The sequence below is a fragment of the Halopseudomonas xinjiangensis genome (assembly GCF_900104945.1).
In the GTDB taxonomy this organism is placed as follows: domain Bacteria; phylum Pseudomonadota; class Gammaproteobacteria; order Pseudomonadales; family Pseudomonadaceae; genus Halopseudomonas; species Halopseudomonas xinjiangensis.
Genome location: NZ_LT629736.1, coordinates 1 through 56,203 on the forward strand (window position 1 = coordinate 1; position 56,203 = coordinate 56,203).

A 56,203-nucleotide genomic window follows, 5' to 3' on the forward strand; every position below is an offset into this window, starting at 1 on the left:
GTGACCTTGCCTTCGTCGTACAGATGGTTGAGCAGGGTGTAGTGCCAGAAGGTCGCCCAGCCTTCATTCATCACCTGCGTCTGGCGCTGGGGGTAAAAGTACTGCGCAATCTTGCGCACGATACGCACCACTTCACGTTGCCATGATTCGAGCAGCGGCGCGTTCTTCTCGATGAAATACAGCAGATTCTCCTGCGGTTCGGCCGGGTAGCGGGTCTGTTCGTGGTGCTTGTCCTCATGGGGATGCATCACCGGAATGGTTCGCCACAGGTCGTTCACCTGGCGCTGCATGTGTTCCTCGCGTTCCTGCTGGCGCCGGCGCTCCTCGGCAGCGGAAATCGGGTAGGGCCGCTTGTAACGATCCACGCCGTAGTTCATCAGCGCGTGGCAGGAGTCGAGCAGATCTTCGACCGCGTCGATCCCGTGGCGCTCTTCGCAACGCATGATGTACTGCTTGGCAAATACCAGGTAGTCGATGATGGCGCTGGCGTCGGTCCAGGTGCGGAACAGGTAGTTGCCCTTGAAGAAGGAGTTGTGTCCGTAACAGGCATGGGCGATAACCAGCGCCTGCATGGTCATGGTGTTTTCTTCCATCAGATAAGCGATGCACGGATCGGAGTTGATCACGATCTCATAGGCGAGGCCCATCTGGCCGCGCTTGTAGTTTTTCTCCGTATGCAGGAAATGCTTGCCGTAGGACCAGTGGTGATATCCCAGCGGCATGCCCACCGAGGCGTAGGCGTCCATCATCTGTTCGGCGGTGATGACTTCGATCTGGTTCGGATAGGTATCCAGGCCGTAGATGTCGTGCGCGATTCGGCCGATTTCACGGTCGTATTCGCGGATCAGATCGAAGGTCCACTCCGAGCCAGTCGATATGGGTTGGCGTTTCATGTGGCCATCCTCTTCTGGAACAACTTGCGAAACACCGGATAGATGTCTCCGGCGTCGACGATCTGCTGCTGGGCGAAACTCTCCGAATAATGCTCGGCGACCTGTTCATACTCGTACCAGAGTGCTTGGTGCTCGCGTGGCGTGATCTCCACATAGCAGTAGTACTGCATGGCCGGCATCAGCTGGCGTATCAGCAGCTCGCGGCAGATCGGCGAATCATCATTCCAGTTGTCACCGTCCGATGCCTGCGCGCAGTAGATATTCCATTCGTTGGGCGAGTACCGTGTTTCGACGATCTCCTGCGTCAGACGCAGTGCGCTGGAGACGATGGTTCCGCCGGTTTCGCGCGAGTAGAAGAACTCCTGTTCGTCGACTTCCTTGGCACTGGTGTGGTGGCGAATGAACACCACTTCGATGCGTTCGTAGTTACGCCGCAGAAACATGTATAGCAGGATGTAGAAGCGCTTGGCCAGATCCTTGGTTGCCTGGGTCATCGAGCCGGACACGTCCATCAGACAGAACATCACCGCTTTCGAACTCGGGTTGGGCTGCTTGGTGATCAGGTTGTAACGCAGGTCGAAGGTGTCGAGAAACGGGATGCGGTCTATGCGACGCTTGAGTTGCTCGATCTCGTTTTCCAATGCGCGGATGTCGGTCAGGTTATCTGGCTGGTTCTGGCGCAGCAGCTCCAATTCTTTGGTTGCAGCGCGCAATCGCGAGCGGCTGCCGCCGGACAGTGCGATCCGCCGTGCATGGGCTGCGCGCATTGAGCGAACGATGTTGATGCGCGACGGGTTGCCCTGGGCGCTGATCCCCGCACGCACGGGTTTGAAGGTATCGGCGCCAGTGATATGGCGCTTGATCAGGTTGGGCAGGGCAAGATCTTCGAACATGAAGTCGAGGAATTCTTCCTGGGTAATCTGGAAGACGAACTCGTCCATGCCTTCACCACTATCACCCGCCTGTTGTCCGCCCTGACCGCCGCCGCCACCTTGCGGCCGTTCGATCTGATCGCCGGTGGTGAACTCGCGGTTACCGGGGTGCACACGGGTCTGCCGCCCGCCCTGGCCGTGATGAAATATGGGTTCGTCGATGTCGCGACCGGGAATGCTGATCTGTTCGCCGTGTTCGATGTCGGTGATCGAGCGCCTCCCTACTGCTTCCTCGACCGCCTTCTTGATATGAGCTTTATACCGCCTCAGGAAACGCTGGCGATTCACCGTGCTTTTGTTCTTGCCGTTCAGGCGGCGATCAATCACGTAACTCATTGGCCCCTCCGGGGCCAGCTTCAAGCTTCAAGCTTGAAGCTGACCGTGCTGCTTTCGAATTATGCAGGCACCTGTCGGCACGTACGGGCGGCTTGCCGCTTGAAGCTGGCGGCAAGCCGCTGCGCAATGACGGCGTACCGTTATTGCGCCTTGCGTACGCGCAGGTACCACTCCGAGAGCAGTCGAACCTGTTTTTCGGTATAGCCGCGTTCGACCATCCGGGTGACAAAATCGCCGTGTTTCTTCTGGTCTTCCTTCGAGGCCTTGGCGTTGAAACTGATGACCGGTAGCAAGTCCTCGGTATTGGAGAACATCTTCTTCTCGATCACCACGCGAAGCTTTTCGTACGACAGCCAGCTCGGGTTCTTGCCGTTATTCTGCGCCCGGGCTCGCAGGACGAAGTTGACAATCTCGTTGCGGAAGTCCTTCGGATTGCTGATGCCAGCTGGCTTTTCGATCTTTTCCAGTTCCTCGTTCAGTGCCGCACGATTGAGGATTTCCCCGGTATCGGGATCGCGGTACTCCTGATCCTGAATCCAGAAATCGGCATACATCACATAACGATCGAAGATGTTCTGCCCGTACTCACTATACGACTCGAGGTAAGCGGTCTGGATCTCCTTGCCGATGAAGTCGACGTAGCGCGGCGCAAGGTATTCCTTCAGATAGCGCAGGTAGCGTTCGCTGACTTCGTTGGGAAACTGTTCCTGCTCGATCTGCTGTTCCAGGACATACAGGAGATGCACCGGGTTGGCAGCGACTTCGCTGTGATCGTAGTTGAATACCTTGGAGAGGATCTTGAAGGCGAAGCGGGTCGAAAGACCGTTCATGCCTTCGTCTACGCCAGCCGAATCGCGGTACTCCTGGATCGATTTGGCCTTGGGGTCGGTATCCTTGAGATTCTCGCCATCATAGATGCGCATCTTCGAGTAGACGTTGGAGTTCTCTGGTTCCTTCAGGCGGGACAGGACGGTGAACTGGGCGAGCATCTTCAACGTGTCCGGCGCGCAGTGAGCATGGGCGAGGGAGCTGTTGGTAAGCAGCTTCTGGTAGATCTGTATTTCGTCACTGACCCTCAAGCAGTAGGGCACCTTGACGATGTAAATACGATCGATGAAGGCTTCGTTGTTCTTGTTGTTGCGGAACGTATGCCACTCCGACTCGTTGGAGTGCGCGAGCAATACGCCGTTGAACGGAATCGCGCCCAAGCCCTCGGTGCTGTTGTAGTTGCCTTCCTGAGTCGCGGTAAGCAGCGGGTGCAGCACCTTTATAGGCGCCTTGAACATCTCGACGAATTCCATCAGGCCCTGGTTGGCGCGGCATAGCGCACCGGAGTAACTGTAGGCATCCGGATCGTTCTGCGGGAAGTCTTCCAGCTTGCGGATATCCACCTTGCCGACCAGGGCGGAAATGTCCTGGTTGTTCTCGTCGCCTGGCTCGGTCTTGGCGATGGCGATCTGTTGCAGTATCGACGGATAAAGTTTGACCACCCGGAACTTGCTGATGTCACCGTTGAATTCGTGCAGTCTTTTTACCGCCCATGGCGACATGATGCTGTTCACGTAACGACGGGGAATCCCGTAGTCTTCTTCCAGGATGGCGCCGTCTTCGGTGGCGTTGAACAGCCCGAGGGGCGATTCGAATACCGGTGAATCCTTGATCGCATAGAACGGGACCTGCTGCATCAGTGCCTTGAGCTTCTCGGCCAGCGAGGACTTGCCGCCGCCAACCGGACCCAGCAGATAGAGGATCTGTTTCTTTTCTTCCAGACCCTGAGCGGCATGGCGGAAGTAGGAAACGATGTGCTCGATCGCGTCTTCCATGCCGTGGAAATCAGCGAAGGCCGGATACCGCTTGATGACCTTGTTGGAGAAGATGCGCGAAAGACGAGGGTCCAGCGAGGTGTCGATCACCTCTGGTTCGCCAATCGCCATGAGCAGGCGCTCGGCGGCAGAGGCGTATGTCGTTGGGTCGGATTTACAGAGCTCAAGATACTCCTGCAGGGAGTATTCCTCCTGCCGGGTAGTCTCGAAGCGGTTCTGGAAATGGCTGAATATGCTCATGGCACGACCTCGCTGTTACCTAGATGAGGTCCGTGGCTCCCGGGCAAGGGCCCGCCTGACGCTGTACAGGGCGACGGCATATGGTGATGCGTGAATCCCCCAATACCACCTCGAACGGGCACATCGAGAGTCTGTCGGAGTGACCGGGTCAGCCGGAGCTGGCCCCGTGTCCGGCAAGCTCCCGTGTTATCGGAAGCCGGCAGACCGGCCTTCTCTTATTTGATTAGCCTCGATTCCAGAATAGTCCTTTTGCAAGCCGCTGACAGCGGTCTGGCAAAAAAAGTTTGCACGGATTGTGACGGGGGGTGTCAGACGTCGTTGCGTTCGATTTTGGCAGGGTATTGCTGGCGCCACAGCTCGAAGCCGCCGTCGAGGCTGTACACCTCGGCAAAGCCCAGGCTGGCCAGGTAAGCGGCGGCAGGCTGACTGGAATTGCCGTGATAGCAGCACACCAGAAGCGGCGCTTGGCGGTCGGCACCGGCCACGAATTGCGGCAGATTGTCGTTATCCAGACGCTGGGCGGTAACGATCCGTCCGGCTTCGAAGCTCTGCGGATCGCGAATGTCCACCACGGTGGCGCCTTGCTCGAGCAGCGCGGCGGCGCTGGTCGGGTCGATCCGTTTGAACTCACTCATGCTCGTCTCCGCAGCTGCAGACATGCCGTTCGCCGGTGTCCAGGTTCATCAAGGTCAAACTGTTGCCCCACACACAGCCGCTGTCGAGGGCATGTACGCCGGGCACGCCGGATACTCCTCCCAGCGCGGCCCAGTGGCCGAAGACCAGTTTGGTCTCGGGGTTCTTGCGCGGGTGGTTGAACCATGGCGCGAACTCCTTCGGGGCCGAATCGACGGACTCCTTGGACTTCAGATCCAGTGTCCCGTCTGCCTTGCAGAAGCGCATGCGGGTAAGGTAATTGGTGATTGCCCGTAGCCGATCCATGCCGGTAAGTGACGGCTTCCAGCGCGCCGGTTCGTTGCCGTACATGTTGTCCAAAAACGAACCTCGCAGGGCCTCGTCGCGCAAGACCGCTTCGACCTCAGCTGCTCGTTTGAGTGTTTGCTTGACCGACCAGATCGGTGGAACGCCGGCATGGGTCATCAGGCAGTCAAGGCGCGAATCGTAGTGCGCCAGCGGCAGCTGACACAGGCCGGAGAGCAAGGTGTCCCGATCGCTGGCCTTGAGGATCGGCAACAGGGTGTCGGATTTGCGCAGCAGGGTCGCGTCCCGGGAAGCCGCCAGCAGGTGCAGGTCGTGATTGCCGAGAAGCGCGATACAGGCATTGTCGAGGCTGTTGATGAAGCGCAGGGTCTCCAGCGAGTCCGGCCCCCGGTTGATCAGATCGCCTACCGACCACAACACATCCCGCGAAGGATTGAAGTCCACCTCCTCAAGCAGGCATTTCAATGGCTTCAGGCAACCATGCAGGTCGCCAACGGCGTAGGTCGTCATGCTATAGCCCTGTAGGTGGTTCAGTTCAGAGCGTTAGGCTTGGCGAGGCGAAACAGCGGTACCGGCACCCGGTATTCGTGGCCATCCGCGGCGCGCATGCCGTAACTGCCCTGCATGGTGCCGACTGGTGTTTCCAGCAGACAGCCGCTGCTATAGGTGTGCGTTGCGCCGGGCTCGATCACCGGTTGTTCACCGACTACGCCAGGCCCTTCCACTTGCTGGATCTTGTTGTTGCCGTCATGGATCGTCCATTGGCGATCCAGTAACTGGGCGGCCACCGCTCCATCGTTGCGAATGCTGATGGTGTAGGCAAAGGCAAAGCGGTTGGCTTCAGGATCGGATTGCTCGCGCAGAAAACGCGTTTGCACGCTGATAGCAACAGTATAGGTGCTTGATGCGGTCATGCTGGGCCTCCGTCTGTTTTGGCCTGGCGGGCCAGGCGATTGGCGAGGCGGACAAAGCCGGCCAGATCCACCTGTTCGGGCCGTAGCGTCGGGTCAAGACCTTCGGCGGCGATGCTGTCGGCGTCCAGCAGGGGCTTTAGCGTGTTGCGCAAGGTCTTGCGGCGCTGATTGAATGCCTCACGGACCACGCGTTCGAGCATGCCAGGGTCGTCCGCCGGATAGGGGAGCTCACCATGAGGCACCAAGCGCACGATCGCCGAGTCGACCTTTGGCGCCGGACTGAACGCGCCAGGCCCGACGTCGAACAGGTGTTCAACATGACAATGATATTGCACCATGATTCCCAGCCGCCCGTAGTGCGACGTGCCTGGACCGGCCGCGAGGCGCTGTACGACCTCTTTCTGCAGCATGAAATGCATGTCTTCGACGCAGGCTGACTGCTTGAGCAGATGAAACATCAGCGGTGTCGAAATGTTGTAGGGCAGGTTGCCGACGATGCGCAGTTTCTGCTCACCTGCGAGGCTGGAAAAGTCGAATTTGAGCGCATCGCCCTTGTGCAGGGAGAAGTTCGGCAGATGACCGAACTTGGCCAGCAGGATCGGATGCAGATCATGATCCAGCTCGACCACATCGAGTCGGGCGCCACTGGCCAGCAGCCCTTCGGTAATCGCGCCCTGACCGGGGCCGATCTCTACCAGATGCTGTCCATCGCGCGGCGCAATCGCGCGATGGATGCGATTGATCACGCCGGCATCGTGCAGGAAGTTCTGGCCGAAACGCTTGCGCGCGCGGTGCGGGGCGGACTGATTCATCATTGGGCTCCCGCTTCTACCATGTCGATCGCCGTGTCCACGGCGACCTGCAGACTGCCGGGGTCGGCGCGGCCGGTGCCCGCCAGGTCCAGGGCAGTACCGTGATCAACCGAGGTACGGATGATCGGCAGGCCCAGGGTGATATTCACTGCCGAACCGAAGCCCTTGTGCTTGAGAACCGGCAGACCCTGGTCGTGATACATGGCCAGCACCGCATCGGCGTGTTCGAGATGGCGGGGGGTGAAGAGGGTATCGGCCGGGAGCGGTCCTTCGAGGTGCAGCCCCTCGCCACGCAGGCGTTCAAGCACCGGAATGATCACATCGATTTCTTCCCGCCCGAGGTGACCGCCTTCTCCTGCATGCGGATTCAGCCCGCATACAACAATCTTCGGTGCGCTCAGGCCGAAACGCGACTGCAGATCGCTGTGCGTGATGCGTAACACTCGCTCAAGCAGTTCCGGAGTAATCGCATCCGCCACCGCACGTAACGGCAGATGAGTGGTTGCCAGAGCCACACGCAGTCCGGGGCACGCCAGCATCATGACTACCTGGGCAGTGCCGGTGAGCTCGGCAAAGAACTCGGTGTGGCCGGAGAAGGCGACTCCGGCATCGTTGATGATGCCTTTGTGCACCGGTGCCGTGACTACCGCGCCGAAGCGCCCCGCCAGGCAACCGTTTCCGGCTTCCCTGAGCGTCTCCAGCACATAGGCGGCGTTGGCTGGATCCAGTTGACCCGGTGTACTCCGCTGCGCCAGGCGAACTGGAAGGACTTCGAGCGTGCCGGCCGCCTGGGCCGATGCCGGCCGAGAGGGGTCGTAGTCTTGCAACTGAACGTCGAGGCCAAGCAGTTCGGCGCGCTCGGCCAGCAAGTCCGGGTCGGCGACAACTACCCTTCGGTGCCGACAAGGCTGCGCCGCCAGCATCAGACAAAGTTCCGGACCGATGCCAGCGGGTTCGCCGGCAGTAAGTGCGATTGCGGAAGCTGCCACTAGATCTTTTTCTCGACGTAGGCTTCGTCGCGAATTTCCAGCAGCCAGGTCTGAAGTTCCTGTTCGTACTTGCGATTCTGCAGCAGGCTGGTCGCCTGCTGCTTGCGCATATCGTCGGTCATGTCGACGTTGCGCTGGCCTTCGACCTGAAGAATGTGCCAGCCGAACTGCGTCTGGAACGGCCGCGAAACCTGGCCTTCCGGGATGGTAGTCATCACGTCACGGAACTCCGACACCATGGTTTCCGGCGTGACCCAGTTCATCGATCCGCCGTTGAGTGCCGATCCGGGGTCTTCGGAGAAAGAACGGGCCAGCTTGGCAAAGGACTCGCCGTTCTGGATACGCTGATACAGGCGCTGTGCCAATTGCACGGCTTCCTCTTCGCTACGGATCTCGTTCGGCTTGATCAGGATGTGGCGAACGTTGAATTCGGTAACCATTTGGTTATCACCACCGCGCCGTTCCAGTAGCTTCATGATGTGAAAGCCCGCCGGGGAACGCATGGGCTGGGTAACTCCGCCAATCTCGAGATTGGCGATGGCGTCGGCGAAGGGGCCCGGCAGCTGGGCAGCCTTGCGCCAGCCGAGCTCACCGCTTTCCAGTGAACTGTCGGAGGCCGAGCGGCGTGCGGCAACGCGCTCGAAGTCGGCGCCACCCTGCAGTTCCTCATGAATGGCCTGCGCCTGCTCGGCTCGCCGTTGCGTTTCGGCGGAATCGGCGTTTTCCGAGAGCGGAAGCACGATCATGGCCAGCCGATAATCGGCAGAGGTCTGGTAGCGTCCCACTTCCGAGCTGAGGAAATTGCGTACTTCCTGGTCGGTAACCTGGATGCGCTCGGCTACCCGCCGCTGGCGCACGCGATTGATCAGCATTTCACGGCGAATCTGCTCGCGCGCCTCGTTGTAGCTTATTCCGTCGCGCTCAAGTGCTGCGCGGAACTGCGCAAGGCTGACATTATTGCGCTGGGCCAGTTGCTCCATGGTCTGGTTCAGGCTGGCTTCGTCTATCTGCATTCCGGCACGCTCGGCCATCTGCAGCTGGATGCTTTCAAGGATCAGGCGATCCAGCACCTGGTCACGCAGGACCGGGTCTGGCGGCAGGCTCTCGCCCCGCGCGCTCAGTTGCTGGCGAACCTCAGTCATTCGGGATTCGACCTGGCTCATCATCACGACGTCGTTTTCGACGATCGCGGCGACGCGGTCGAGCGGCTGCACCTGTGCCTGGGCGACGGTGCAGAAGAGCAGGCCGGCACACAGGCCGGCCAGTGCTTTGTGAAGCTTAAAACGCATTGTTTTCACGCTCTCTATAACCCGGGATGCCTTCATCGAGGAGGCCTTCTACACGGTTGCCGGTGACGTTGCCCAATCCTTTGAGCACGATCTGCAGGAAGATCCCACGGTTTGGTTCGTCGGTGGCAATCGACTCGTATTCGTTGTAATCGACCCAATAACGATTGATGAAACGAAGTTTCCAGCAGCAGCTGTCGTACTCGATACCACCCAGGGCCTCGAGGGTGCGGTTGTCGGCCAGATCGTGCTGCCAGCGACCAATAACGCTCCACTGCGGATTGATCGGCCAGATGAACGAGACGTCTGACTGGTCGATGCGCCGGTTCGGGTCTTGAAAATAAGTGCCCGTAAGCGAGTCGAACGTGTTGAGCTCGTTCCGATAGCGGTAGCCGACATTGATGATCTTGCGTGGCTCCGGCTGGTAGTTTACGCGAATGTCGCCGGCGTTGCTGTCGCTGTCGTCCGGATCCCACAGCAGGTTGCTGCTCAGCCGCCAGTCGTCGTGCATCTGGTAGACCAGCTCGGCGGCGTACGCTGAAGAGGACTTCTCGTCCCGTGGATCGTCGAGCCCGTCCATATCGAGCAGTTGCACGTCTCGATCGCGGAAATAAAAGATTTGCCCGAGGCTGGCGCGTGCGCGCTCCCGGCCATCATCGTCTATCAGGCGACTGGTGGTGCCGAGGGTGAGCTGGTTGGCGTCACCGGTACGATCGCGACCGCTGAAGCGGTCCTCGCGGTACAGCGAGGCATAGCTGAAAGTGGTTTCGTACGTATCGAACAAGGGCTGATCGCTCTGGTCTCGATAGGGCGAATATAAATAGAAGGCGCGGGGCTCGAGGGTCTGGCGCATGCCGCGCCCTAGCCAACTGGTGCGGCGGTCGAAATACAGGCCCGAATCCAGACTCGCCACCGGAACCGTATTCGACGGCGTGCGATCGGCCTGTTCGTAATCGAAGCCGTCGGCGCGCTCGTCGAACTGCAGATCATAAGCCACTGAGTAAACGCTCAGTGCGGGCGTTACGAATCCCCAGGTGTTGCGTAGCGGCAGGCTCACCTTGGGTATCGCACTGGCCCGGTGGCCGGTGGCTCGCTGCAGGCCGACCAGGCTTTCGTCCGGCTTGCGGATCAGCACGCCCAGATCATCATACTGACCGCCGCTTTCTGTATAGATGAGGCCGTCACTCAGGTCGCGGTCGAAATGTGTGTACTGCAGGCTGTAATCGAACCGTACGCCTGCGCCAAGCGAATTGCCGCCATCGAGCTGCAGCTGAGGCATGCGCTCGTAGGGGGTGACGGCGGTCACGGTCGCAAGCTCGTAGCCGTGGACCAGCGCGCGGAAGGTGTAGTTTTCACCGAAGTAGTTCAGCGCTCCGCGCTGATCCATGTAAATTTCCGGACGCGCATCGAGCGCTGTGTCGAGATCCTGGAAGTAGTACGGATCGCTCAGCGAGCCGGTATCGAGATTGGCGTACCAGCGCTGGCTGAGGCGCTGCTCGTGGCGCGCGCGATACATCCAGCGGTCCTCGCCAAATTCCTTGTCATCGAGATAAGCGGCGTTGAGCTGGCTGTAGCTGACCGCGCTCATGTGGCGGGCCTCGCCGTCGAGCAGCGCGCCTCGCTTGGTCATGAATGTGGGGTACAGAGTGGCGTCGTAGTTGGGCGCCAGGTTGAAGTAATAAGGGACCGTGACATAGGCACCACTGTCCGTGCTGCTACCGTAGCTTGGTGTGAGCAGGCCGGTCTGGCGACGCTCATCGAGCGGAAAGTACAGATAGGGCGTGTACAGCACCGGTACGTCCTTGACGTGCAGCCGGACGTGCTTGGCCTCGCCCCAGCCCTTCTCGCGGTCGAGTTCGACGTCCTTGGCATGCAGCGTCCAGGTGTTTTCGCCAGGCTCGCAGGTGGTGTAGGTGCCGTTGGTCATGACGATGACACCATCGTCGCGTCGCTTGATGGTCGCTGCCGAGCCGCGTGCATGCGCCTCATGCATGACGTAGCGAGCCCCTTCGATGCGCGTTTCGCCGGTGTCGACGCGCATGCTGGCGTTGTCGCCCAGGATCAGCACGCCCTGGTCGCGCAGACGCACATCATCCTGCAAGCGAATGATGTCGTTGCCTCGATCATAATTGGCTGCATCGGCGCGAGCCTGCAAGCGCCCCTGGCGCAACAGTACGTCGCCCTCCAGGGTGCCGGTCTGGTTGCCCTGCTCGAAGCGACTGCTGTCGGCTTCGGCGTAGATGGGCAGCTCTTCGAACGGGGTATCGTCGTCACGGCCTGCGCGGGGCGGTTCGATGTACGTCCCGCCACAGTAGGGCGCGATCGCTGCTCGCTGGGCTGCGCTGAGCTGATCACGCGGAACCCAGTCCAGTTCGTTGAACTCCGATGCGGAAGTGGGCGTAGCGTCGCGCGGCTCGCTGACGCTCGCGGCGGGCTGGTTGTCCGCCTGCTCCGCTTGCGCTGCGGCCGGAGCAGGCCGTTGCGGACGCGGTGGCAGGGCAGCAGGGGCTTCGAGCGTTGAGCAATTCCAGCCGCCGCCGGCCTCGCTGGCGCGACATTCGACCTGCCCGACCGCCAGACTGGTCATTGGTTGAGCGAGCAGCAGACCGCTGGCCAGCAACATGGGAAACGAGGGGCGGAACGGAGGTTTGCGGTAGGCCATTATGTAGTTATCCGGGCTTCCAGTCGGCGCGATCGCAGCAACTTGTGCGAGCGCAATGCAACATGCATGCTGCGTCTGCGTTCAAAGATCACGGATAATAAAGCATTGTGCGGCGCCAGAGCCAGCATCGACCAGATCGGGATGATAATCATGGATTCAAGACAGACAGCGCTTCAGGCCTGGTTGGGACCGGCGCTACGCAAGACGTTCGCCGATCACGATTGGGGATCGCCGGGCAGCGGTGAGCTCATCGCCGCCAGTGCCGACGCGAGTTTCCGCCGCTATTTTCGCTGGGTCGACGGACCGCGCACGCTCATCATCATGGATGCGCCACCTGAACACGAAGACACCCGCCCCTTCGTCAAGGTAGCGGCGCTGCTGGCCGAAGCCGGTGTACGCGTTCCGCATATCTATGCGTCGGACGTCGAGCAGGGATTTCTCCTGCTCGAAGACGTCGGCGATCGCACCTTTCTCGAGGCCATGCAGGAAGGCATGCTCACCGAGGAGCGGCAGCGTCTGTTCCGCTCGGCCATCGATCAGCTGATCGCCTGGCAACTATCCAGCCGCCCGGGCGTCCTTCCCGACTACGACGAAGCGGTGCTGCGACGCGAGCTTGGCCTGTTTCCGGAGTGGTTCGTTGCCAGGCACCTGAGTCGCCAGTTCACCGATTCCGAGCAAGATGACTGGGAGGCGCTGTGCTCTGTGCTGTTGCAGAGCATCCTCGCCGAGCCCCGGGTCTTCGTGCATCGCGACTACATGCCGCGTAATCTGATGGCGGCTACGGGCACGCCGGCTGTGCTTGATTTTCAGGACGCGCTCTACGGCCCGCTGAGCTATGACGTGACCTGTCTCTTCGCCGATGCGTTTTTCAGCTGGCCGGCGGCCGAGCGCGTGGCCTGGGTTCAGGTCTACTGGGACAAGGCACAGGCTGCGGGGCTGCCGGTGCCTGCCAACTTCGATACTTTCATCAATCAGTCTCGGTTGATGGGCGTTCAGCGTCATCTCAAGGTTCTGGGTATCTTCGCGCGTATTCGCTATCGCGACGGCAAGCCGCGCTATCTCGAAGACGCACCGCGCTTTGTAGCCTACCTGCGCGAGGCGTGCGCGGCGGACCAGCGCCTCGCTCCGCTGCAGCGGTTGCTCGACAGTCTGGAGCTGCAGGCTTGAAGGCAATGATTCTGGCCGCGGGCAAGGGCGAGCGCATGCGCCCGCTGACGCTGACCACGCCCAAGCCGCTCTTGCCCGTCGCTGGCAGACCGCTGATCGAATGGCATATAGAGGCATTGGCGCGTGCTGGCATCGGCGAGCTGGTGATCAATCACGCCTGGCTTGGCGAGCAACTGGAGGCAGCGTTGGGTGATGGCAGTCGCTGGGGCGTCCGCATCAGCTGGTCGCCAGAGGGTGAGCCACTGGAAACAGGCGGTGGTATCCATCGGGCGCTGCCGATGCTAGGTGATGAGCCGTTCATGCTGGTCAACGGCGATGTCTGGACACGCTTCGATTTCAGTCATCTTCGGCTTGCGCCGGGGCATCTGGCTCATCTGGTGCTGGTCGACAATCCCGCCCACAAGCAGCGCGGCGACTTCGTCCTTGAAGCCGGCCGGATCTCCAACCCCGGAGACGCCGCCGGGCTCACCTTCAGCGGCATCTCGGTTATCCACCCGGCGCTTTTTGTCGGCTGCGAGCCAGGCGCCTTTGCTCTGGCCCCGCTATTGCGAAGCGCTGCCGATGCAGGCCGGGTCGGGGGAGAACACTATCGTGGTGTTTGGATCGACGTGGGAACGCCCGAGCGCCTCGACGATGCCACCCGACAGGCGCAGGAAAGTTGACTTGCTCTGGCCTGTAACCCTTCTCGGCGCCCTCGTCGGCGGGCTTGTCGCCGAGCTGCCAGGCGTCTTGCTTGGTGGTGTACTGGGGCATGCGCTGGATCGGCACTGGGGCTTGCGCCGTTGGGGCGACCTGGCAAGGCGTTTCAGTGGCGGTAGAGAAGGCGTTTTCGAGGAAGTACTGTTCCTCAGCCTGGGTAGACTGGCGAAGGCCGAGGGACGCGTCGAGCCGGTTCATCTGCAGTTGGCCCGCGACATCATGCAACAGTATCGGCTCGACGAGCCGGCTCGCCTGAAAGCAATGCGTGACTTCAATCGCGGCAAGGACCCGGCGGTGAGCGTCGCCCGACGTCTGAAGCGACTGAAGCGCAACGATCCAGCGCGGGCTGCCGAAGTGATCGACTGCTGCTGGCGCATGGCGCTGGCGAGCGGCGGGCTGGGGCCGCGTTCGCGAAGCCTGCTGGACGAATGGTCTGCTCTTGCCGGGATGGGCCGGGCCGAACATCAGCGCATGCATCAGCGCCACCAGCGTGCGCATGCCGCCAAGCCGCCGATGGCAAGTCGTGATCGCGTGCGCGAAGCAGCGACGTTGCTGGGGGTCGATCTGGACGCCAGCCCAGAGGTCATCAAACGTGCCTATCGCCGGCAACTGAGCAAGCACCATCCGGACAAGATGCGCGGTGCGTCAACAGTTGTCCTGGCTCAGGCGGGCGAGCGGATACAGGCAATCCAGGACGCCTACGAGCGAGTCCGGCGTCACCGCGGGTTTCGCTGAGCCGCAGGCAGCTTTCGCAGCCAGCCTTCGATGCGCTTGATCAGCATCTGCTGGGTCTGTGGCGTGTTGCCGGGATTGCTGACCAGTATCTGTCGATAATGCGGATGATCGGTTCGCTGGGCTATCAGCTGTCGCTCGCGGGCCGCGTCGCTGCGCCCAAGCGCACCTTTGGTAGCGATATCCAGAAGAGGTTTGTCCCAGGTTTCCAGCAAAGGCTGCAGCGGTCGCTCGGGACCGGCCGGGCGCGGCTGATAAACGATCAGCGCGCTAACCGCTGGCAGCGCATCGGCTTGCTGCAGGACCCAGTAGCTGGCCCGGCCTCGCGCGATGACCGCCACCGGAGCTGCCCCTGTTTCCGCAAGCAGTGCAAGTCCTAGCTCGAGTCGCTCGGCTATGCGTTGTTCGAACAGACTTTGGCGCGCGGCGCTGTCATCGTCCGCTGCACCGATGTGAGATGGCGGCGCTTCCGGCAGTCCGATGGCCAGCGTATTCCAGCCCGCTTCGCTCAGGTTGGCGCGCGCCGGCTCGATCAATTCGGGCCAGTTGGCATGTTCCCCCAGGTCGGCGACCACCAGAACGCTTCCGAGCGGGTCGGGACGGGCCGCAGGGAGGAACAACCCGAGGAAGGCTGACTCGCCTTCGCCAAGTTGACGCTGCTGGGTAGGAGGGATCTGTCTTTGCAGGGCTTGTTCCTGGCCGGATGAGCGTGATGACAGGTCCGGTCTTGCCTGGCTGGCTTCGGCGGCTTGCGGCGCCTCGGGCGTCTGTGCCTGAAGCGATGAGCAAACCATCAAAAGCACTAGCAGTAGGCGGCCCATCGTCGCGACTCCTTGGCAGTAATCACCGGAGTATAACAGCAGCCCCGAAATGCTTCGGGTAGACTAGACAGGTTCAGTTCCTGTCCGGAGTTAGTCATGCCCGATTACGCCATTGCCCCGTCCATCCTCTCCGCCGACTTCGCCCGTCTGGGCGAGGATGTCGATCGGGTTCTGGCGGCCGGCGCCGACATTGTCCATTTCGATGTGATGGATAACCACTATGTCCCCAACCTGACTATCGGTCCGATGGTCTGTTCGGCGCTGCGCAAATATGGCGTGACCGCGCCGATCGATGTGCATCTGATGGTCAAGCCGGTCGATCGGATCATCGGCGATTTCCTCGAAGCCGGTGCCAGCTACATTACCTTTCATCCTGAAGCCAGCGAGCACATTGATCGTTCGCTGCAGCTCATTCGCGACGGCGGGGCCAAGGCGGGCCTCGTGTTCAACCCGGCGACGCCGCTGGACAGCCTGAAATATGTTATGGACAAGGTCGACATGATTCTGCTGATGAGCGTCAACCCTGGCTTCGGCGGGCAGAAATTCATTCCCGGCACCCTGGATAAGCTGCGCGAGGCGCGGGCGTTGATCAGTGCGAGCGGGCGCGATATTCGTCTGGAAATCGATGGTGGCGTGAACGAGAAAAACATCCGCGACATTGCCGAAGCCGGAGCGGATACCTTCGTTGCCGGCTCGGCAATTTTCAGCAAGCCGGACTACAAGGCGGTCATCGACGCCATGCGCAGCGAATTGGCGCAGGTGCAGCGCTGAATATGACGGCACTCGCTCGGCTGTTCGAGGGTCGGCTTCCCGATCTGGTGATGTTCGATCTGGACGGCACGCTGGTTGACTCGGTTCCCGATCTGGCTGCGGCGGTCGATACGATGCTCGGCCGGCTCGGCCGGCCGCCTGCGGGCGTCGAGCGGGTCCGTGACTGGGTGGGCAACGGCGCAGCCGTGCTGGTGCGTCGCGCCCTGGCCGGCTCGATTGACCACAATGGAGTCGATGATTCGCAGGCCGCCGATGCGCTGGCGATATTTCTTGAGGCTTACAGTGGCGGACATGACCTGACCACGGTCTACCCGGGCGCCCTCGATTTTCTTGACTGGCTGCAAGATAACGCTGTGCGGATGGCGGTCATCACCAACAAGCCCCAGCGCTTTGTCCAACCGCTACTTGATGAGGTAGGCCTTGGCGGCTATTTCGACTGGCTGATCGGGGGCGATACCTTGCCCACCCAGAAGCCGGATCCGGCAGCCTTGCTGCATGTGATGGGGGAGGTCGGTGTGGTGGCTGGGCAAGCGCTCTTTGTCGGTGACTCGCGTAACGACATTCTGGCCGCGCGCGCCGCAGGGGTGAAGGTGGTTGCCGTCAGCTACGGCTACAATCATGGCGAGCCGATCGCCGCGGAAAACCCCGACCTGCTGGTTGATTCACTGTCCGCGCTCATATAGTCTTTCAATCCATTCCTACCGATTTATATGGATCAGCCGTGTTTGTCAGCAACCGCAAACTGATGAGAGTGATCAAGGCGCTCGCCCGCTGGCGTTGGCGCGCCTGATTTCGCCTGCCTGCGCCGCGCGCGGGCCTCTTCGTTTGTGTGACAAATTACTTGCCCCGAGAGGCTGATCATGACCCGAGACGAATTCCTTCGCCTGGCCGACCAGGACTGCAACCGTGTACCCGTTGTACGCGAAGTGCTGGCCGACCTGGACACGCCGCTGTCCACGTATCTCAAGCTGGCCGACGCGCCTTACTCCTACCTGCTCGAATCTGTGCAGGGCGGAGAAAAGTGGGGGCAGTATTCGATCATCGGGCTGCCATGCAGGACACAGCTGCGCGTGAGGGGCGAAATCATCACGGTCATGACCGATGGTGTCGAGACCGAGCGTCATGAAACCACCGACCCGCTGAGCTTCGTCGAGACATTCCAGGCGCGGTATCGCGTCGCCGAAGTGCCAGGCCTGCCACGTTTCACTGGCGGCCTGGTGGGTTACTTCGGCTATGACACGGTGCGCTACATCGAGCCGCGGCTGGCCGGTAAAGCGCCCAGGGATGTGCTGGGTACACCGGATATCCTGCTGATGGTGTCGGACGATGTGCTGGTGTTCGACAATCTCTCCGGCAAGCTGATGTTGATCACCCATGCCGATCCGGCTGTGGCCGATGCCTTTGATCAGGCCCAGGCGCGCCTCGACGAGCTGGTGATTCGCCTGCGGGAAAGCATTCCGCGCCCACCGGTAGCGGAGCCTCGCGAAGTGCACGAGGATGATTTCCGCTCCGGCTTCGGTCAGCAGGGCTTCGAGGCTGGCGTCGACCGGATCAAGGAATACATCCTCGACGGCGACGTGATGCAGGTAGTGCTGGCCCAGCGCATGAGCATACCCTACACCGCGCCGCCGCTGGATCTGTACCGCGCCCTGCGCTGTCTGAATCCGTCGCCTTATATGTTTTTCCTCAATCTGGACGATCATCATGTGGTGGGCTCGTCGCCGGAAATTCTGGCGCGTCTGGAAGACGGTGTGGTCACGGTCCGGCCGATTGCCGGTACGCGCAAACGCGGCCGAACCAAGGAAGAGGATCTGGAACTGGAGCACGAGCTGCTGGCCGACCCCAAGGAGATCGCCGAACATCTGATGCTCATCGATCTCGGTCGCAATGATGCCGGCCGGGTCGCCGAGATCGGCACGGTGCGGCTGACCGACAAGATGGTGGTCGAGCGTTATTCACATGTCATGCATATCGTATCCAACGTCGAGGCGAAACTGCGTCAGGGTCTGACCGCGATGGACGTGCTGCGCGCCACCTTTCCGGCCGGGACCCTGTCTGGTGCGCCAAAGATTCGGGCGATGGAGATCATCGACGAGATCGAACCGGTCAAGCGTGGTGTCTATGGCGGGGCGGTCGGCTATCTTGGGTGGAACGGCAACATGGATACGGCGATTGCCATTCGTACTGCGGTGATCAAGGACCAGACGCTGCACATTCAGGCCGGCGCAGGTGTTGTCGCCGATTCGGTCCCGCTCAGCGAGTGGGAAGAGACCCTGAACAAGGGGCGCGCGGTGTTCCGCGCGGTAACCATGGCCGAACAGGGTCTGGGCTGAGGAGACGAACATGCTGCTGATGATCGATAACTACGATTCCTTCACCTACAACGTCGTGCAATACCTGGGCGAACTGGGCGCCGACGTGAAGGTGATTCGCAACGATGAAATGACCATCGAACAGATCGAGGCGCTGCAGCCCGAACGTATCGTCATTTCACCCGGCCCCTGCACACCGAACGAAGCGGGCGTGTCGGTTCCGGTACTCAAGCATTTTGCCGGTAAATTGCCGATTCTCGGCGTCTGCCTTGGCCATCAGAGCATTGGTCAGGCGTTCGGAGGTGAAGTGGTGCGGGCGCGGCAGGTGATGCACGGCAAGACCAGTCCGGTTTATCACGAGCACGAAGGTGTGTTCGAAGGACTGCCTGATCCGCTGACGGTCACCCGGTACCATTCGCTGGTGGTGCGCCAGGAGTCGCTCCCGGATTGTCTGGAGGTTACTGCCTGGACGCAGAGCGAGGGCGGCAAGCCTGATGAGATCATGGGACTGCGCCACCGAGAGTACATGATCGAAGGGGTGCAGTTTCACCCCGAATCGATCCTCACCGAACAGGGTCACGATTTGCTGGCCAACTTCCTCAAGCAGGAAGGCGGGCTTCGCCGCAGCTAAGGAGCATGCATATGGATATCAGGACGGCACTCGCACGGGTGGTCGAACATATCGACCTGACCACCGAGGAAATGCAGGACGTCATGCGCCAGATCATGACCGGCCAGTGCACCGATGCACAGATTGGCGGCTTCCTCGTCGCGCTGCGCATGAAGAGCGAAAGCATCGATGAGATCACCGGCGCGGCCATGGTCATGCGCGAGCTGGCCGCTCGCGTCGAGATCGGCGTCAATCGGCTGGTCGACACCTGTGGTACCGGTGGCGACGGCGCGAACATTTTCAACGTCTCCACCGCTGCGGCTCTAGTGGTTGCGGCCGCGGGTGGCCGCGTCGCCAAACATGGCAACCGCGCGGTATCCGGCAAGAGCGGCAGTGCCGATCTACTCGAGGCAGCGGGAGTCAATCTGAACCTGACGCCTGAGCAGGTCGGACGCTGCGTCGAGGCGGTCGGGGTCGGCTTCATGTTCGCGCCTGCTCATCACGGCGCGATGAAACACGCGGTCGGGCCACGGCGCGAGCTGGGCATGCGTACGCTGTTCAACATGCTCGGTCCGATGACCAATCCGGCCGGGGTCGAACACCAGGTGATCGGCGTGTTCAGCGAAAAGCTCTGCCGGCCGATGGCCGAAGTGCTCCGGCGCCTGGGTAGCAGGCATGTGCTGATCGTGCATGCCAAGGACGGGCTCGATGAGATGAGCCTGGCGACCAGCAGCCACATCGCCGAGCTGAAGAACGGCGAGATTACCGAATACAGCGTCACCCCGGAGGACCTCGGCCTGAAAAGCCGCAGTCTGATCGGGCTCGAAGTGGCCGATCCTGCAGCCTCGCTGGCGCTGATCCGCGATGCCCTGGGCAAGCGCTCAACCGAGGCCGGTGAAAAGGCGGCAGACATGATCATCCTCAATGCGGGCGCAGCACTGTACGCCGCCGATCAGGCGACCACGCTCAAACAGGGCGTCGAGCTTGCCTCGGATGCACTGTTTTCGGGGCTGGCACGAGAGAAGCTCAACGAACTGGTGGCCTTTACCGACGTCTTTCGTGAGGAGGCCAGCCAGTGAGCGTGCCGACGATTCTGCAGAACATCATTGCCCGCAAGTACGAAGAAGTGGCCGAGCGCCGTGCTCAGATGAGTCTGACCGAGCTCGAAACCCTGGCCGCCGCGGCGGAGCCGGTGCGTGGTTTTGCCAATGCGCTGCAAAGTCGCAAGGCGGCGCGCAAGCCAGCGGTCATTGCCGAAATCAAGAAGGCTTCGCCGAGCAAGGGCGTGCTGCGCGAGCATTTCGTGCCTGCCGATATTGCGGAGAGTTACGAGAAGGGTGGCGCGGCCTGTCTGTCAATCCTGACGGATGTCGATTTCTTTCAGGGGCACGACGATTATTTGCGCCAGGCACGGGCGGCCTGCAGCCTGCCGGTCATTCGCAAGGATTTTCTGGTCGATCCGTATCAGGTTGTCGAGGCTCGGGCCATGGGCGCCGACTGCATCCTGCTCATCGTGTCCGCTCTAGAAGATGGTCAGATGGTCGAACTTGCCAGTGTGGCCGCGCAGCAGGGGCTGGATGTGCTGGTGGAAGTCCATGATGGTGAAGAGCTCGATCGCGCGCTGCGCCTCGATACGCGATTGATCGGTATCAACAACCGCAACCTGCATACGTTCGACGTGACGCTGGATACCACCCTGGAGCTGCTGCCTCGGGTGCCAGCGGATCGTCTACTGGTGACCGAGAGCGGAATCCTGAATCGTGCCGATGTCGATCTGATGCTGGCGCACGACGTGTTCGGGTTCCTGGTTGGTGAGGCCTTCATGCGGGCCGTCGAGCCCGGCACGGAATTGCGCAGACTGTTCTTCTGACCTGGCGACTCTGATACCTATCTGAAAAGTTGATCGTTGGTAACCGGATTTTGCGCTTTTCCGGTTGCTGGCTCGATGCAAGAATCTGTGCGATCAACTTACCGGAGCGGTTCGATGCAGGTACGCAACAGTTTCCAGCGATACGGGCTGGTGGCCGTGTTTCTTCACTGGGTGGTTGCGCTGACCGTTATCGGGCTGGCCGTCCTCGGCCTCTGGATGGTCGATCTGGGTTATTACAGCAGTTATTACCGCAGCGCCCCGTTCTGGCACAAAAGCATCGGCGTCACGTTGGCAGCGATCCTCCTGCTGCGCCTGCTCTGGCGCCTTGGGAATCGGCAGCCTGCCCACCTCCCGAATCATAAACGCTGGGAAACGCGCCTGGCCGGTGCGGTTCACGCGCTGCTCTATGTTTTGCTTTTTACCATCGTGGCGAGCGGCTATCTGATTTCCACAGCCAAAGGCCAGCCAGTCAGCGTTTTCGGCTGGTTCGAAGTGCCGGCGTTGATCACCGACTTGCCGGAACAGGCTGACCGGGCTGGCGCGGTTCATTACTGGCTGGCTATCGGCGTGCTCATTATGGCGTCAGTTCACGCGCTGGGCGCGCTCAAGCATCACTTTATCGATCGAGATGACACACTGCGCCGCATGCTTGGCATGCGGCTTCGCAACCGCAAGGAGAATTGAAATGAAGAAAACGTTTGCAGGTATCGCACTGGGTAGTCTGCTGGCTTTGTCGGGCTCGCTACAGGCTGCTGACTACGTGATCGACAAGGAAGGTCAACATGCCTTCATCAACTTCAAGATCAGCCATCTCGGGTACAGCTGGCTGTATGGTCGCTTCAACGATTTCGACGGCACCTTCAGCTGGGATGCTGACAAGCCGGCGGAGAGCGATGTCCAGGTAACCATTCAGACCGCGAGCGTCGACTCGAATCATGCCGAGCGCGACAAGCATCTGCGTAGCGATGATTTTCTCAGTGTCGAAGAGCACCCCGAGGCGACGTTCAAGTCCACCGATGTGGAAATGACCGGCGAAAACACCGCAAAGATCACCGGTGATCTGACGCTCAATGGCGTCACCAAGCCGGTGGTGCTGGATGCGAAATTTCTCGGTGAAGGCAAGGACCCATGGGGCGGCTACCGTGCCGGCTTCGAGGGTAGCACTACGCTCAAGCTCAAGGATTTCGACATCACCAAGAACCTCGGCCCCGCTTCGGAAGAAGTCGAGCTGATTCTCTCGGTTGAAGGCGTTCGACAGTAACAGGCGTTACCGGTTGTCGGAGTCGAGGTAGACCTCGGCTTCGGCGATCAACCAGTCCCGGAATGCCAACAGCGCAGCCGATTCGGCCTTGCGCTCGGGTATGACCAGATAGTACGCATTGTCGCTGTCGAAGCTGTGCGCACATGGGTTGATCAATCGCCCGTCAGCCAGCTCGTTGCGAATTAGAAAAGGCGGTATCAGCGCCACGCCCATCCCATGCATGGCCGCCTGCGAGAGCATCGAGAACAGCTCCAGGCGTGTCCCGTTCAGGTCATGTTCGACGCGCATGTCCAGCGATCCAAACCATTGCCGCCAGGCGTAGGGTCGAGTGGTCTGTTGCAGCAGCGGCAGTCTGGCAATCTCTTCCGCAGAAAGCTCCGTACGCGGCGCAATCAAGTCGGCACTGCACACTGGTACCGGCGACTCCTTCATCAGAAAGTGCGCCTCGGTGCCTGACCAGTCGCCGTCGCCAAAGTAGATCGCGGCGTCGAATTCGGTATCGGCAAACAGGAAGGGCCGCGTCCGGTTGGTGAGGTTGATGGTTATTTGCGGATTGGTCTTGAGAAAGCTGCCCAGTCGCGGCAGCAGCCACTGCGTGCCAAACGTCGGTACCAAAGCCAGCTCCAGCGTGGCAGTACCTTGATTGCCCATCACCGAGAGCGTGTCGCGCTCGACCGCGTCGAGACGACTGGCGATTCGCCTACTGTAGGTCTGGCCGGCCTCGGTCAGCTTCACGCCCCGGCGTGTGCGTCTGAATAGCTGAATGTCGAGAAACTCTTCGAGATTGGCAATCTGCCGGCATACCGCGCTCTGCGTCAGCGACAGCTCTTCTGCAGCCTTGGTGAAACTCTCATGGCGTGCTGAAGACTCAAAGCAGATCAGGGCCTGGGTCGGAGGTATTTTTCGGCGCATTGGGGCGGGCTCCTGCGGAGCAGCGGCAAGCGGGTAGCTACAAGCTGCAAGCTACACGTGCATGCTGCGGGTTCGTCTCTGCTTCGGTTCAGCGTGAAGCGTGCGGCCTGAAGCTTGCGGGTGCCGGCACGGAGTTCCAAATTAGCACAATAGCTTCAAAAAAACGCGGTTGTCGCAGGCGCTTCTCACGACTAGTCTTAATGCCACTCAAGACGCCGCTCCGGCATCCCGATAAACACAATGGAGTTCCCATGGCCGCATCCAAAGCAAGTTTCAACTGGACAGACCCGCTGTTGCTCGATCAGCAACTGACTGAAGAAGAGCGCATGGTGCGCGACTCCGCCGCCAGCTACTGCCAGGAAAAGCTCATGCCTCGGGTGCTCAACTCGTTCCGCAACGAGCAGACCGATGCCGAGATCTTCCGCGAAATGGGTGAGCTGGGCCTGCTGGGCGCGACCATTCCAGAGCAATATGGCGGAAGCGGCCTGAACTACGTGTGCTACGGTCTGATCGCCCGTGAAGTCGAGCGCGTCGACTCAGGCTACCGTTCGATGATGAGCGTGCAGTCTTCGCTGGTTATGGTGCCGATCAACGAATTCGGCTCCGAAGAGCAGAAGCAGAAGTATCTGCCCAAGCTCGCCAGCGGCGAGTTCATCGGCTGTTTCGGTCTGACCGAGCCTAACCACGGCTCGGATCCGGGTTCGATGGTGACGCGTGCACGCAAGGTCGACGGCGGCTATCGCCTGAAGGGCGCGAAGATGTGGATCACCAACAGCCCAATCGCTGACGTGTTCGTGGTCTGGGCCAAGACCGAAGACGACGTGATCCGTGGCTTCATTCTCGAGAAGGGCTGGGAAGGTCTGAGCGCTCCGGCGATCAAAGGCAAGGTCGGTCTGCGCACCTCGATCACTGGTGAAATCGTAATGGAAGACGTATTCGTCCCGGAAGAAAATCTGATGCCGGGCGTGACCGGTCTGAAGGGCCCCTTCACCTGCCTGAACTCTGCCCGTTACGGCATTTCCTGGGGCGCCCTGGGTGCCGCAGAATTCTGCTGGCACACAGCGCGTCAGTACACCATGGATCGCATGCAGTTCGGCCGCCCGCTGGCGCAAACCCAGCTGGTACAGAAGAAACTCGCCGACATGCAGACCGAGATCACCATGGCACTGCAGGGCTGCCTGCGCCTGGGTCGCATGAAGGACGAGGGCACAGCAGCGGTGGAAATCACCTCCATCATGAAGCGCAACTCCTGCGGCAAGGCGCTGGATATTGCCCGCGTCGCCCGTGACATGCTCGGTGGTAACGGGATCTCCGACGAGTACGGCGTCATCCGTCACGTGGTTAACCTCGAAGTTGTCAACACCTACGAAGGTACCCATGATGTGCACGCGCTGATTCTGGGCCGTGCGCAGACGGGCCTGCAGGCGTTTTTCTAAGATTCGCCTGGATCAAGGTGGCGGGCTGGCTGGGCAACCACCAGCCCGTTTTGCTTTTAAGCCGGTGAGCACTTGCGCTGCCAAATGAGGGGTCTGAAGCGGTGAGGTCAGGCCGTTGGCGCCCTGGTCGAAAAATGCTCCTGCATTTTCGACACTTCCGCCATCCATGGCGGTCGGGCGGGCGCCGTCGAGCCCCCACGGATGGGTTTACGGCGTGTCTGTCCTGACCGGTGCAGATCGCTCTGATCCCAAGACCCATAGCAGAGTGGGTTTGGGTCGTGGCGTGTGCCGGCGGCACCGGGCTGCCCCGATGCTGGACACGCTGCAAGTACATCCCTGTAAGCTCGGCGGCGCCCGTCGGGCGCCGACGGTCCGCCACCGAGCTGGGCCGACACCGCTTCCGTTGCGGTGGTGCTGGAGGCAAGACCGAAACTCGAGTCAATTTTTCTGGGAGCTGAGATGACTACCGCACTAGAAGGCCTCAAAGTTCTCGACATGTCTCGCGTCCTCGCCGGCCCCTGGGCCGGCCAGTTGCTTGGCGATCTTGGCGCTGATGTGGTCAAGGTAGAGCGTCCGGGCGCCGGTGATGACACCCGGTCCTGGGGTCCGCCTTATCTCCAGGACCAAGAGGGCAGGGATACCTCCGAGGCGGCGTATTTTCTCTCAGCCAACCGCAACAAGCGCTCGGTTGCAATCGATATCACCCACCCTGGAGGCCAGGAGCGCTTGCGACGGCTGGCAACCACGGCTGATGTGCTGATCGAGAACTTCAAGGTGGGTGGGCTGGCGGCGTACGGGCTCGACTACGCATCGCTGCGTGAGCTCAATCCTCGCTTGGTCTACTGTTCCATCACCGGGTTCGGCCAGGACGGTCCGTACGCCCAGCGCGCCGGTTATGACTTCATGATCCAGGCGCTTGGCGGGTTGATGAGTATTACTGGCAGAGCTGATGACGAGGCGGGCGCGGGACCGGTCAAGGTCGGCGTCGCGGTCACCGATATCCTAACCGGGTTGTATGCGAGTAATGCGATCCTGGCGGCATTGGCCGAGCGGGAGCGTAGCGGGCAGGGCCAACACATCGACCTGGCCTTGCTCGATGTTCAGGTGGCTTGCCTGGCTAACCAGGCGATGAACTACCTGACGACCGGCCAGGCACCGGGTCGGCTGGGCAACGCCCATCCCAACATCGTGCCTTATCAGGATTTTCCCGCCTCCGATGGTGACTTCATACTCACCGTGGGAAACGACGCCCAGTTCCGCAAGTTCTGCCAGGTCGCCGAGCGTTCAGAATGGGCTGATGATTCGCGCTTCGCTACCAACGCGGCGCGCGTGGCGAATCGTGCGGAGCTCGTTCCGCTGATTCGCCAGGTGACTGTATTCCGCACTACGGCGCAATGGATCGCCGCGCTGGAACAGGCAGGGGTGCCCTGCGGACCTATCAATGACTTGAGCGAGGTGTTCGATGATCCGCAGATTCGTCATCGCCAGCTGAAGATCGACATGGCGCATCCGCTTGCTGGACAGGTTCCGCTCGTAGCGAACCCGATCCGGTTATCGCGCACGCCGATCAGCTATCGGCTGGCCCCGCCGCTGCTGGGGCAACACGACCAGGACGTATCGCTGGATTGGCTGCACCCGGCCCACCTGGCAAGGTAGGCCGCAACAAGCGCGAACGATCAGGGCACCAACAGTACCGGCCGATGGCTGCTTCGCGCCACGGCTTCGGCAGTGCTTCCTACCAGCAGGTCGGGGATGGGCGTGTTGCCGCGCTTGCCGATGATCACCAGAGCGGCACTCTCCTGGTCGGCGTAGGCTGTGAGCTTTTCGGCCGGGTCGCCAATGATTCGTTTGGATTCCAGATTCTTGAAGCGACGCTGGAAATCGTCAAGGAGCGGCTCCATACGTTCTTCGTCATGCTGGCCGGCATCGTCGTCTTTTACCCATACCACCTTGCTACCCGAGGCCGCATGCGCGAGCCCCTCGAACAGGCGCTGGGCGTTGCGCGCGGCATCCGAGCCGTCCGTAGCCAGAACCAGCGGAGCGTTCCGTTCGCCCGGCTTGCCATCGTAGGGAATGACCAGAACCGGCACGCGCGATACGCGTGCCAGATGCATGACCGAGTTGCCGAACAAGGCCGCGCGACCAGCGGAATGGCTGCGGTTGAGCGCGATGATCGCGTTTGCCTCATGCTTGCTGGCTGCTGCGGATAGCTCCGCCGCCGGGAAGCCATGCCGGACTTCATGATCGGCGGTGATGCCCAGTTTGCCGGAGAGTTCGTCTCCCAGACGCCGCAGACGGCTGTCGATGGCGGTGTCATTGTCTTCCAGATGGTGGCGCTTCTGCGGCTCGACGGCGTACACCAGGGTCATCCGCTCGATTTTCAACAGCTGAATGAGGTTGGGTAGATGGTCGTAGATCTTGTCCCACTCGTCCGAGTAGTCAACGCTGAGAATGCAATGCTTGAGCATGTATAGGCTCCTTCTGTCGTGTCTGGCACAAGGTATACCTACAGTGACTGCCGGGCTCCGGCGAAATTCAACCAGCCATGCGCCTGGGTCGTGTCAACGGCTCGAGACCGGCGGCGCCCCGGCGCATTCCGCCGCGATCCACCGCGTGGTTTCGCTGTGCTGGATTTCAACCGGTCCACCATCCATCCCGGGTTGGCCGGGCGGCATGTCGGGTATGTCCATCTCGTATACCCCGTTGCCCGTGAATCGGGAGCGCATCTCGCGTTCGCTGACCATCACCAGCTCGCCCTGCATATCGCCAGTGAATCCCTCGTTGCCGTCGCAGCGACCGGTGAAAGACAGCCTGGATTCACTGGCCTGATCTATTTCGATCTTGCAGTTCTGCATCTGCTGCCGGGCTTCGGCAAGTATCGCCTGAGGGTCGGTCATCTTGGCCGCCTGGTCGGCCGTTATGCATTCGGTCTGCACTCCGGGATCGCCCTGGTTGTCCAGCATCGTCTGCATCTGTGCACGTTGTTCTGCAGGCAGACTCTGTAGGGCCTGCTGTTGCGCGGCACGCATTTGCGCAACCAGATCCTGCCCGTTGATCAGCGTCCGTGCTTCGCTGCGCCAGAGTCCGGGCTCTGGCTGTGGGCGGATCGATTCGGCCGATGCGCTGGCACAGGCGATCGCAGCGACCGCAGTCGAAGCGATGGTTAACAGGTAGCGAGGCATGACGACTTCTCCGTTGACAAGGGGAGGCCGCAGGAAGGGGAGCGAAACCCCGTAAAGGAAGCCGGCCGAATGCCTTTCAGACCTTTGCGGGAGTCAAAGGTGCCGAGCGGAACCCCAGAACTGCGAACATAAAAAGCCCGGCAGGAGCCGGGCTTCGAGTCGATCAACGAGGACTGAACAGAGCGGGCTTTTCCCGCTGCGGACGGCTGTTCGATCGACCATTGGGGCGGGGCGCGGTAGCCGGTGCGGCAGCCTTGTTGCCGTTGGCCTGCAGGCGGCGCTCTTCTGCAACGCGGTCGAATGGTTCGTTGGCCGGACGGGCTGCGCGCTGCTCGCCGCTATTGCGGGCCGGGCGCGGCTGGCTGTTGCGACCGTTGCTCTGGCCACTGCCAGCGGGTTTGGCGTTAGCGCGGGGATTGTTGTTGCGCTGACCCCGACCGTTGGCCTGCGCGCCGCGCGGGCGTTCAGGGCGATCGCTGTTGAGATCGGCCTGAGCCGGCGGCTCGAAGCCATCCAGCGTGCCTTCGTCAATCCGCTGGCGAGTCATGCGCTCAATGGCCTTGAGCAGCTTTTCCTCGTCGGGGCTGACCAGCGACACCGCTTCGCCGCTGCGACCCGCGCGACCGGTCCGGCCGATACGGTGTACGTAGTCTTCCGACACGTTGGGCAGTTCGAAGTTGACCACGTGTGGCAGCTGATCGATATCCAGGCCGCGGGCGGCGATATCAGTCGCTACCAGCACGCGCAATTCATTCGCCTTGAAATCGGCCAAGGCCTTGGTGCGCGCATTCTGGCTCTTGTTTCCGTGGATCGCCGCGGCAGACAAGCCGTTCTTGTCGAGATACTCGGCGAGGCGATTCGCCCCGTGCTTGGTCCGGGTGAAGACCAGGACCTGTTCCCACGCGCCCTGAGTGATCAGGTGGGCGACCAATGCACGCTTGTGACCGGCCGGGACGCGATAGACTTTCTGCGCGATACGCTCGACGGTGGTGTTCGGCGGGGTGACTTCGATCCGTGCCGGGTTGTTCAGCAGACGGTTGGCCAGCTCGGTAATGTCCTTGGAGAACGTAGCCGAGAACAGCAGGCTTTGACGCTTGGTCGGCAGCTTGGCGATGACTTTCTTCACATCGTGAATGAAGCCCATGTCGAGCATGCGGTCAGCTTCGTCGAGAACAAGCGTCTCGACTTTGGAGAGATCGACGGCGCGTTGACCGACTAGGTCGAGCAGTCGGCCGGGGCAGGCGACGAGAATATCGAGACCCGGTGCAATGGCGCGGATCTGCGGATTCGGGCCAACGCCACCGAAGACGCAGGCGCTTTTCAACGGCAGTTCCTTGCCGTAAGCCAGGATGCTGGCGTGTACCTGCGCCGCGAGTTCGCGCGTGGGTGTGAGCACCAGTACGCGGACTTGCTTGGGCGTGCGGCGATAGGACGCATCCGCTTCGCCATTGGGAAACAGTTTTTCCAGAATCGGCAACGAGAAGCCGGCGGTCTTGCCGGTGCCTGTCTGCGCGGCGACCATCAGGTCGCGTCCTTCCAGGACGGCCGGTACGGCCTGTGCCTGAACGGGGGTAGGAGTGGTATAGCCAGTGGCTGCCACGGCGCGCACCAGCGCGTCGGACAGGCCGAGAGAAGCAAAGGACATTCAGATAACCCTGTGATGGCCAATGCCCGGTCAGAAGAAGTCTGAGCCCGGTTGGCCTGTGATGAAGAGCGCGGAGTATAACAGAAAGGTCGCCTGCGCGCGGATTCGTCGGGGCCGGCGGTCAGGGCAGGACGGTGCCCTGTGCTCCGGCATCGACCGCTTCGCCGTAGCGTTGCAGGATCGCTGCGTACTCTGCGGTTTGCTTGAAGGCGCGCAGCGCGGGGCCGAACGATTGGGCGAGTTTCTCCAGTGAATCGGAACGGTGAAACGCGAGATACAGTTTGCCGCTGCTGAGCGCCGTGGAGTGATGTGCCAGCTGGTCGGCTATGCCCAGCTGCTGAGCAAGATACAGCCCTACGCGACGATCCATCGCGACCATGTCGAGTCTGCCGCGTATCAGCTTCAACAGGTTGGCTTCGAAACTCGGCGCTGGTTCACGTATGAAGTGGGTCGCCTCGGTAAATTCGGCGCTGCTATAGGTGTAGCCGGGTGCGACGCCGATCGTCAGCCCGCTCAGGTCGGCCAGGCTGTCGAATGGATGGGGGCGGTCGCGGTGATAGAACAGAACGGTGTCGTTTGTCGATAGATGCTCGTCCGGGAAATACAGCGCTTCGATACGCTGCGCAGTCGGCACGATATCGAGGATGGCTTGAGCATCACCGAACTCTACAGTGCGCAGCGCGCGCTTCCAGGGGAGAAGGTCCCAGGTGACTTCATGCCCCAGCGCGCGCAGGACGTGCCCGGCTACTTCAAGATCCACCCCTGCAGGGCCGCTCCTGTCTTCGAAGACATAAGGCGGCCATGGCTCGCTGACGACTCGCAAGGCGTCGGCCAGCGAACTCGCGCTGTAGATCAGGCAGATTGTCAGCAGGCATCCAGTCAGCTTCATCAGCACTCCGTCAGGCGATAATGCCTAGCTGGTGCGCAGATTGCGCCACACCGCCAGGCTGGGTTCGGCCTGATTCAGAGTATAAAAGTGCAGGGCCGGTGCGCCACCTTTGATTAACTGCTGACACATGTCTGTGATCACATCGGTGCCGAAGGCCGCGATGCTGGCGCTGTCGTCACCGTAGGCTTCCAGCTGCTTGCGAATCCAGCGGGGGATTTCCGCGCCGCAGGCATCGGAGAAGCGCGCCAGCTTGCTGTAATTGGTGATCGGCATGATGCCCGGAATGATCGGAATCTCAACGCCGGCCTTGCGCACGCGCTCGACGAAGTAGAAGTAGCAGTCGGCATTGAAAAAGTACTGGGTGATTGCGCTGTCGGCGCCAGACCTAGCCTTGCGCACGAAGTGCTCCAGATCGGCCTCGAAGTGCCGCGCCTGGGGATGGGCTTCGGGGTAAGCGGCAACCTCGATGATGAAATGATCGCCGGTTTCCTGACGAATGAACTCGACCAGTTCGTTGGCGTAACGTAGCTCGCCGGAGGCCTGGCCCATGCCGGAAGGCAGATCGCCACGCAGCGCGACGATGCGTTTGATGCCTGCCTCACGATACTCGTTGAGCAGACTGCGCAGGTCTTCCTTGGAATCACCGACGCAGGATAGGTGCGGGGCGGTCGGCACCTTCACTTCCTGATCGAGTTGCAGCACGGTATTGCGCGTGCGGTCGCGGGTGGAACCGCCGGCACCGTAGGTAACGGAGAAAAATTCCGGGCTTTCCTGTGCCAATACGTCGGCCACGGCCATCAGCTTTTCATGGCCCGCGTCGGTCTTGGTTGGAAAGAACTCGAAGCTCACCGCTTGTGGGTTTGTTGTACTCATGATGTATCTCGTGCTCGCTTCAGTCTGCCGAGCCGGTCCTGAGTGGCGTGCGTCACGCCGCTCGGGACTGGTCGCTGGCAGCCGGAGCTGGTTTTAGTACCGGTAGGTTTCCGGCTTGAATGGACCTTCGACTTCCACACCGATGTAGTCGGCCTGCGTCTGGGTGAGACGGGTAATCACCCCGCCAAAGCCCTTGACCATCTCGGCGGCAACTTCCTCGTCGAGCTTCTTCGGCAACACCATGACCGTGACGTTCTTGGTCTTCTCGGCAACCGGCAGGTCAGCAAATTTACCGTTGAACAGGTGCATCTGCGCCAGTACCTGGTTGGCAAACGAGCCATCCATGATGCGGCTCGGGTGGCCGGTGGCGTTGCCCAGGTTCACCAGGCGACCTTCGGCGAGCAGGATCAGATAGTCGTCATTGGCGGTGTCGAGTGTTTTGCCGGTGCGGTGGATCTTGTGTACCTGCGGCTTGACCTCTTCCCAGCCCCAGTTCTTGCGCATGAAGGCGGTGTCGATCTCGTTGTCGAAGTGGCCGATGTTGCACACCAGTGCGCGCTTCTTCAGCGCCTTGAGCATGCCAGCGTCACACACGTTGGCATTGCCGGTAGTGGTCACCAGCAGGTCGATTTTGCCCAGCAGGGCGGCGTCGACGCAGCCATCGGTGCCGTCGTTGATGCCGTCCTTGTATGGGGAGACGACTTCGTAACCGTCCATGCAGGCCTGCATGGCGCAGATCGGGTCGACTTCGCTGACCTTGACGATCATGCCTTCCTGGCGCAGCGAGGCAGCCGAGCCCTTGCCCACGTCGCCGTAGCCGATGACCAGGGCCTGCTTGCCCGACAGCAGGTGATCGGTGGCGCGCTTGATGGCGTCATTGAGGCTATGGCGGCAGCCGTACTTGTTGTCGTTCTTGCTCTTGGTGACCGAGTCGTTGACGTTGATCGCCGGAATCTTCAGGGTGCCCTTCTTGAGCATGTCCTGCAGGCGATGCACGCCGGTGGTGGTTTCTTCTGTCACGCCGTGTACGCGCTCGAGTACCTGCGGATATTTGTCGTGCAGCATTTGGGTCAGGTCGCCGCCGTCATCCAGAATCATGTTGGCGTCCCATGGCTGGCCGTCCTTGAGGATGGTCTGCTCCAGGCACCATTCGTACTCTTCCTCGGTCTCGCCCTTCCAGGCGAATACCGGAATGCCCGCTGCGGCGATGGCGGCAGCGGCCTGATCCTGAGTCGAGAAGATGTTGCACGAGGACCAGCGTACTTCCGCACCCAAGGCAGTCAGCGTTTCGATCAGCACGGCGGTCTGGATGGTCATGTGGATGCAGCCAAGAATCTTCGCGCCCTGGAGCGGTTGTTCGCCGGCGTACTTGCTGCGCAGAGCCATCAGGGCCGGCATTTCCGATTCAGCGATGATGATCTCGCGGCGGCCCCAGTCGGCCAGGGAAATGTCGGCGACCTTGTAGTCGTTGAAGTCTTTATCGTTCATCACAGCACTCATGCGTGTTCTCCATTCGTAGTCAGCGAATGGGCGCGGTTGTTTCATGATTCAGTCCGGCCGAGCCTGACGAAGAGAGAGTTGCTGGGTCCGTCCCAGGGGCGAGGCCGTTCTCAATCTTCGCTGCAGCGCCCCTCGGTCGGGGTCGTTTACGGCGAACGCTCGGTGCGTCCGCTGGTCTGTCTCATCAGGCGCGTTATCATTGCGCCCGGTTTCTCTATGGAATGAAACGATGCCTCACGTCCCACTCCGCTCAATCTTTCTTCCGGCGATGCTGGTTCTCGCTGTGTCCGGCTGCAGCCGGGAAGCCGATCCGGATTCGCCGGAAGGCATGCGCCAGGCTGCGTTCAAGCAGCTTCTGTCTCACAGCGAACCAATGGCCGGCATGCTCAATGGTCGTATCGACTTCGACCCGGAGGTGTTTGCGATACATGCCCTGGCGCTGGACGAGAAGGCCGACGCGCCCTGGCACTATTTCCCCGACCCGAGCGACTCGGATCAACCTACAGCCGCGCGTGAATCGGTCTGGTCCGATGCTGACGGCTTTTCAGAGCGAGTCGAGCAGTTCCGCACCGCTACGTCACGGCTGGCGGAGGTAGCCCGCGACGGCATCGACTCGCCGGACGAAGTCCGCGAGCCGCTGCAGGCCGTGCAACAGGCCTGCAAGGCATGTCACGAAGGCTATCGCCAGTAAACCGGTTATTCCCGCTTACAGCTCGGCGCGCAGCGCCTCGACCTTGTCGGTCTTCTCCCACGGGAAGGCGGTGAAGGTTTCGCCCTTGACCGTCATCTCGAAGGGATTGCGGCCGAAGTGACCGTAGGCTGCGGTCGCGCGATACATCGGGTGCAATAGATCGAGCATGCGAGTGATGGCATACGGGCGCAGGTCGAAATGCTCGCGCACCAGCTTGATGATCTTGTCATCGGCAATTTTGCCGGTACCGAAGGTGTTGATTGATACCGAGGTCGGCTGCGCAACACCAATGGCGTATGAAACCTGAATCTCACATTTGTCAGCCAGGCCGGCGGCGACGATGTTCTTCGCCACGTAGCGGCCGGCATAGGCCGCGCTGCGGTCGACCTTGGACGGATCCTTGCCGGAGAACGCACCGCCACCGTGGCGAGCCATGCCGCCGTAGGTGTCGACGATGATCTTGCGACCGGTCAGGCCGCAGTCGCCCACCGGGCCGCCGATGACGAACTTGCCGGTTGGATTGATGTGGTACTGGGTGTCGGCGTGCAGCAATTCTTCAGGAATCACGTGCTGGACGATCAGCTCCATGACCGCTTCGCGCAGGTCTTTCTGCTCGACTTCGGGATTGTGCTGAGTCGACAGCACGATCGCGTCGATGCCGACCACCTGGCCGTTTTCGTAGCGGCAGGTGACCTGTGACTTGGCATCCGGGCGCAGCCAGCCAAGCAAGCCATTCTTGCGCACTTCGGCCTGGCGCTCGACCAGCCGGTGAGCGAAGGTAATCGGCGCAGGCATCAACACGTCGGTCTCGTTGCTGGCGTAGCCGAACATCAGGCCCTGGTCGCCCGCGCCCTGGTCTTCCGGCTTCTGCCGATCGACACCCTGGGCGATATCCGGCGACTGCTTGCCGATGATGTTGATCACGCCGCAGGTATCGGCGTCGTACCCGACCTCGGACGAGGTGTAGCCGATGTCCTTAATGACGCTACGCACCAGGTCTTCCAGGTCGACCCAGGCGCTGGTGGTGATTTCGCCACCGACGATCGCGACCCCGGTCTTCACCATGGTTTCGCAGGCGACTCGCGCGAACTTGTCCTCGGCGAGGATGGCGTCGAGTACGGCATCGGAAATCTGGTCGGCCAGCTTGTCCGGATGGCCTTCGGAGACCGATTCGGAGGTGAAGATCGAATAATCGCTCATGGTTTCATCCCTTCTTCAATGTTCGGGTTTGGCGAACTGCTGCAACTGGATCTGGAATCCGTTGCGCAATCCGATATATACGCTGCCACCGGCCAGCAGTCCGGCGTCTGCCGCCCAATGCGCCAGATCGTCCTGGTCGAAACCCAGCCACAGATCGCCGCAGCTGTCACGCACCCAGACCTGATCGTGGCTGCACAGCTCGGTCAGCACCAGGCTGCCGCCCGGTTTCAACAGGGCTGCGAAGCGTTTGATTGCTTCAGCTGGCGCAGGCATGTGATGCAAGACCATGTTGCAGATCACGCTGTCGGCTGGCGGCAACTGCAGCGGTGCCAGGGCATCCGCCAGCAGGCATTCGACGTTGTCCAGTCCCGCCTGTGCGCAGTGCTCTTGCGCCCGTTCGAGCATCGCCTCGGAGTTATCCAGCGCCACTACACGCTCGAAGCGTGTCGCCAGATCCGGCAGGAACCCGCCTTCACCGGGACCGACCTCAATCACCAGTTCGCGCGCGGGCAGCTCCAGCTCATCGATCAGACCGAGCAAGGGCTCACGATACAGCCCGAAGTGGGCGATCAGATCCTGTTGCGCCGGTGTGCCGGCAGCGAAGCGGGCAAAAAACTGCCGGGACAGATCGGCGCGCTGCGCATGGATGCGCTCGATTTCCGCTCGCAAATCGAGATCCAGCGGCATGGCATCGAGCGTTTCCAGCATCTGCCGGTGCAGCGGTTGCATCAGGCTGTCACCGACCGGCAGGCTGCGCCGGTAGAAAATCGAATTGCCTTCGCGCCGGGTACTCACCAGTCCTGCGTTGGCCAGCACCTTGAGGTGATGGCTCATGCCGGACTGGCGCATCTGAAAAATCTGCGCGAGTTCGAGCACGCCGAACGAGTCATTGCGCAGCACCCGCAATACGTCCAGTCGCAGCGAGTCGCCTGCCGCCTTGAAAAAGGCTGCCAGGTGATCGATCGGAGTGGCGTCGTCGCGCGTAGCTGCAAGCTGTGTCATGCAGCCGAGTGTAGTGAGCGACCTGGCTTCTCGCAAGCGCTATATCAAAAAGTTTTGATATAGCTGATTCCTTGCGATGGCGAGTTGATGTCGGCCCCGCGTTTCGATTGCCCGCCGACGCGGTTTGCGCGAAAATGCTGCCCTCTTATCTATGGCTGGCCGGATTTCTTCCGCCGGCAGCCCCATGCCTTGCCAGTCTCAGGAGTACCTCATGCCCAGCCGTCGTGACCGAGCCAACGCCATCCGTGCCCTCAGCATGGATGCGGTGCAGAAAGCCAATAGCGGCCATCCCGGCGCGCCGATGGGCATGGCGGACATCGCCGAGGTCCTGTGGCGCGATTACCTCAAGCACAACCCGGCCAATCCGAACTGGGCTGACCGCGATCGCTTCATCCTGTCCAACGGTCACGGCTCCATGCTGATTTACTCGCTGCTGCACCTGACCGGTTATGACCTGTCGATCGACGACATCAAGGATTTCCGTCAGCTGCACAGCAAGACGCCGGGCCATCCCGAGTTCGGCTATGCCCCGGGCGTCGAGACCACTACCGGTCCGCTGGGTCAGGGCCTGGCCAACGCGGTGGGCTTCGCGCTGGCAGAAAAGATCATGGCCGCGCAGTTCAACCGTCCCGGACACAACGTGGTCGATCACCATACCTATGTGTTCATGGGCGACGGCTGTCTGATGGAAGGCATTTCCCATGAAGTCTGCTCACTGGCCGGCACCCTGGGCCTGAGCAAGCTGATCGGCTTCTACGATGACAACGGCATCTCCATCGACGGGGAAGTGCATGGCTGGTTCACTGATGACACGCCCAAGCGCTTCGAGTCCTACGGCTGGCAGGTGATCCGCAATGTCAATGGCCACGATGCCGACGAAATCCGGATGGCGCTGGAAACCGCTCGCAAGAGCACCCAGCCGACGCTGATCTGCTGCAAGACCATCATCGGCTTCGGCTCGCCGAACAAGCAGGGCAAGGAAGAATCTCATGGTGCTGCGCTGGGCGATGCCGAAGTGGCAGCGACTCGCGAAGCGCTGGGCTGGAAGCACGGTCCATTTGAAATTCCCGCCGATATTTATGCCGAGTGGGATGCCAAGGATGCCGGCGCACGCGCCGAGGCCGAGTGGAATCAGCGCTTCGAGGCGTACAAGGCCGAGTATCCTGAGCTGGCGACCGAGTTTCTGCGCCGTATGGCCGGCGAGCTGCCGCTGGACTTCTCCGAAAAGGCTTCCGCTTTCATTCGTGACGTGGCTACAAAGGGCGAAAGCATCGCCAGCCGCAAAGCCAGCCAGAATTGCCTGAATGCCTTCGGCCCGCTGTTGCCGGAACTGCTCGGTGGCTCGGCTGACCTGGCCGGCTCCAACCTGACCTTGTGGAAGGGCTGCAAGCCGGTGGTGCAGGAAGATGCGTCCGGCAACTACATCTACTACGGTGTTCGCGAATTCGGCATGAGCGCGATCATGAACGGACTGGCGTTGCACGGCGGTCTGATCCCGTACGGCGCGACCTTCCTGATGTTCATGGAATACGCTCGCAACGCCGTACGCATGTCGGCTTTGATGAAGCAGCGCGTGTTGTATGTGTTTACTCACGATTCGATCGGTCTGGGTGAAGACGGCCCGACGCACCAGCCGGTCGAACAACTGACCAGCCTGCGCACCACACCGAACCTGGACACTTGGCGTCCGGCCGATACCGTCGAGTCGGCCGTGGCCTGGAAGTATGCGGTCGAGCGTAAGGACGGCCCGAGCGCGCTGATCTTCTCGCGCCAGAATCTGCCGTACCACATCCGTGACAACGAGACCGAAACGTCCATCGCGCGCGGTGGCTACATCCTCAAGAACTGCGAAGGCGAGCCGGAGCTGATCCTGATTGCCACCGGTTCCGAAGTCGGCCTGGCCATGCAGGCCCAGGCGAAGCTGGCCGAGCAGGGGCGTCGCGTTCGGGTGGTTTCCATGCCCTGTACCAGCGTGTTCGAGCAGCAGGACGCGGCCTATCGGCAGCAAGTGCTTCCGTTGGAAGTCGGGGCGCGCATCGCTATCGAAGCTGCTCATCCGGACTACTGGTACAAGTACGTGGGCCTGGATGGTCGAGTGATCGGCGTGAACACCTTTGGTGAATCGGCTCCCGCCGGCGTACTGTTCGAGGAATTCGGCTTCACCGTCGACAATATTCTCGCGGTCGCCGACGAACTACTCGAAGACTAAACCCGCCGCCGCCAGGCGGGGTTCGGATGCAGGGCATAGACCTCATGCGTCCGGACCCCGCCCGGCTGGCGCCAACGACGGTAGCTCATGCCCACATCTCGTGCGTCCTTCCGCATCATCTTGAACGGCTACGGCCGTATCGGCCGCTGCATCCTGCGCGCCTGGCATGAGCGCGGGGACCAGGGGATCGAGATCGTCGCACTCAATGACGTTGCCGACCCCGCCAGTATCGAGTACCTCACCCGGTTCGACTCCACGCACGGCCGCTTCCCCGGGCAGGTCCGGCTGGAAGACGGACATCTGCACATCGATTCCAGACAGATCAGAGTGCTCCGCCAATCCGAGCCGGAGGCGATCGACTGGCGCGGTCTGGATGCAGATCTGGTGCTTGAATGCTCGGGGCGTTACACCACCCGCGAGCAAGGGCAGCGGTTCATCGATGCCGGCGCGCCTCGCGTGTTGTTTTCCCAGCCCATGGCCAGCGAATCGGCAATTGACGCAACGCTGGTATATGGCGTCAACCATACCCAGCTCTCGACTGACGCGCGGCTGGTATCGAACGCCTCTTGCACGACCAATTGCAGCGTTCCGCTGTTGAAATTGCTCAACCAGGCGTTGGGGCTGGAATTCGTCTCAATCACTACTATCCATTCGGCGATGAATGATCAGCCGGTGATCGACGCCTACCACGATAGCGATCTGCGTCGTACGCGTTCGGCTTTCCAGTCGATCATCCCGGTGTCCACCGGCCTTGCCCGCGGCATCGAGCGGCTTTTGCCGGAGCTGAGCGGCCGCATACAGGCCAAGGCGGTACGGGTCCCCACGGTGAACGTATCAGCACTCGATATCACCCTGCTGGTTTCGCGAGATACCGACGCTAACGAAGTCAACCGGCTGCTGGCCGAAGCCGCCGCCGGGCCGCTTGCCGGGCTTGTTGCATACAGCGAGCTGCCCCATGCCAGCTGCGATTTCAACCATGATCCGCACTCGGCGATCGTCGATGGCAGCCAGACGCTGGTGTCGGGTCCGCGGCTGGTCAACCTGCTGGTCTGGTTCGATAACGAGTGGGGATTCGCCAACCGTATGCTGGACGTCGCGGGCTATTGGCTGGGCCTGACAGAGGGAACTTGAGGCTGCTTCCGGGGTCCGGATAGATCGGTCCCCGATTAAAAGCCAAACGATATCAACGTGCCCGTCGTCACGCCCAATTCAGGGATGAGACACACCGATTTATCAACAAGGAGCCAATATGAGCGTACTGAGCATGAGCGAGCTGGACCTCAAGGGACAGCGTGTGTTGATCCGGGAAGACCTGAACGTTCCGGTCAAGGACGGCAAGGTCAAGAGCGATGCGCGTATCCAGGCAGCGCTGCCGACAATCCGCCTGGCTCTGGAGAAGGGAGCGGCGGTCATCGTCTGCTCGCATCTTGGCCGCCCCGAAGAGGGCGTGTTCAGTGAAGAAAACAGTCTTGCTCCGGTCGCAGCCTATCTGAGCGATGCGCTGGGCATGGATGTGCCGCTGGTGCGCGAATACCTCGCCGGTGTTCAGGTCGAGCCAGGCCAGGTCGTGCTGCTGGAGAACGTTCGCTTCAACAAGGGCGAAAAGAAGAACGACGACGAGCTCGCCCAGGAGTATGCGGCGTTGTGTGACATCTTCGTCATGGATGCCTTTGGCACCGCTCACCGCGCCCAGGGTTCGACCCATGGTGTGGCCCGGTTTGCCAAGGTCGCCTGCGCCGGTCCGCTGCTTGCTGCCGAACTCGACGCGCTGGAAAAGGCGTTGGACAAGCCCGCGCGCCCTATGGCTGCCATCGTTGCCGGTTCCAAGGTCTCGACCAAGCTGGATGTCCTTACCGCGCTGGCCGACAAATGCGATCAGCTGATCGTCGGTGGCGGGATCGCCAATACTTTCCTCGCGGCTGCCGGGTACCCGGTGGGCAAGTCGCTGCATGAAGCGGATCTGATCGACACCGCCAAGACCATCGCCGCGAAGGTAAGCGTGCCGCTGCCAGTCGACGTGGTGGTAGCCAAGGCGTTTGCCGAGGATGCCGAGGCGATCGTCAAATCGGTCAACGACGTCGCCGAAGACGACATGATTCTGGATATCGGTCCGAAGACTGCAGCTCAGTTTGCCGAACTGCTCAAATCTTCCGGCACCATTCTGTGGAATGGCCCGGTGGGCGTGTTCGAATTCGACCAGTTCGGCGGCGGCACCAAGGCCCTTGCTCTGGCAATCGCCGAAAGCCCGGCCTTTTCCATCGCCGGTGGTGGCGACACCCTGGCAGCAATCGACAAATATGGCGTTGCTGACCGCATCTCCTATATTTCCACTGGTGGCGGTGCCTTCCTCGAGTTCGTCGAAGGCAAGGTGCTGCCGGCGGTCGAGGTGCTGGAGGAGCGTGCAGCCAAGGGCAGCGTCGACCTGTAACAGCCAGGCGGCGCCGAGCCGTCCTGTTGTACGCCTGCTGCCGACGCGGCAGGCTTTACTCTTTTTGCACTACGTTCGGGAGAACATTAAATGGCACTTATCAGCTTGCGCCAGTTGCTGGACCACGCCGCCGAGTACAGCTACGGCGTGCCGGCCTTCAACGTCAACAACCTGGAACAGATGCGCGCCATCATGGAAGCCGCTGACAAGACCGACTCTCCGGTGATCGTCCAGGCTTCTGCCGGTGCGCGTAAATATGCCGGCGCTCCGTTCCTGCGCCACCTGATTCTGGCAGCAGTGGAAGAGTGGCCACACGTCCCGGTTGTCATGCACCAGGATCACGGTACCAGTCCTGCAGTGTGCCAGCGCTCAATCCAGCTGGGCTTCTCCTCGGTGATGATGGACGGCTCGCTGGGTGAAGACGGCAAGACGCCGACCAGCTACGAATACAACGTCGACGTCACCCGTCGCACTGTCGAGATCGCGCACGCTTGCGGTATTTCGGTCGAAGGCGAACTCGGCTGCCTGGGTAGCCTCGAAACTGGCATGGCCGGCGAAGAAGACGGTATCGGTGCAGAAGGCGTGCTCGACCACACCCAGCTGCTGACCGACCCGGAAGAAGCGGCTGACTTCGTCAAGCAGACCGGTGTCGACGCGTTGGCGATCGCTATCGGTACCAGCCACGGCGCCTACAAGTTCACCAAGCCACCGACAGGCGACACGCTGTCGATTCAGCGCATCAAGGAAATCCACAAGCGCATCCCCGATACGCATCTGGTCATGCACGGTTCTTCGTCGGTGCCGCAGGAGTGGCTGGCGATCATCAACGAGTACGGCGGCCAGATCAACGAGACCTACGGCGTGCCGGTGGAAGAAATCGTCGAGGGGATCAAGCACGGCGTGCGCAAGGTGAACATTGATACCGACCTGCGTCTGGCTTCGACCGGTGCGATCCGTCAGTTCATGGCCAAGAACCCCAGCGAGTTCGATCCGCGCAAGTACCTGGCCAAGACCGTCGACGCCATGCGCGACATTTGTATCGCCCGCTACGAAGCCTTCGGCACCGCCGGCAACGCTTCGAAGATCAAGCCAATCAGCCTGGAAGCCATGTCCACGCGCTACAGCAATGGCGAGCTGAATCCGAAGGTCAACTGATAGGAAGAGGCGGGGGCGGCAGCTCCCGCCATGCTAGGAGCGTTTGTTGATGCACGAGTCCGACGAAGCCGATGATGCCTTCGCTCACCAGAAGCTGGTCGAGGCTGTAGAAAATCAGCTGAAAGCTAACCAGCCGGAAGCCGCCCAGGCGACGTTGAACATGTTGACGCTGGTTGGCTACAGTCGCGAAGACAGCCTCGACCTGATGGCTCAGGTACTTGCTCACAGCATCAGCCTCATGTTGGAAAAGGACGAGCCGTTCGATCTCGCCGGTTACGAGCAGGCGTTGCGGCGCCTGCCGGAACTGCCGGGGGCGCAGGCCTGACCAGCCCGCGCGCGGCATCCGACTATCACAGGAAGAACCTATGTCAGTGCTGTCCGTCGTTCGAATCATTCTGGTGTTTTTGCTCGCCGTACTGATCGCGGTTGTGCTGGGCACCATCGTTCAGACTCAGATCAATCTTGCCGACCTGCAGGCAATTGATACCCCCATTTCCTTCGATGAACGCCTGAGGACCACCGGGCGGGATCTGCTGAGCTTCACTCCGCTGATGACTATTCTGGTGGGTGCGAGTTTCCTCTGTGCACTGCCGGTAGCGGAGCTCGCCAGCCGTATACTCAAGCCCATGCGCGTGTTGGTGTATTTCCTCGCTGGCGCGGTGGGAATCTGGGTCGCTTTCCAGGCCGTTGACTGGTACGCGCCACCGCCGGTGTTCATTGCGGCCACCCGCGATTGGCCGGGTACGCTGGCGATCATGGCTGCGGTCGGAATCGGCAGCGCCCTGTTCGGCCTGATTACACGTCCGAAAACGCGCCGCGGTCTGCGCGTGCTGGGTTAACCGTTGATCAAGAGAGATGTTGCCATGTCTGCAAAGCGCAACGCGTTGCTGGTCGCTGTCGGGCTCGGTCTGAGTCTGGGTATCCACGCGGCCGGATACCAGACCGAGGTCGTTGCCGAGGGTCTGGATCATCCCTGGTCGCTGGCGTTTCTGCCTGATGGTCGCATGCTGGTCACCGAGCGTGCCGGTCGGCTACGCGTCATCGACGAGGCCGGCAATCTGCGTGAGGAACCCGTGGACGGTCTGCCCGACATATTCAACCAGAGCCAGGCCGGCCTGTTCGAGGTGGCGCTGGATCCACAGTACGACGAAACCGGTCGGCTGTTCATCAGCTACGCCTGCGGTACGGAGAGCGCCAATCATACCTGCCTGATCAGTGCCCGCTTGCAGGACAACCGGCTCACTGAGGTGACCGAGATATTCAGAGTCAAGCCGGCAAAGGAAGGTGGAGCACACTACGGTGGGCGTATCGCATTTCTTCCCGACAACACGCTGGTGTTGGGGCTGGGAGACGGCTTCACCTATCGCGAACAGGCGCAGAACAAAGAGAACCATCTTGGCTCGATCGTCCGGTTGAAGCGTGATGGTAGTGCGCCGCAGGACAATCCCTTCGTCGATGAGCCGGGAGCTCAACCCGAGATCTTCAGCATCGGTAATCGCAATGTTCAGGGCATCGTCTACGATCAGGCCAATCAGCGCATCGTTGCCCATGAACACGGACCGCGTGGTGGGGATGAGATCAACATCATCGAGCCCGGCAAGAATTACGGTTGGCCGAAGGTGACTCACGGCGTGGACTACAGCGGCGCCGTCATCAGCCCTCATGAACAGATGGAAGGGATGGAGGATCCGATCGTGATGTGGAAGCCATCGATCGCGCCGTCCGGGATGACCCTGTACCGCGGCGGCATGTTCCCCGAGTGGGATGGCGATTTCCTGGTTTCCGCGCTGGCTGCGCGGGAGGTTCGGCGAGTGCGCCTGGACGGCCGTGAAGAGGTTGAGCAGGAATCGTTGTTCAAAGAGCTGGGCGAGCGTTTTCGCGACGTGCGCACCGGCCCGGACGGCGCCATCTTCCTCCTCACCGATGCCGAAGAAGGCCAGGTGATTCGCGTCTACCGCGAGTAAGCCTGCAACTCAAACCACGGCTTCGCTAAAAAAACTCACGCCATGTCGCCCGCTACGCTTGCGGGTGTACATGGCCATGTCGGCCTGGCGTAACAGCAGTGCCATATCCGGCTCGGCCGAACGCGTCAGCGCGACGCCGATGCTGGCACCCACGGAGATGCTGGTGCCCTCCAGTTCGATCGGCATGCTCAAGCCATCGAGGAAGCGTTCGGCTATGTAGTGCGCCTGCTCGCGCCCGGTAATCCCCTCGGCAATCAGGACGAACTCGTCTCCCCCCAATCGCGCAATGAAATCCGCGTCGCGTGCCAGCGCCTTGAGCCGGCCGGCTATGCAGCGCAGCACCCTGTCACCGGTTTCGTGTCCCAGCTGATCATTGATCTGCTTGAAGCCGTCCAGATCGACGAGCATCGCCGCAAGGTATTCGTGGCGTCGCTGCGTGCGCCGCAGAGCCAGATCCAGATGACGTTCCAGTGAGTTGCGGTTGGCCAGTCCGGTGAGCGGATCGTGCATCGCCATGGACTCCAGGCGAGCGTTGGCTTCGGCGAGTTCGGTGGTGCGTTCGCGGACGCGCTGCTCGAGTTCGAGTTCATGCTGGCGCAAGGTCTCGACCAGCTCGCTCTGCACATCCAGAGCGCGCTGCTGTGCCAGCTGGGTCTGCTCCTTGAGCGTATTGAGCCTTGCTGCTAGCGCAAATGACAGCAACAACAATTCCAGCGCCGAGCCGAGATACATCGCGTAGGTAGTGAACAGGTTGGAGGGCAGCAGGCTGAAATTGCGCAGGGCCAGAAGCATCACGCCGCCGATCAGCACGCACCACGCGAGCAGGAAAATGCGCGCGCCGGGGATCGCCAGCCGCGCCGCCTGGATCAGGCACCCCATCATCACCAGCGCGCCGGTCAGCCCGACCAGTGACATCGCGGGAATAACCCAGCGCACCGGAAACACCAGGCTCGCCAGCGTCAGCAACATGCAGCTCCAGGCCACAACATGCGTAACGCGATCCCAGCGCGGTAGCCAGGCTGCGGTGTTCAGGAACTGTCTGACAAACAGCGTGCCGATAGTGGCAGACAGGCACAGCGCGAACGGCAGCAGTCGGTTGCCCCAGGGGCCCGCTTCGGGCCACACGTAGCGCGCGCCCATCCCGGTAAAGGCCAGCGCGCCGAGGCCGAAGCTGATGACGAAGCAGACGTAAAGCAGGTAAGCACGCTCGCGCAAGACTGTCAGCAGTAGCAGGTTATAGGCGGCCAGAGCCAGCAACATGCCCAGATACAGTGTGATCAGGGCGGTCGACGCTTCGTTGAAGCCGGCGTAGTCGGCCGCAGCCCACATTCGCGCACTAAGCGTCAGACTGCCGTCGGAGATGGCACGGATATGCAGCGTTCGCTCCTCTCCCGGTGCCAGCGTCAGGTGGAACACCGGATCCCGCGTTTTGGCCTGGCGCTGCGATAGCCTGACCGTGTCGCCGGCCAACGGCGGAGGCTCTACGCCATCGTACAGTTCAAGCCGGTCCAGGGAGGAGTAGCTGAAGTGCAGTCTCCAGCTCGTCGGCTGGTCAGCACGGGAGCGCAGGCGCAGCTTGAGCCAAACCGCATCCTGGGAATAGCCGAAGTTCAGATCGTTGTGGCTGGAGGCTGGACGCCATACCGCCGAGTTCTGTTCGAGATCTTCGAAGCGAGTCTCGCGCGGCGAGGTGGCATACGCAAGATACCGATGGAGGTCGATCTGCTGCTGTTCATCAAGCTCGAGGACCTTCGGCTCGGCCGGCGACGCAGCGGACCAAACGCTGCTCATGCAGACCAAGGCCAGCCAAAGCAACATCGACAATGCGCGCTGCCGCGCCGCTATCAAACATGCCGAGCGGGCGTTGCAACTCTCGCGGGGAACATCCGCCCGATGGATGCCCGCTATCCGTAGCGCCTGGTCCATGTCTCTTCCCTAAGAACATTGGCTGTTTCCGCTATGCCTTGCAGCGGTGTCAAACTATAGGCGCGCCGGGAAAAGCGCGTCAAATGATATTGAAATGATGGCGCTCGTTAGCGCTCTAGAGCGGCCATACCCACATGAGAAGCGGTACCCCGAGCAGCAACACCATGAGCTCCATGGGCAGGCCCAGACGCCAGTAGTCACCAAAGCTGAAGCCTCCGGGTCCGAGGATCAGCGTATTGTTCTGGTGGCCGATCGGCGTGAGGAAGGCGCAGGACGCACCGATGGCCACGGCCATCAGCAGGCTGTCTGGATTAACGCCCATCTGGCTGGCGATGCCCAGTGCGATCGGGCACATGACCGCGGCAGTGGCGGCATTGTTCATGAAATCCGACAGCGTCATGGTGACGAGCATAACCACGCCAATGGTGATAGCCGGGTGCAGGTCGCCAATCTGCGCGAGTAGCGTACGCGCGAGCAAGTCGGCCGCCCCGGTATCGGCCATGGCGCCGGCGAGCGGAAACATCGCCCCAAGCAGCACCACGATGGGCCAGTCTATCGATTCATAGACCTGCCGTAGTGGAATCGCCTTGGTTAACATGAACAACAGCACGCCAGCGGTGAAGGCCAGGGCGACCGGCAAGAAGTCAAATGCTGCCAGCAGAATCGCGGCCACCATGATGACCAGTGCCAGCGAAGCCTTCCGGGTATCGGGAATCAGGATCGACCGCTGAGCCAGGGGCACGCAGTTGTACTCATTGGCGAACCCGGAAATGGCTTCTGGGCGACCCTGCATCAGCAGTACGTCACCGGCTTGAAGATCGGTCCAGCGCAGCCGCCGGATCGAACGGTGACCGGTGCGCGATATCGCCAGGAGATTGATGCTGAAACGCGTGCGAATCTGCAGGTCCGATGCGCTGCGACCAATGACCGGGGAGCCGGGCTGGACGACAAGCTCCTGAATGACGATGTCCTGATGGGCGTTCTTCCGCTCTTCGGGTTCCTTTTCCTCTCGCTCGGCGCCCTCATCGGCAGATGGGACAACCGTCTCGGCTGGCGAGCGAGCCTGCGAACTGGTCGCATGCCGGGCCGGGTCGTCAGCGTCTGTCCGTGGCGACTCATCGGTTTCCGAGGCGTCGGCTTCGACCGAATCGCCCTCTACTGGCTCGGTCGGAACGGCCTCTTCCAGTTTCAGGCCAAGCCGGGTCAGGGTCGCACCCAGCCCCTCCGGATCGGCTTCGATCACCAATATGTCGCCGGCCTGCAGGTGGCGGCCAGGATAGGGCGCCGTTACACGGAAGTCGTTGCGCACCAGACCGACGATCTGTGCGTCGAACTCGTCCAGGCGTTTTTCGATATCGCCCAGCGTGCGGCCCACGGCTTTCGTTCCTTCACCGATGTGCACTTCGGTCAGATAGGTCCCGGTGTCGAAACTGCCGCCATCCGAGCGCGCGCGCGAGGGGACCAGCCAGCGACCCAGAAACACGCACATCAATATACCGACCAGAGCAATGCCACCGCCGACGGGAAGAAAGTCGAACATATCGAACGGCACCTCGGTGGCGCCGCGGCGGAAATTCGACACGATCAGGTTCGGAGGCGTGCCGATCAGCGTGGTCATGCCGCCGAGTATGGTGCCGAAGGCCAATGGCATCAGCACCTTTCCCGGCGGCAGATTCTGGCGGTTTGCCAGTTGCATGGCGATCGGCATCAGCAGGGCCATCGCACCGACGTTGTTCATGAAGGCCGAGAGTAGCGCGCCGAGCCCTACCAGCATCGCCAGGCTTGGCAGCAGGCTGCCGCGCTGAGGGAGGATACGCTGTGCCATCGCTTCGACCGCGCCCGTGCTCTGTAAGCCTTTGCTCAGCACCAGCACAGCCGCAACGGTGATGACAGCCGGGTTGGAAAAACCATCGAAGGCCTGCTCGGTAGGCGTCAGTCCAGTGATGACGCAGGCCAGCAGCGCGGCGAGCGCAACCACGTCATGACGCCAGCGTCCCCAGAGAAACAAACCGATGGTGGCCGCAAGAATGATGAAGATGGTTATCTGCTGGGAGGTCATCGATGAATCCGTAGCTGGCCGCGATTAAAGCAGGCGCACCTTGAACTTGCGGCCTTTGATGCGACCGGTTTCGAGCCGCTCGAGCGCGGTTTTGGCGAGATCCCAACGGACCGCGACCAAAGCCTGATAGTCGCTGATGCTGATCTTGCCAATGGCGTCACCGGGCAGGCCCGCCTCGCCGGTAAGCGCACCGAGCAGATCGCCCGGGCGAACCTTGTCCTTGCGTCCTCCGGCGATAGCGATGGTACGCATGGGCGCAAGCAGGGGCTGGTCGAGATGCTCGGGCAGACGGTCTATGGCGTGCCATTGCAGAGGACCGAAGCGCTCCTCGATAGCCCGTACGCGACCCATTTCCCCTGGCGCGACCAGATTCAGTGCCAGGCCTGGCTGGCCGGCCCGGCCGCTACGTCCGATGCGATGCGTATGGACTGCGGGATCGGGCGACAGCTCGACATTGATCACTGCTGCGACGCCCTCGACGTCGAGTCCGCGAGCGGCCACGTCGGTTGCAACCAGTACGCTGCAGCTCTGGTTGGCGAACAGGGCTAGTACCTGGTCGCGCTCGCGCTGCTCCATGTCGCCGTGCAGAGCTTGAGCGCTGACACGGTTGGCGGCGAGCAGTTGCTGCAATTCCTGGCACTGCTGGCGCGTGTGACAGAAGGCGATGCACGGCTGCGGCCGTTCTGCTGCAAGCAGTCGCAGCACGCCTTGGAAGCGCTGGCCTGGTTCGATCTCGTAAAACTGCTGGGTGATCGGGTTGCTCGGGCTCTGCTCTTCGATGCTGACCCGTTTCGGGCTGCGCAGAAAGCGCGCGGCCAACTGCTCGATACCCGGCGGGTAGGTCGCTGAAAACAGCAGGGTCTGCCGATGCGTTGGTGCACGCTCGATGATCGACGTCATGCTGTCGATGAAGCCCATGTCGAGCATCCGGTCAGCTTCGTCGAGCACCAGACAGTTGAGGCGGCCGATGTCGAGCGTGCCGCGCTCCAGGTGATCCTGCACGCGCCCCGGCGTGCCGACAACGATCTGCGCACCTTGCTCCAGCGAACTGGCCTGGGGACCGAACGGTGTACCGCCCGCGAGCGTGAGGATTTTCACGTTGGGCAGCGCACGCGCCAGCGTGCGAAGTGCGGTGGTGGTTTGCGCGGCTAGTTCCCGAGTCGGGCACAGCACCAGCGCCTGGCAGCCAAAGAAAGCAGGGTTCAACGGTGCCAGCAGGCCGATGCCGAACGCGACTGTCTTGCCGCTGCCGGTGCGTGACTGGGCGATGACGTCTTCTCCGCCAAGGATCAGCGGCAACGACTCGGCCTGGATCGGCGTCATCTGCCGGTAACCAAGGTGATCCAGCGTCTCGAGCATGGGGGAGGAAAGCGGCAGGCTGCTGAAATCGGTGGCAGTCATGATGGGACCTGTAGCGTATGAGGCGCCAGTGTAGCAGAGCGGCCCAGCCTGGTGCGGGGGCGCGCTTCGTCGGAGCTGGCCGGGAATTTGCCGGGGCGCGGCAACTCTCGCGCTTTATCGTGTACTAACCTTGTACCGCACGCGCCGCAGTTTGTTCGCGCGATCGAACACTCATCGCAGGAAAGCGTGCCGACTGCACAGCAGCGGCTAAGCGAAGGAAATCACCAGGCGGCGCATTCAAAACCCGGACAGGAGATTTTCATGAGAGCCCTTCGCTGGCATGGCAAGAAAGACATCCGTTGCGACAATCACGTTCCCGACCCGACGATAGAAGATCCGCGCGATGCGATCATCAAGGTATCGTCCTGCGCCATCTGCGGTTCCGACCTCCACCTGTACGACGGTTTCATGCCCGGCATGATGCATGGCGACATCATGGGCCACGAGTTCATGGGCGAGGTGATGGAAGTCGGCTCGGGCAACAAGAAGCTCAAGGTCGGCGACCGGGTGGTGGTGCCGTTCACCATCTGTTGCGGCGAGTGCCCGCAATGCCGTCGCGGCAACTTCTCGGTATGTGAGCGCAGCAATCGCAACGCCAAGATTGCCGACAAGGTCTTCGGTCATTCCACCGCCGGCCTTTACGGCTACACCCATCTCACTGGTGGCTACGCCGGTGGCCAGGCCGAATACGTACGCGTTCCGTACGCTGACGTAGGGCCGGTGGTGATCCCCAACGGACTGACCGACGAGCAGGTGCTGTTTCTCGGCGACATTTTCCCGACCGGCTGGCAGGCCGCAGCACAGTGCGAAATCGAACCAACCGACACGGTAGCCATCTGGGGCGCCGGACCGGTTGGCCAGTTCGCCATCCGCAGCGCCATCCTGATGGGCGCAGAACACGTAATTTGTATCGACAACGTGCCGGAGCGACTGTCGATGGCGCGCGCCGCCGGCGCGATCACCATCAATTTCGACGAGGAAAGCGTGCTTGACCGGCTGCAGATGCTGACCCGCGGCAAAGGTCCGGAGAAGTGCATCGATGCAGTGGGCATGGAGTCGCACGCGGCGCGCTCGGTCGACGCCATGTACGACCGGGCCAAGCAGGCGATGATGATGGAATCGGATCGTCCGCACGTGTTGCGTGAAATGATCTATGTCTGCCGGCCGGGCGGCATCCTGTCGATCCCTGGCGTCTATGGCGGCCTGATCGACAAGATTCCCTTCGGCGCGGCGATGAACAAGGCGCTGACGTTCCGCATGGGCCAGACCCACGTAAACCGCTGGACCGACGATTTGCTCAACCGCATTCAGGAGGGTCAGATCGATCCGTCCTTCGTCATCACGCATACCGTAAGTCTTGAAGAAGGCCCGGAAATGTACAAGACATTCCGCGACAAGCATGACGGTTGCGTCAAAGTCGTGCTCAAGCCCTGAGGAGTTTCGTCATGTCAGAACAACGTAGATCCTACGAGGAATACCGTACCAATTATCCGGCACGCAAACTGGCGCGTCGACTCGGTTGGTTCAGCATCGGCCTGGGCCTGGCAGAGCTGCTGCTTCCGCGACAGCTATCCAGTGCGCTTGGCGTGCATGGCCGCGGCAGCTTCGTCCGGCTGTGCGGCCTCCGCGAGATCGCCACAGGCGCCGGCATCCTGATGAGCGACAACCCCAAGCCATGGATTCAGGCGAGAGTGGCGGGCGATGTGCTGGACCTGCTGGCCCTCGGCGCCGCCGGGCAACGTGGCGACGCCACTACGGCCATGGTCGCCGCTGTTGGGGTGACCGGTGTCGCAGCGCTGGACCTGAAATGCGCTAAAGACCTGGCGAAGGAAGACGAGCCGGTGACCACATTCGATTACAGCGACCGCAGTGGTTTTCCGGACACGCCGGATCAAATGCGCGGCCGGGCCGCAAGCAAGGGCAGCATGGACAACGTGCCGCAGATCAAGGGCATGGCCGCGGCGGACCGGGAAACGGTCAACCGCCACTGAAGCAGCGCCGGGCGGTCTACCGCCCGGCCACGCTGTTCAGCGCCTGATGCGTGACTTGCGGAATCCGCCATGGGTGGGAAAAGAACCCGTGTCACCGGTGATCCAGAATCGCGTCGCCCGATAGAAGGCCTGAAGACCGGTCACGTGATAACTGCGTGCCTTTCGATAAACCCAAAGCCAGCCGCGCTTGTTCTCGTCCATTGAATCGCTTCCCTTTTCTTCTGGTTATAAATGACCCAGAAGCGGGGCGCGGCTGTCCCACCAACGTAGCCTGCGCTGACGCTGTCGGTTAACCGGCTATCTCCATCCGCTGGATCAGCATGGTTTCGCTCCCCTCACGGGGCGGTGTTATTCGTCCTGAAACACCGTTGTCTGGTTACGTCCGCTCTCTTTTGACCGGTACAGCGCCTTGTCCGCACGTTCGATCAGTTCGGCGTGATTGCTCATCTTGGTGTCCAGGCATGCCACGCCCAGGCTCACGGTGAACTGCAACGGTCGGTCCTGATGCTCGACGCGCAACTTGCTGATGGCCAGGCGCAGCCGCTCGGCGAACTGCCGGGCACCGTTCAGATCGGTATCCGGCAGCAGCACGACGAATTCTTCACCGCCGTAACGGCCGGCATAATCGGTTTCCCGCGCCATGCTGCGAGTCACCCGCGCCACCTCGCGAATCACTTCGTCGCCCGTCTGGTGACCGTAGGTATCGTTGACCGCCTTGAAGTGGTCGATATCGAAGATGACCAGGCTGACCGGCGTTTCGTATCGCATATGCCGGGCGAACTCATGCTCGACGCATTGCTCCCAGTGCCGCCGGTTGAGCAGGCCGGTGAGGCCGTCGCGCAATGCCAGTTCCCGCAGCTGTGCATTGGCTGACTCCAGCTGACGCTTGTTTACTGCCACGCCGGTGACATCGTAGATGATCAGGCAGACATGATCGGTGGCGCCGTTGGTGCTGCGTAGCGGCAGGATGGTGACGTTCTGATACATCTCGTCAGCCAGCCCGGTAATCGGTTGGTAGCTCTTGAATCGGACCAGATTGGGCCGTTGCTCCCAGATGGTGAACGCCCTGGTGCCGAGCATGACGGCGGTTTCGACCTTGTGCGTGAACCAGGCCTGGTCGATCTCGGGGAACAACTCGAACAGCGTTTTCTGTGCCACTTCGGTCGCGCTGCGCCCGGAATGGTTTTCCATGAAACTGTTCCATACTTCGACGCGGTAATCCCGGTCAGTCACTACCACGCCCACATCGATACTCTGGACGATGTCCAGCAGCCAGTGAAGTTCGTTGATGTCAAACTGAGCAGCCATGAGCGCGTTCCGTGTGAATCAGTTGAGCAGGAAGTCGAGCTTCTCGCGCAGCCGAGGTACCGAATCCTCGGTAAACAGAAGCATGAGATCGAAACGGATGTCGAGATCCTCAAGACCGTAGCTGATCTCCACCGCCAGGGTGCGCTTCCAGCGACGCTGGTTGATGCGGATCAGGTCTTCGATCGGACAGTGCTGTCCGAGAACCAGCGGGTGTCCCTGGGAGAGGGTAATGTTCAACTGTTCGGAGAGTCCGTTGAGACAGGCGCCGATGATGATACTGGCCAGATCGAGAAGCATCTCCAGCTTGGCGCTCTCGTCCATGTGGGCGTTGAGCAGCTTGGCCACATCATCGATTTCGGCGTCATGGAAGATCAACAGCGCTTCACCGGCCACGCCGCCGCCGATATAACCCTGGCAGATTGCGGACAGCCTTTCGCCCCGTTGTGCGTCGGCAAGCGCCATGTGCAGTTCGCCGACCTCGAGGATGTTGACGTTGGGAATCGGCAGTTTGATGAACACACCCAGGACCCGTGCGAGCAGTTCCGCGGCACGCCCCATGGCGACGTTGGAAATTTCCCGGAACGCATCGCGGAAGGACACGCTGGGCAACTGGGCGAGGGCCATCCGCTCGGCATCGGCTGGCCGAACCAGCGGCACTTCGACCCCCAATCCATTGAGTGCTTCAGCCAGTTGCAGCGGGTCAGCCGGTTTCTTCAAAAAGGCTTTGGCGCCGAGGGCTTTGGCGCGTCGTACGGCTTCTTCCTGGACGTCACCGGACACCACGATGACTTCTGCCTTCAGGCCTTCCTGGCGGAGCGCGGCTAGAACGGCGAAGCCGTCCAACTCGGGCATGGTAAGATCGAGTAGCACCACTTGGCCAGCACCCTGGCGGATCGCTTCCAGGCCCTCGACGCCATTACTCGCCTGGGTGATGCGAAACGGCCAATTCGAGGGCAGGGCCCGAATCAGCTGCTTGCGAGCCATGTTAGAGTCGTCACATACCAGTAGCGGGATGGCGCTCACGTTCGATGTCCTTGTTGCATTGTCAGCAGGTCGACTGTACGAAGAGATAGCGTCAAAATGAGACTAAATAGCCATCAATTAGTCTTTCCGCAAGCATGACAACTTATTGACCTTTTGAGAAGAGATTGCTCATAACGTCAGACATTTAAATAGGGATTTGCGACAATCGGTCGTGATCCGATCAGACAGTGGTAATCAACCCGCACGCAGGGGAAGCGCCCATGGCCAAACAGCTCGAAGCCAGCGAACAGCATCGTCGCGAGGTTCTCAAGGCGCTGATGTGTCTGGTCATCTTTGCCGGCCTGTTGTTTGGCGTCATCAACATCTTCCGTGAGCTTTATGTGCTGTCCGCGCTGGAGTTCGCCTACGCCGCTTTTTCGCTCCATTTGCTGCGTTTCATCGGCACCACCGAGCGTTTGCGGTTCTGGACGGTGATTTTTCTCCTGCCGCTGTTCTCACTGATGATTTTCGCCGTTCTGCTGCCGCGCACGTCGTTCACCGTGTTCGCCTGGGTTCAGACCATTCCGATCATCTGCTATTTGCTGCTGGGTTTGCGCACTGGTCTGTTCATGTCCGCCGCCTTCGTCGGCCTGGGTGTGCTGGGCTTCAACTATCGGTACATGACCGAAGCGTCGCTGTTCAACATCGTTATCGTCGCAAACGTGGGCCTGAGCAGCATGGCGATGATGTTGTTCTCGCACGTGTATGAACGCAGCCGTGTCGACAACGAGCAACGCCTGCTCGATCTGGCCAGCACCGATGGGCTGACTGGCCTGGCGAATCGCATGAAGCTGGCAGACGTGTTCGAACGCGAGCGCAGCCATGCTCTGCGCGATAACAGGCCGTTGTCGCTGGTGGTGCTGGATCTGGACCATTTCAAGCGTATCAACGATCAGTTCGGGCACGATGGCGGTGATCAGGTGTTGCGCCATGTGGCCGCTCTGCTGCCGACTCGGCTGCGCGAGACCGACCTGTTCTGCCGGTTGGGCGGGGAGGAGTTCGCCCTGTTGCTCCCCGGTGCCGACCTCAGCCGGGCGGCCGAACTGGCGGACTCGCTGCGTGAGCATCTATGTGCCACGCCGCTGCAGCTCGAGGGCGGGCTGGTCAACCTCAGCTTCAGCGCGGGTGTGGCCTCGCTGGGAGAGGACGGCTGCTCGCTCGACCAGTTGTTGCAAACGGCGGATCGCCGTATGTACGAGGCCAAGGGCGGCGGACGCAACCAGGTGGTAGCCGCCGGGCAACACTATTCCCTGTCACGATGATGTTTCGAATTTCAAACGAAGCGTAAATTTTTTTGAATCTCTCTCAGGCTCTTCTACACTTTCCAGGTCATCGCGTAGAGGAGCAGAGCCATGCATATCGGCATCCCCAAAGAGATCAAGAATCACGAATACCGCGTGGGCCTTACCCCCGAAGCCATCGCCGAACTGATCCGGCATGGCCATCAGGTGACGGTCGAAACCATGGCGGGGGCAGCCATAGGCTTCAGTGATGAGGATTACCAGCGCGCCGGAGCCGAACTCGGCTCCGCTTCGCAGGTATTCGAGCGTGCCGAGATGATCGTCAAGGTCAAGGAGCCGCAGGCCGAGGAGCGCAAGCGGCTGCGCCCGGATCAGGTGCTGTTCACCTATTTGCATCTGGCACCGGATCGCCCGCAAACCGAGGACCTGCTCGCCAGCGGCGCGACCTGTATCGCCTACGAAACGGTTACCGACGCTCACGGCCGGCTACCCTTGCTCGCGCCGATGTCGGAAGTGGCCGGACGCATGGCGATTCAGGCTGGCGCCAGCTGCTTGGAAAAAGCCCGCGGTGGCAGAGGGGTACTGCTGGGTGGCGTGCCGGGCGTCCCGCGTGGCCGCGTGGTCATTCTCGGCGGCGGCGTGGTGGGTGCGAATGCACTGGCGATGGCGGTAGGGCTGGGTGCGCATGTCACCGTGCTGGACCGAAACCCGGATGTCCTGCGTCGGCTTGACGCACAGTATGGCAACCGGATCGATACTCTGTATTCCACCTCCGCGACGGTCGAAAAGCAGGTGCGCAGCGCCGATCTGGTCGTCGGCGCGGTACTGATTCCCGGTGCTGCAGCGCCGAAGCTGATCACCGCCGAGATGGTATCGGGCATGTGCGCCGGCTCGGTACTGGTCGATGTTGCCATCGATCAGGGCGGCTGTGCCGAAACATCCAGACCGACTACCCATGCCGATCCTACCTACGTCGTCGACGACGTTGTGCATTACTGCGTGGCGAACATGCCCGGCGGTGTCGCACGGACCTCCACTCAGGCGCTGAACAACGCGACGCTGCCGTTCGTCCTGGCATTGGCCGACAAGGGCGCGAAGCAGGCAATGCTGGATGATTCACACTTGGCCAACGGGCTGAACGTGGCGCAGGACCGGCTGACCAACCGCAGTGTTGGTGAGGCGCTGGGAATCGACTCGATAGAGCCCGCCGAGGCGATCAAAGGGCTGTAGCGCAGAGACCTGTCAGTCGTCTCCGGCGTGCAGTTCTGCCAGGCGCTGGTCCTTGTCTTCCCACAGCCGGTTGACCCAGGCCTGGAATGTTGCGCGGAAGTCAGGATCGTTCGCGTAGTCGCCGGCGAACATTTCACTCGAAATGGTTCGCCCGCGTATCTCGACCACTACCCGCTCGACGCGCCCGCTGAGCAGGGCCCAAAAGCCCGGCGGGTTTCCGCCCGGATAATAGATGGTTACGTCTAGTAGCGATTGCATCTGTTCTCCCAGCGCAGCCATGACGAAGGCCACGCCGCCCGACTTGGGTTTGAGCAGATAGCGAAACGGCGACTGTTGCTGCACCCGCTTCTGTTCGGTGAAGCGGGTGCCCTCGAGAAAGTTCACCACGGTCACAGGTAGCGAGCGGAAGCGCTCACAGGCCTTGCGAGTGATGTCCAGATCCTTGCCCTGATCTTCCGGGTGCCGAGCCAGATGTGCCTTGCTGTAGCGCTTCATGAAAGGGTAATCGAGCGCCCAGAATGCCAGGCCGAGGAAGGGTATCCAGATCAGCTCCTTCTTCAGGAAGAACTTGAAATACGGAGTCTTGCGGTTGAACGCCTGCACCAGGGCCGGAATGTCCACCCATGACTGATGGTTGCATACAACAAGGTACGAATGCTGATGGTCGAGCGCGCAGTCGCTGCGTATGTCCCAGATCGTCGGGGCCATGATGGCGAACACCCGCTTGAGCGATTCGGCCCAGGTCTCGGCTATCCACATCACGCCGCGGGCCAGTCCCCGACGCAGACCGGGGTGCGGCATGACCAGTCTGAGCAAGGCGAGCAGCAACATCGGGACTATGCCGACCAGGGTGCTCGCCAGCATCATCA

51 protein-coding genes, 1 pseudogene and 1 riboswitch (1 of these 53 cut by a window edge) are annotated in these 56,203 nt (G+C 61.2%); of the genes and pseudogenes, 25 read left to right on the forward strand and 27 right to left on the reverse strand.

The annotated features are described in order from the left end of the window. The 10 genes from BLT85_RS00005 to BLT85_RS00050 all read right to left on the reverse strand — a co-directional run. Positions 1 to 893 (reverse strand): SpoVR family protein (locus BLT85_RS00005; RefSeq protein WP_172829790.1); only part of this gene is annotated, 893 nt, incomplete at its 3' end. Continuing rightward, positions 890 to 2,161 carry a YeaH/YhbH family protein gene (locus tag BLT85_RS00010; protein WP_093390885.1) on the reverse strand — a complete coding sequence of 424 codons (1,272 nt, stop codon included), beginning with the start codon at positions 2,159 to 2,161 and terminating at the stop codon, positions 890 to 892. The genes BLT85_RS00005 and BLT85_RS00010, both read right to left, overlap by 4 nt. A 140-nt stretch (positions 2,162 to 2,301) precedes the next feature. Beyond that, positions 2,302 to 4,224 (reverse strand): PrkA family serine protein kinase, encoded by a 1,923-nt coding sequence (locus BLT85_RS00015; RefSeq protein WP_093390888.1) that lies wholly within the window; start codon positions 4,222 to 4,224, stop codon positions 2,302 to 2,304. 308 nt (positions 4,225 to 4,532) lie between these two features. Further along, the gene (gene glpE / locus BLT85_RS00020) at positions 4,533 to 4,859 is read right to left on the reverse strand and encodes a thiosulfate sulfurtransferase GlpE (protein ID WP_093390891.1); all 327 of its coding nucleotides are present in this window, start codon (positions 4,857 to 4,859) and stop codon (positions 4,533 to 4,535) included. Next, positions 4,852 to 5,673: a symmetrical bis(5'-nucleosyl)-tetraphosphatase gene (locus BLT85_RS00025; protein ID WP_093390893.1), complete on the reverse strand. Its 822-nt coding sequence runs from the start codon at positions 5,671 to 5,673 to the stop codon at positions 4,852 to 4,854. The genes glpE and BLT85_RS00025 overlap by 8 nt, the downstream gene beginning before the upstream one ends. Before the next feature lie 20 nt (positions 5,674 to 5,693). After that, positions 5,694 to 6,077 carry a Co2+/Mg2+ efflux protein ApaG gene (apaG, locus tag BLT85_RS00030; protein ID WP_093390895.1) on the reverse strand — a complete coding sequence of 128 codons (384 nt, stop codon included), beginning with the start codon at positions 6,075 to 6,077 and terminating at the stop codon, positions 5,694 to 5,696. Then, positions 6,074 to 6,889 (reverse strand): 16S rRNA (adenine(1518)-N(6)/adenine(1519)-N(6))-dimethyltransferase RsmA, encoded by an 816-nt coding sequence (gene rsmA / locus BLT85_RS00035; protein ID WP_093390899.1) that lies wholly within the window; start codon positions 6,887 to 6,889, stop codon positions 6,074 to 6,076. The genes apaG and rsmA overlap by 4 nt, the downstream gene beginning before the upstream one ends. Next, the gene (gene pdxA / locus BLT85_RS00040) at positions 6,889 to 7,878 is read right to left on the reverse strand and encodes a 4-hydroxythreonine-4-phosphate dehydrogenase PdxA (RefSeq protein WP_093390902.1); all 990 of its coding nucleotides are present in this window, start codon (positions 7,876 to 7,878) and stop codon (positions 6,889 to 6,891) included. The genes rsmA and pdxA overlap by 1 nt, the downstream gene beginning before the upstream one ends. Then, on the reverse strand, positions 7,878 to 9,167 hold the full coding sequence (locus BLT85_RS00045) for a peptidylprolyl isomerase (RefSeq protein WP_093390905.1): 1,290 nt from the start codon (positions 9,165 to 9,167) through the stop codon (positions 7,878 to 7,880). Before BLT85_RS00045 ends, pdxA begins: the two co-directional genes overlap by 1 nt. Beyond that, entirely contained in the window at positions 9,157 to 11,826 is a 2,670-nt protein-coding gene (locus tag BLT85_RS00050) for an LPS-assembly protein LptD (RefSeq protein WP_093390909.1), read from the reverse strand. Before BLT85_RS00050 ends, BLT85_RS00045 begins: the two co-directional genes overlap by 11 nt. A gap of 150 nt (positions 11,827 to 11,976) precedes the next feature. Between BLT85_RS00050 and BLT85_RS00055 the strand changes: the two genes are divergently transcribed. From BLT85_RS00055 to BLT85_RS00065, 3 genes are read left to right on the forward strand one after another with little or no spacing between them, the layout of a single operon-like run. After that, complete coding sequence (locus tag BLT85_RS00055) at positions 11,977 to 12,993, forward strand: aminoglycoside phosphotransferase family protein (RefSeq protein WP_093397183.1); 1,017 nt, start codon at positions 11,977 to 11,979, stop codon at positions 12,991 to 12,993. Next, a complete protein-coding gene (gene murU / locus BLT85_RS00060; protein ID WP_093390912.1) occupies positions 12,990 to 13,655 on the forward strand; it encodes an N-acetylmuramate alpha-1-phosphate uridylyltransferase MurU in 666 nt (221 codons plus the stop codon). The genes BLT85_RS00055 and murU overlap by 4 nt, the downstream gene beginning before the upstream one ends. Position 13,656: 1 nt before the next feature. Then, complete coding sequence (locus BLT85_RS00065) at positions 13,657 to 14,427, forward strand: TerB family tellurite resistance protein (RefSeq protein ID WP_172829791.1); 771 nt, start codon at positions 13,657 to 13,659, stop codon at positions 14,425 to 14,427. On the opposite strand, the gene BLT85_RS00070 is transcribed toward BLT85_RS00065, so the two are convergent. After that, entirely contained in the window at positions 14,409 to 15,245 is an 837-nt protein-coding gene (locus tag BLT85_RS00070) for a DUF3530 family protein (RefSeq protein ID WP_093390916.1), read from the reverse strand. The genes BLT85_RS00065 and BLT85_RS00070 overlap by 19 nt on opposite strands. A gap of 96 nt (positions 15,246 to 15,341) precedes the next feature. On the opposite strand from BLT85_RS00070, the gene rpe reads away from it, so the two are divergent. The 8 genes from rpe to BLT85_RS00110 all read left to right on the forward strand — a co-directional run bounded on the left by rpe (position 15,342) and on the right by BLT85_RS00110 (position 22,069). Continuing rightward, entirely contained in the window at positions 15,342 to 16,016 is a 675-nt protein-coding gene (rpe, locus tag BLT85_RS00075) for a ribulose-phosphate 3-epimerase (RefSeq protein ID WP_093390921.1), read from the forward strand. A 2-nt stretch (positions 16,017 to 16,018) separates the two neighbouring features. Then, positions 16,019 to 16,699 (forward strand): phosphoglycolate phosphatase, encoded by a 681-nt coding sequence (locus BLT85_RS00080; RefSeq protein WP_093390925.1) that lies wholly within the window; start codon positions 16,019 to 16,021, stop codon positions 16,697 to 16,699. 177 nt (positions 16,700 to 16,876) lie between these two features. Then, on the forward strand, positions 16,877 to 18,349 hold the full coding sequence (gene trpE / locus BLT85_RS00085) for an anthranilate synthase component I (protein WP_093390928.1): 1,473 nt from the start codon (positions 16,877 to 16,879) through the stop codon (positions 18,347 to 18,349). A 10-nt stretch (positions 18,350 to 18,359) separates the two neighbouring features. Next, on the forward strand, positions 18,360 to 18,959 hold the full coding sequence (locus BLT85_RS00090) for an anthranilate synthase component II (RefSeq protein ID WP_093390932.1): 600 nt from the start codon (positions 18,360 to 18,362) through the stop codon (positions 18,957 to 18,959). A gap of 11 nt (positions 18,960 to 18,970) precedes the next feature. Further along, positions 18,971 to 20,017, forward strand: a complete 1,047-nt coding sequence (trpD, locus tag BLT85_RS00095; protein WP_093390935.1) for an anthranilate phosphoribosyltransferase — start codon at positions 18,971 to 18,973, stop codon at positions 20,015 to 20,017. Then, positions 20,014 to 20,808: an indole-3-glycerol phosphate synthase TrpC gene (gene trpC, locus BLT85_RS00100; protein WP_093390939.1), complete on the forward strand. Its 795-nt coding sequence runs from the start codon at positions 20,014 to 20,016 to the stop codon at positions 20,806 to 20,808. The genes trpD and trpC overlap by 4 nt, the downstream gene beginning before the upstream one ends. Positions 20,809 to 20,922: 114 nt before the next feature. Then, positions 20,923 to 21,492 (forward strand): cytochrome b, encoded by a 570-nt coding sequence (locus tag BLT85_RS00105; protein WP_093390940.1) that lies wholly within the window; start codon positions 20,923 to 20,925, stop codon positions 21,490 to 21,492. A 1-nt stretch (position 21,493) separates the two neighbouring features. Continuing rightward, a complete protein-coding gene (locus BLT85_RS00110; protein WP_093390941.1) occupies positions 21,494 to 22,069 on the forward strand; it encodes a YceI family protein in 576 nt (191 codons plus the stop codon). 6 nt (positions 22,070 to 22,075) lie between these two features. On the opposite strand, the gene BLT85_RS00115 is transcribed toward BLT85_RS00110, so the two are convergent. Further along, entirely contained in the window at positions 22,076 to 22,981 is a 906-nt protein-coding gene (locus BLT85_RS00115) for a LysR family transcriptional regulator (protein ID WP_093390946.1), read from the reverse strand. A gap of 251 nt (positions 22,982 to 23,232) precedes the next feature. On the opposite strand from BLT85_RS00115, the gene BLT85_RS00120 reads away from it, so the two are divergent. Next, a complete protein-coding gene (locus BLT85_RS00120) occupies positions 23,233 to 24,417 on the forward strand; it encodes an acyl-CoA dehydrogenase (protein WP_093390949.1) in 1,185 nt (394 codons plus the stop codon). A 459-nt stretch (positions 24,418 to 24,876) separates the two neighbouring features. Beyond that, on the forward strand, positions 24,877 to 26,073 hold the full coding sequence (locus tag BLT85_RS00125) for a CaiB/BaiF CoA transferase family protein (protein WP_093390952.1): 1,197 nt from the start codon (positions 24,877 to 24,879) through the stop codon (positions 26,071 to 26,073). Between the two features lie 20 nt (positions 26,074 to 26,093). On the opposite strand, the gene BLT85_RS00130 is transcribed toward BLT85_RS00125, so the two are convergent. The 6 genes and pseudogenes from BLT85_RS00130 to ahcY all read right to left on the reverse strand — a co-directional run bounded on the left by BLT85_RS00130 (position 26,094) and on the right by ahcY (position 32,506). Then, the gene (locus tag BLT85_RS00130; RefSeq protein WP_093390955.1) at positions 26,094 to 26,885 is read right to left on the reverse strand and encodes a universal stress protein; all 792 of its coding nucleotides are present in this window, start codon (positions 26,883 to 26,885) and stop codon (positions 26,094 to 26,096) included. Between the two features lie 93 nt (positions 26,886 to 26,978). Next, positions 26,979 to 27,599, reverse strand: coding sequence for a DUF3617 domain-containing protein (locus BLT85_RS00135; protein ID WP_093390959.1), 621 nt, complete (start codon positions 27,597 to 27,599; stop codon positions 26,979 to 26,981). A 414-nt stretch (positions 27,600 to 28,013) separates the two neighbouring features. Further along, positions 28,014 to 29,244: pseudogene (locus tag BLT85_RS00140) on the reverse strand (DEAD/DEAH box helicase); the annotation flags it as partial. A 121-nt stretch (positions 29,245 to 29,365) separates the two neighbouring features. Continuing rightward, on the reverse strand, positions 29,366 to 30,133 hold the full coding sequence (locus BLT85_RS00145; protein WP_093390966.1) for a substrate-binding periplasmic protein: 768 nt from the start codon (positions 30,131 to 30,133) through the stop codon (positions 29,366 to 29,368). Positions 30,134 to 30,157: 24 nt separating this feature from the next. Then, on the reverse strand, positions 30,158 to 31,006 hold the full coding sequence (gene metF / locus BLT85_RS00150; RefSeq protein WP_093390970.1) for a methylenetetrahydrofolate reductase [NAD(P)H]: 849 nt from the start codon (positions 31,004 to 31,006) through the stop codon (positions 30,158 to 30,160). Between the two features lie 93 nt (positions 31,007 to 31,099). Further along, a complete protein-coding gene (gene ahcY / locus BLT85_RS00155) occupies positions 31,100 to 32,506 on the reverse strand; it encodes an adenosylhomocysteinase (protein ID WP_093390974.1) in 1,407 nt (468 codons plus the stop codon). 21 nt (positions 32,507 to 32,527) lie between these two features. Further along, a riboswitch (S-adenosyl-L-homocysteine riboswitch) is annotated at positions 32,528 to 32,646 on the reverse strand. Positions 32,647 to 32,735: 89 nt separating this feature from the next. Here ahcY and BLT85_RS00160 point away from each other — a divergent pair. After that, the gene (locus tag BLT85_RS00160; protein ID WP_093390976.1) at positions 32,736 to 33,197 is read left to right on the forward strand and encodes a c-type cytochrome; all 462 of its coding nucleotides are present in this window, start codon (positions 32,736 to 32,738) and stop codon (positions 33,195 to 33,197) included. A 15-nt stretch (positions 33,198 to 33,212) separates the two neighbouring features. Here BLT85_RS00160 and metK read toward each other — a convergent pair whose 3' ends face one another. After that, the gene (metK, locus tag BLT85_RS00165) at positions 33,213 to 34,397 is read right to left on the reverse strand and encodes a methionine adenosyltransferase (RefSeq protein ID WP_093390981.1); all 1,185 of its coding nucleotides are present in this window, start codon (positions 34,395 to 34,397) and stop codon (positions 33,213 to 33,215) included. Positions 34,398 to 34,412: 15 nt separating this feature from the next. Beyond that, positions 34,413 to 35,399 (reverse strand): ArsR/SmtB family transcription factor, encoded by a 987-nt coding sequence (locus BLT85_RS00170; protein ID WP_093390984.1) that lies wholly within the window; start codon positions 35,397 to 35,399, stop codon positions 34,413 to 34,415. A 211-nt stretch (positions 35,400 to 35,610) separates the two neighbouring features. On the opposite strand from BLT85_RS00170, the gene tkt reads away from it, so the two are divergent. The 7 genes from tkt to BLT85_RS00200 all read left to right on the forward strand — a co-directional run bounded on the left by tkt (position 35,611) and on the right by BLT85_RS00200 (position 43,155). Further along, positions 35,611 to 37,608, forward strand: a complete 1,998-nt coding sequence (tkt, locus tag BLT85_RS00175; protein WP_093390986.1) for a transketolase — start codon at positions 35,611 to 35,613, stop codon at positions 37,606 to 37,608. A gap of 87 nt (positions 37,609 to 37,695) precedes the next feature. Continuing rightward, entirely contained in the window at positions 37,696 to 38,739 is a 1,044-nt protein-coding gene (gene epd, locus BLT85_RS00180; RefSeq protein WP_093390990.1) for an erythrose-4-phosphate dehydrogenase, read from the forward strand. Positions 38,740 to 38,857: 118 nt separating this feature from the next. After that, on the forward strand, positions 38,858 to 40,036 hold the full coding sequence (locus BLT85_RS00185; RefSeq protein ID WP_093390993.1) for a phosphoglycerate kinase: 1,179 nt from the start codon (positions 38,858 to 38,860) through the stop codon (positions 40,034 to 40,036). Positions 40,037 to 40,126: 90 nt separating this feature from the next. Further along, positions 40,127 to 41,191, forward strand: a complete 1,065-nt coding sequence (gene fba / locus BLT85_RS00190) for a class II fructose-bisphosphate aldolase (protein WP_093390996.1) — start codon at positions 40,127 to 40,129, stop codon at positions 41,189 to 41,191. A 49-nt stretch (positions 41,192 to 41,240) separates the two neighbouring features. Next, entirely contained in the window at positions 41,241 to 41,516 is a 276-nt protein-coding gene (locus tag BLT85_RS00195) for a hypothetical protein (RefSeq protein WP_172829792.1), read from the forward strand. Positions 41,517 to 41,556: 40 nt separating this feature from the next. Beyond that, positions 41,557 to 42,030 (forward strand): hypothetical protein, encoded by a 474-nt coding sequence (locus BLT85_RS16740; protein WP_197673855.1) that lies wholly within the window; start codon positions 41,557 to 41,559, stop codon positions 42,028 to 42,030. Between the two features lie 24 nt (positions 42,031 to 42,054). Then, entirely contained in the window at positions 42,055 to 43,155 is a 1,101-nt protein-coding gene (locus BLT85_RS00200; protein ID WP_197673856.1) for a PQQ-dependent sugar dehydrogenase, read from the forward strand. A gap of 9 nt (positions 43,156 to 43,164) precedes the next feature. On the opposite strand, the gene BLT85_RS00205 is transcribed toward BLT85_RS00200, so the two are convergent. From BLT85_RS00205 to dbpA, 3 genes are all read right to left on the reverse strand, one after another. Beyond that, the gene (locus tag BLT85_RS00205) at positions 43,165 to 44,946 is read right to left on the reverse strand and encodes a diguanylate cyclase (protein ID WP_172829793.1); all 1,782 of its coding nucleotides are present in this window, start codon (positions 44,944 to 44,946) and stop codon (positions 43,165 to 43,167) included. 250 nt (positions 44,947 to 45,196) lie between these two features. Then, positions 45,197 to 47,140, reverse strand: coding sequence for an SLC13 family permease (locus BLT85_RS00210; protein ID WP_093391005.1), 1,944 nt, complete (start codon positions 47,138 to 47,140; stop codon positions 45,197 to 45,199). 24 nt (positions 47,141 to 47,164) lie between these two features. Beyond that, positions 47,165 to 48,541 (reverse strand): ATP-dependent RNA helicase DbpA, encoded by a 1,377-nt coding sequence (dbpA, locus tag BLT85_RS00215; protein ID WP_093391008.1) that lies wholly within the window; start codon positions 48,539 to 48,541, stop codon positions 47,165 to 47,167. 261 nt (positions 48,542 to 48,802) lie between these two features. Between dbpA and BLT85_RS00220 the strand changes: the two genes are divergently transcribed. Beyond that, on the forward strand, positions 48,803 to 49,975 hold the full coding sequence (locus tag BLT85_RS00220) for a zinc-dependent alcohol dehydrogenase (protein WP_093391011.1): 1,173 nt from the start codon (positions 48,803 to 48,805) through the stop codon (positions 49,973 to 49,975). 11 nt (positions 49,976 to 49,986) lie between these two features. Next, a complete protein-coding gene (locus BLT85_RS00225) occupies positions 49,987 to 50,532 on the forward strand; it encodes a hypothetical protein (protein ID WP_093391014.1) in 546 nt (181 codons plus the stop codon). Positions 50,533 to 50,568: 36 nt separating this feature from the next. Here the strand turns inward: BLT85_RS00225 and BLT85_RS16700 are convergent, their stop codons facing one another. The 3 genes from BLT85_RS16700 to BLT85_RS00235 all read right to left on the reverse strand — a co-directional run bounded on the left by BLT85_RS16700 (position 50,569) and on the right by BLT85_RS00235 (position 52,863). Continuing rightward, positions 50,569 to 50,733: a hypothetical protein gene (locus BLT85_RS16700; protein ID WP_172829794.1), complete on the reverse strand. Its 165-nt coding sequence runs from the start codon at positions 50,731 to 50,733 to the stop codon at positions 50,569 to 50,571. A gap of 147 nt (positions 50,734 to 50,880) precedes the next feature. Then, on the reverse strand, positions 50,881 to 51,840 hold the full coding sequence (locus tag BLT85_RS00230) for a sensor domain-containing diguanylate cyclase (RefSeq protein ID WP_093391017.1): 960 nt from the start codon (positions 51,838 to 51,840) through the stop codon (positions 50,881 to 50,883). An 18-nt stretch (positions 51,841 to 51,858) separates the two neighbouring features. Further along, entirely contained in the window at positions 51,859 to 52,863 is a 1,005-nt protein-coding gene (locus BLT85_RS00235) for a response regulator (protein ID WP_093391021.1), read from the reverse strand. Between the two features lie 221 nt (positions 52,864 to 53,084). Between BLT85_RS00235 and BLT85_RS00240 the strand changes: the two genes are divergently transcribed. Both BLT85_RS00240 and ald read left to right on the forward strand, forming a co-directional pair. Beyond that, positions 53,085 to 54,125 (forward strand): GGDEF domain-containing protein, encoded by a 1,041-nt coding sequence (locus BLT85_RS00240; RefSeq protein ID WP_093391024.1) that lies wholly within the window; start codon positions 53,085 to 53,087, stop codon positions 54,123 to 54,125. 90 nt (positions 54,126 to 54,215) lie between these two features. Continuing rightward, positions 54,216 to 55,334: an alanine dehydrogenase gene (gene ald / locus BLT85_RS00245; protein ID WP_093391026.1), complete on the forward strand. Its 1,119-nt coding sequence runs from the start codon at positions 54,216 to 54,218 to the stop codon at positions 55,332 to 55,334. 12 nt (positions 55,335 to 55,346) lie between these two features. Here ald and BLT85_RS00250 read toward each other — a convergent pair whose 3' ends face one another. Then, a protein-coding gene (locus BLT85_RS00250) for an acyltransferase (protein WP_093391030.1) crosses the window boundary here: on the reverse strand, positions 55,347 to 56,203 show its 3' portion. It continues 34 nt past the right edge of the window; the window shows 857 of its 891 coding nt (coding positions 35-891); its start codon lies off the right edge, out of view; its stop codon occupies positions 55,347 to 55,349.

What these genes read in the sequence shown, in the direction of transcription:
- BLT85_RS00120 (WP_093390949.1), top strand. Translation starts at nt 23,233, where the DNA reads ATGGCCGCATCCAAAGCAAGTTTCAACTGGACAGACCCGCTGTTGCTC.
- BLT85_RS00045 (WP_093390905.1), bottom strand. Translation starts at nt 9,167, where the DNA reads ATGCGTTTTAAGCTTCACAAAGCACTGGCCGGCCTGTGTGCCGGCCTG.
- fba (WP_093390996.1), top strand. Translation starts at nt 40,127, where the DNA reads ATGGCACTTATCAGCTTGCGCCAGTTGCTGGACCACGCCGCCGAGTAC.
- BLT85_RS16740 (WP_197673855.1), top strand. Translation starts at nt 41,557, where the DNA reads ATGTCAGTGCTGTCCGTCGTTCGAATCATTCTGGTGTTTTTGCTCGCC.
- BLT85_RS00200 (WP_197673856.1), top strand. Translation starts at nt 42,055, where the DNA reads ATGTCTGCAAAGCGCAACGCGTTGCTGGTCGCTGTCGGGCTCGGTCTG.
- trpD (WP_093390935.1), top strand. Translation starts at nt 18,971, where the DNA reads ATGGATATCAGGACGGCACTCGCACGGGTGGTCGAACATATCGACCTG.
- BLT85_RS00125 (WP_093390952.1), top strand. Translation starts at nt 24,877, where the DNA reads ATGACTACCGCACTAGAAGGCCTCAAAGTTCTCGACATGTCTCGCGTC.
- BLT85_RS00195 (WP_172829792.1), top strand. Translation starts at nt 41,241, where the DNA reads ATGCACGAGTCCGACGAAGCCGATGATGCCTTCGCTCACCAGAAGCTG.
- rpe (WP_093390921.1), top strand. Translation starts at nt 15,342, where the DNA reads ATGCCCGATTACGCCATTGCCCCGTCCATCCTCTCCGCCGACTTCGCC.
- glpE (WP_093390891.1), bottom strand. Translation starts at nt 4,859, where the DNA reads ATGAGTGAGTTCAAACGGATCGACCCGACCAGCGCCGCCGCGCTGCTC.
- BLT85_RS00145 (WP_093390966.1), bottom strand. Translation starts at nt 30,133, where the DNA reads ATGAAGCTGACTGGATGCCTGCTGACAATCTGCCTGATCTACAGCGCG.
- BLT85_RS00010 (WP_093390885.1), bottom strand. Translation starts at nt 2,161, where the DNA reads ATGAGTTACGTGATTGATCGCCGCCTGAACGGCAAGAACAAAAGCACG.
- BLT85_RS00090 (WP_093390932.1), top strand. Translation starts at nt 18,360, where the DNA reads ATGCTGCTGATGATCGATAACTACGATTCCTTCACCTACAACGTCGTG.
- apaG (WP_093390895.1), bottom strand. Translation starts at nt 6,077, where the DNA reads ATGACCGCATCAAGCACCTATACTGTTGCTATCAGCGTGCAAACGCGT.
- tkt (WP_093390986.1), top strand. Translation starts at nt 35,611, where the DNA reads ATGCCCAGCCGTCGTGACCGAGCCAACGCCATCCGTGCCCTCAGCATG.
- trpE (WP_093390928.1), top strand. Translation starts at nt 16,877, where the DNA reads ATGACCCGAGACGAATTCCTTCGCCTGGCCGACCAGGACTGCAACCGT.
- metF (WP_093390970.1), bottom strand. Translation starts at nt 31,006, where the DNA reads ATGAGTACAACAAACCCACAAGCGGTGAGCTTCGAGTTCTTTCCAACC.
- BLT85_RS00015 (WP_093390888.1), bottom strand. Translation starts at nt 4,224, where the DNA reads ATGAGCATATTCAGCCATTTCCAGAACCGCTTCGAGACTACCCGGCAG.
- BLT85_RS00070 (WP_093390916.1), bottom strand. Translation starts at nt 15,245, where the DNA reads ATGGGCCGCCTACTGCTAGTGCTTTTGATGGTTTGCTCATCGCTTCAG.
- BLT85_RS16700 (WP_172829794.1), bottom strand. Translation starts at nt 50,733, where the DNA reads ATGGACGAGAACAAGCGCGGCTGGCTTTGGGTTTATCGAAAGGCACGC.
- BLT85_RS00105 (WP_093390940.1), top strand. Translation starts at nt 20,923, where the DNA reads ATGCAGGTACGCAACAGTTTCCAGCGATACGGGCTGGTGGCCGTGTTT.
- dbpA (WP_093391008.1), bottom strand. Translation starts at nt 48,541, where the DNA reads ATGACTGCCACCGATTTCAGCAGCCTGCCGCTTTCCTCCCCCATGCTC.
- BLT85_RS00110 (WP_093390941.1), top strand. Translation starts at nt 21,494, where the DNA reads ATGAAGAAAACGTTTGCAGGTATCGCACTGGGTAGTCTGCTGGCTTTG.
- ald (WP_093391026.1), top strand. Translation starts at nt 54,216, where the DNA reads ATGCATATCGGCATCCCCAAAGAGATCAAGAATCACGAATACCGCGTG.
- BLT85_RS00240 (WP_093391024.1), top strand. Translation starts at nt 53,085, where the DNA reads ATGGCCAAACAGCTCGAAGCCAGCGAACAGCATCGTCGCGAGGTTCTC.
- BLT85_RS00170 (WP_093390984.1), bottom strand. Translation starts at nt 35,399, where the DNA reads ATGACACAGCTTGCAGCTACGCGCGACGACGCCACTCCGATCGATCAC.
- BLT85_RS00050 (WP_093390909.1), bottom strand. Translation starts at nt 11,826, where the DNA reads ATGGCCTACCGCAAACCTCCGTTCCGCCCCTCGTTTCCCATGTTGCTG.
- BLT85_RS00210 (WP_093391005.1), bottom strand. Translation starts at nt 47,140, where the DNA reads ATGACCTCCCAGCAGATAACCATCTTCATCATTCTTGCGGCCACCATC.
- BLT85_RS00025 (WP_093390893.1), bottom strand. Translation starts at nt 5,673, where the DNA reads ATGACGACCTACGCCGTTGGCGACCTGCATGGTTGCCTGAAGCCATTG.
- BLT85_RS00205 (WP_172829793.1), bottom strand. Translation starts at nt 44,946, where the DNA reads ATGAGCAGCGTTTGGTCCGCTGCGTCGCCGGCCGAGCCGAAGGTCCTC.
- metK (WP_093390981.1), bottom strand. Translation starts at nt 34,397, where the DNA reads ATGAGCGATTATTCGATCTTCACCTCCGAATCGGTCTCCGAAGGCCAT.
- BLT85_RS00080 (WP_093390925.1), top strand. Translation starts at nt 16,019, where the DNA reads ATGACGGCACTCGCTCGGCTGTTCGAGGGTCGGCTTCCCGATCTGGTG.
- BLT85_RS00135 (WP_093390959.1), bottom strand. Translation starts at nt 27,599, where the DNA reads ATGCCTCGCTACCTGTTAACCATCGCTTCGACTGCGGTCGCTGCGATC.
- BLT85_RS00115 (WP_093390946.1), bottom strand. Translation starts at nt 22,981, where the DNA reads ATGCGCCGAAAAATACCTCCGACCCAGGCCCTGATCTGCTTTGAGTCT.
- BLT85_RS00055 (WP_093397183.1), top strand. Translation starts at nt 11,977, where the DNA reads ATGGATTCAAGACAGACAGCGCTTCAGGCCTGGTTGGGACCGGCGCTA.
- BLT85_RS00160 (WP_093390976.1), top strand. Translation starts at nt 32,736, where the DNA reads ATGCCTCACGTCCCACTCCGCTCAATCTTTCTTCCGGCGATGCTGGTT.
- BLT85_RS00230 (WP_093391017.1), bottom strand. Translation starts at nt 51,840, where the DNA reads ATGGCTGCTCAGTTTGACATCAACGAACTTCACTGGCTGCTGGACATC.
- BLT85_RS00185 (WP_093390993.1), top strand. Translation starts at nt 38,858, where the DNA reads ATGAGCGTACTGAGCATGAGCGAGCTGGACCTCAAGGGACAGCGTGTG.
- BLT85_RS00130 (WP_093390955.1), bottom strand. Translation starts at nt 26,885, where the DNA reads ATGCTCAAGCATTGCATTCTCAGCGTTGACTACTCGGACGAGTGGGAC.
- epd (WP_093390990.1), top strand. Translation starts at nt 37,696, where the DNA reads ATGCCCACATCTCGTGCGTCCTTCCGCATCATCTTGAACGGCTACGGC.
- BLT85_RS00225 (WP_093391014.1), top strand. Translation starts at nt 49,987, where the DNA reads ATGTCAGAACAACGTAGATCCTACGAGGAATACCGTACCAATTATCCG.
- ahcY (WP_093390974.1), bottom strand. Translation starts at nt 32,506, where the DNA reads ATGAGTGCTGTGATGAACGATAAAGACTTCAACGACTACAAGGTCGCC.
- BLT85_RS00220 (WP_093391011.1), top strand. Translation starts at nt 48,803, where the DNA reads ATGAGAGCCCTTCGCTGGCATGGCAAGAAAGACATCCGTTGCGACAAT.
- rsmA (WP_093390899.1), bottom strand. Translation starts at nt 6,889, where the DNA reads ATGAATCAGTCCGCCCCGCACCGCGCGCGCAAGCGTTTCGGCCAGAAC.